Source organism: Flavihumibacter sp. UBA7668, from assembly GCF_002483205.1.
GTDB lineage: Bacteria > Bacteroidota > Bacteroidia > Chitinophagales > Chitinophagaceae > Flavihumibacter.
Genome location: NZ_DLHM01000004.1, coordinates 804,334 through 862,004, shown reverse-complemented (window position 1 = coordinate 862,004; position 57,671 = coordinate 804,334). Strand labels below are relative to the sequence as shown.

Below are 57,671 nucleotides of genomic sequence, written 5' to 3'. Positions count from 1 at the left end.
GTGAGCGGTGAGAAGTGAGTGGTGAGAAAGGCCTCGGACACCCGACGGGTGAAAAAAAGTCGCCTCCCAAATGAGAGGCGACCGAGTTTTGTTGGAAACTCTATAACTTATTTTTACCACTTTCTTCTCTCCCTCCTCCTCTTCCCCCTTTCCCTTCCTTCTCTACTCCGTCACCAATCCGGCACCGATATATTCCAGATTCAGGCGAGCAATATTGGTAATAGATATTTCTTTGGGACAAACAGCTTCACAGGCACCGGTATTGGTACAGGCACCAAAACCTTCGCGATCCATCTGTGCCACCATATTCAGCACCCGGCTTCTGCGTTCCGGTCCGCCTTGAGGAAGTAATGCCAGGTGAGAAACTTTTGCAGAGAGGAACAACATCGCCGAACTGTTTTTACAGGCCGCCACACAGGCTCCGCAACCAATACAGGCCGCAGCAGCAAATGCTGCATCAGCTTTATCTTTTTCAATCGGCATTGCATTCGCGTCTACCGCATTTCCGGTATTCACAGAAATATATCCACCTGCCTGTACGATCCGATCAAAAGAAGTACGATCCACTACCAGGTCTTTCACCACCGGAAATGAGTTGGCCCTCCAGGGTTCTACCACTATGGTATCGCCATCCTTATAAGCCCTCATATGCAACTGGCAGGTAGTATTCGCCTGCCATGGCCCATGCGGTTTTCCATTGATATACATGGAACACATTCCACAGATACCTTCCCTGCAATCATGGTCAAACGCGATCGGCTCTTTTCCTTCACGGATCAGTTCCTCGTTTAACACATCGAACATTTCCAGAAAAGACATCTCGGAAGAAATATTTTTTACCTGATAGGTTTCGAATCTTCCTTTGTCCTGGCTATTCTTTTGTCTCCACACCTTCAGGGTGAGGTTCATGTTATAATGCTCCATATCAACTATGGTTGGTTAGTTAATTATTCCAATTATTTGTAAGAACGTTGAGTTGGCTTGGCCACTTCAAAGATCAATTCTTCCTTGTGCAGGTTCCAGTTATGCTCTCCGGCATATTCCCAGGCTGCTACGTAGGAAAAATTAGCATCATCCCGAAGTGCTTCCCCTTCTTCTGTCTGGCTTTCCTCACGGAAATGACCGCCGCAACTTTCTTTTCTGTTTAATGCATCTATACACATCAATTCACCCAGTTCAATAAAGTCAGCTACCCGGTTGGCCTTATCCAGTTCCGGATTCATTTCTTTAATAGAGCCGGGAATACGAACATCTGACCAGAATTCTTTTTTCAACTGACGGATTTCTTCAATTGCCTGCTTCAATCCCTCTTCACTTCTTGCCATACCACATTTATCCCACATGATTTTACCCAGACGTTTATGGAAACTTTCAACTGTCTGACTGCCTTTAATAGACATCAGCTGCTGAATACGATCCGCCACTTCTTTTTCTGCTTGCACAAATGCCGGATGATCTGTTGGTATATTGGATACCCGGATTTCATCAGCGAGGTAATTACCAATTGTATAAGGGATTACAAAATATCCGTCAGCAAGTCCCTGCATCAATGCGGAGGCACCAAGCCGGTTGGCTCCATGATCGGAGAAATTCGCTTCACCCAGCGCGTACAGTCCCTGTACGGAGGTCATTAGTTCATAATCCACCCAGAGTCCACCCATGGTATAGTGAACAGCCGGATAAATCCGCATCGGAATTTCATAGGGGTTTTCACCGGTAATCTTTTCATACATATCGAAAAGGTTACCATATTTTTCTTTCACTACTTCTTTTCCAAGCTGGGTAATCAACTCAGGAGTTGCACCCTGAATATTTCGTTTGTTTACTTCGCCTTTTCCGTATCGTTGAATTGCATCTGCATAATCAAGGTACACAGCCTGGCGGGATGAGCCTACGCCATATCCGGCATCACAACGCTCTTTGGCAGCCCTTGATGCCACATCACGCGGAACAAGGTTACCAAATGCGGGGTATCTTCTTTCCAGGTAATAATCACGCTCCTCTTCCGGAATTTCATTGGCGCGACGGGTATCATTTTGTTTTTTCGGTACCCAGATCCGGCCATCGTTCCGTAGTGATTCAGACATCAGGGTCAGTTTACTCTGATGATCTCCACTTACCGGAATACAGGTGGGGTGAATCTGCGTAAAGCAGGGATTTCCAAAATGTGCGCCTTTTCTATGTGCTTTCCAGGCTGCAGTAACATTGCTACCCATCGCATTAGTGGAAAGATAAAATACGTTGCCATAGCCACCGGAACATAACAGTACCGCATGACCGAAATGACGTTCCAGTTCACCGGTTACCAGATTGCGAACAATAACACCACGTGCCTTCCCGTCAATAACCACCACATCCAGCATTTCATGCCGGTTGTGCATCTCCACATTACCCAATGCGATCTGGCGTTCAAGTGATTGATATGCACCAATCAGCAACTGCTGACCGGTTTGTCCGGCTGCATAAAAAGTACGCTGCACCTGTGTTCCACCGAAAGAACGGTTGGACAACAAACCGCCATACTCGCGGGCGAAGGGAACCCCCTGCGCCACACACTGATCGATAATGCTTGCACTCACTTCTGCCAGGCGGTGAACATTCGATTCACGTGCCCGGTAATCACCTCCTTTGATGGTATCATAGAATAGGCGAAAAACGGAGTCCCCGTCGTTCTGGTAATTTTTTGCGGCATTGATACCACCCTGTGCGGCAATACTGTGTGCTCTTCGCGGAGAATCCTGAAAACAGAAAGCTTTCACTTTGTATCCCAGTTCACCCAGAGAAGAGGCAGCAGAAGCACCCGCCAATCCGGTTCCAATAATGATCACTTCCAGCTTTCTTTTATTAGCCGGATTCACCAGTTTACAGTGTCCTTTAAACTCTGTCCATTTCTGATCTAAAGGCCCAGCAGGAATTTTTGAGTTGAGCATATATCGACAATTAGATAAGTTAGTCCTTGAAATTAAACGGCAATTTTAACCCGCCGCTTTTTTGTTGATTGTTTTTCTCACCTTTCACCTTTCACCTTTCACCTTTCACCTTTCACCTTCTATCCGACCCACCCAAAATACATCGCTACCGGCATCAGCGCAAACAGAACCGGTACCAGAATGGAGAACGCATAGCCCAATGTAATCAACAGGGAATTGTATTTATTGTTGTGCACACCTACCGTACGGAAAGCACTTTGAAACCCATGAGCCAGGTGGTATCCTAATGAAATACATCCCAGCACATATAAAACGATTACCCAGCCCTGTGTAAAAACGGCTTTCATTTCACTGAACATGTCGTGCATTTCTACTCCGTTATAGGTAACAGGGGCGAGGGTATGCGTGATCCTCGCCTTAACCCAGAAATGGGCAATATGAATGATAAGAAAAAGAAGAATGATGGTACCCAGTAATCCCATGGAGCGGCTATACCATTTACTTCCCTTATTACCCATACTAACTGCATAACCAACAGAGCGGGCACTTCGATTTTTGGCCTCCAACAGATAGCCTTGCACAATGTGCAGGATAATTCCGGCAAATAAGCCAACTTCCAGAATTCTGATCACCACGGTTGAACCCATGAAATGGGCTGCCTTATTGAACATGGCACCGTTTTCATTGGGATCAAACAGATCTGCAAAAATGCAGGCATTGATACCGACGTGTATAATAAGAAAGGAAATCAGGAATAAACCGGTGAGACCCATTACGAATTTCTTGCCAACCGAGGAGGTGAAGAATTCAGACCATTGCATACGGCACTAGTGTTTATGATTTGTGCAAATTTAGCCATTGAAGGCTTCCCTTTAACAATTCTGTTAAGATTTTATTGTGGGAAATGCTTGTATTACAAACAATTATAAGATAAAAAAAAGCGGTCCGCCATAGGCAGACCGCGATAAATAAGCAATTGGTTGGTCGAACATTACCACTTGTCAACCTCTTCATCTGCAGCTGCAGATGGCGGCACACTGGCTCCATTGTCAGAAACAGGGGCAACGGCAGCAACAACTGCAACCGCTTCCTGTTCAACATTGTCAAGGGTTTCCCCTTCTTCCAGGTTGTCGTGGTTATAAGCATCAAAATCAAAATCCGGCATCAGATCAGTCTTAACATAATCAACTGCCTCTGTCAATGCCTTTAGAAACTTATTAAAATCTTCTTTATACAAAAAAATCTTATGACGATCATACCCATTATCATCGAACTTCTTACGACTTTCAGTAATGGTAAGATAATAGTCATTACTCCGGGTAGCTCTCACATCAAAGAAATAGGTTCTTCTTTTACCAGCTCTGATGCGCTTACTGTAAACGCTCTCCATCTTTTTGTCATTATTCTCGTACGCCACAGTTATTGTTTTTTTGCAGTTAAAAATTATGCTCGCGTATAATGTAGGAGCAAATATAGGGTTGTTTGTGAATTAGCAAAATTTTAGAAAACATTTGTGCAACACTAAGTGTTTACCTGTATCCTTTAAACCAGTGCTTCATCTTCATTTTCTTCCTGCTGGTGTTCATATAAATATTGGTAATATTCGCTGGTTTTTAGCAAATCTTCATGGGTTCCGATATCCGTTATACGACCATTTTCCATGACAATTATTTTATCAAAAGAAAACAGGGAAAAAATCCGATGGGTGATGATAATGGAGGTTTTATTTTCCAGAAATCCAGCCAGATTGGCAATGATGGTTTTTTCCGTTTTGGCATCTACGGCACTCAAACAGTCATCCAGAATTATGATGGGTGCATCCTTCAAAAGTGCGCGCGCAATACTTATTCGTTGTTTCTGACCTCCGCTCAAGGTTACTCCCCGCTCTCCTATCACCATATCATATTGCTGGCTGAAGCCCATGATTTCCTGATGAATGCTGGCAGCTTTGGCAGCATTTTCAATAGATTGCTGGTTCGTTTCTTTTAACCCAAACCCGATATTATTCCGGATCGTATCACTGAACAGAAAAACATCCTGCGGTACATAACTAACCTGCTCCCGCAGATAGTTTAAATCAATGTTTTTGATATTGATATGCTCCAGTTCAATGCTTCCCGAATTGGTATCAAATATCCGAAGCAATAATTGAGCAAGCGTTGTTTTTCCACTGCCGGTGCGGCCAATAATGGCTACTTTTTCGCCTTGTCTGATTTCCAGATTCAGGTTGCTGATCGCTTTTATACCAGTATGTGCGTAGGTGAAATCGATCTGATTAAAAAGAATATTTCCTTTTATTTCCGGCCGCTGCGGATTTACCGGCTGTCTGATTTCAGGAACCGTATCCAAAAATTCATTAATCCGCTTTTGGGATGCAGCTGCCCGCTGGATCATGCTTGCCGTCCAGCCGATTGCACTCACCGGAAAAGTGAGAATATTGATATACATCACGAATTCTGCCAGCATTCCTGTTGTAACATTGGAGCCGGGCTGCATCGCATAAATGCCTCCTATCAGGATTGTTAGCAAAGTCGAAATCCCAATCATCAAGGCCATGGTAGGAAAATAAATCGCTTCCATTTTTGCCAGCCCAATGGTGTTTTTTCTGTATTCCTCACTGTTTTCTTCAAAATAAGCCTGCTGCGATTTTTCCTGAACAAAGGATTTGATTACCCGAATCCCGGAAAAAGATTCCTGTGCAGTGGTTGTAAGTTTGGATAAGAGCGCCTGAATGCGCTCACTTCTCCTGTGAATATTTGTATTTACCAGATAAATGGTGATTGCCAGCAAAGGCAGCGGAGACAATACCAGCAGCGTTAATTTGGGATTGGCCTGCAACATATAAACCAGACAAAAAGTAATGGTAAAAGCCAGGTTTACAAAATACATGATAGCCGGACCGGTATACATTCTCACCCGGCTGACATCTTCCGTAATGCGATTCATCAGGTCACCGGTTCGGTTCTTTTTGTAAAAACTCAGATCCAATTGCTGATAATGCCGGTAGATCGCATTTTTCTGATCAAACTCAATATGGCGGCTCATAACAATGATGGTTTGCCGCATCAGGAAAAGGAAAAAGCCGCTTAGGATAGCCGTTCCAAGTAAAACCAACCCACATACAATTACCAGTTTGCTAAAACTGAGTTTCCTGGTAAACTCGACCAGTTCATATACCAGCCAATCGTAAGTGGTAACCTTCCCTCCATTATAACCCGGCAATTTTTGTTCCACTGCATCTATTACAAAACGGGTAATCTGAGGTGCCAGAATCCGAAAATAGTTAGACAGTATTATAAACAATATCCCAAGGAAAAATCGCCACCGATACTTCCACAGGAATTGATTCAGACTTTTTAAATGTTTCATGAAGGGGCAAAATTAGGGGGAAAAAGGAGACAAAGGCGACAAAGGAGAAAAGGGAGGCTGACTGACGTAATCACCCGACGGGTGCAATAATTAAGCAAAATTCAGGAGGGAAAAGTCGGCAGGGTTTGGGAAATTGCCGGATGATTCAACTGATTAAATGTAGCAAAGCCCTTCTTACGGGTGTCATTTTATGCCTGCTGACTTCCGATGCAGCGGCACAAACCATTACCACCCACGATCGAATTACCGTAGTTACAGACCCATCCCAGGGTATCAAATCTTACCTGGGTTGGGGTAAATTCCCCACCACTTCCACCCCCATCAGAAAAATCAAACTGGTGGTGAAATTTGGCTGCCCGGATACCCTCCGTTGTGCCGATTGGGATTATATGGACCAGATTCTGATACGTCGCAAGGGCGGACAAAATGAAAAAGACCTGAGCTATGAAATCGGACGCATGCTCACCCCTTACGGTGGGGCTTTTGCCAAACAATGGAATTTTGAATGGGAAACTGATCTCACCGATTTCAGCCTCCTGCTCAGAGACAGTGTAGAGGTTGAATACCGCCACGCCGGTTATGAACCCAACAATGACCGTGGCTGGAAAATCACTGTTCAATTTGAAATAACGCCCGGCCCGCCGGCACTTCCTCCCATTGCCATTCACCGGATTTATGATGGTCATTATGCTTATGGTGATTCCAGTAAGCCAATAGAAGCTTCCCTGAAGCCGGTGTCGATTACCTCCTCCCCTAAAACCAGAAACGGTCGCTTTCTGGTTTACCAAACGGGTCATGGTATGGACCCTGCAGGTTGTGGTGAATTTTGCAGCCGGTATCGCGCTATCTATTTTAATAATACCCTCATCGACAAGCGCGATATCTGGCAAAAATGTGGTGATAACCCACTGTATCCGCAGGCTGGTACCTGGGTCATCGACCGAGCTTACTGGTGCCCGGGAGAATTAAAACATACCGATAAATACGATCTCACTGTACTGCCTAACCGAAAACTGGAACTGGATATCAATATGGAGCCCTATCAATCGACAAAGCCAAGTGCAACTGAAGTTATTTCAGCCTATCTGGTTGAATATGGTGCTTACAGAAGTTCCCATGATGTTGCAATGGAAGATATTCTTGTACCATCCAAGAAAGACATCCACTCAAGAATTAATCCGGCGGGAACCAATCCGGTTATTTCCTTTCGAAACCTTGGCGGACAAGTACTTCGCAGCCTCACAATATTTTATGGGACCAAAGGAAAAACCCAAAGCACCTTCCAATGGAAAGGAGAACTTAAACCCGGACAAACTGCCATTGTAAGTCTTCCGGGAATTATTGAATCTTCTAATGGTGAAAATGAGTTCCAGGTTGCACTTAAAAATCCGAATGGGAAAAAGGATGGATATCAGCCGGATAATACCCTGAACAGCCAATTCCGTCCTGTACCCAAACACGGTCCTAATTTGGTATTCCAATTTAAAACCAACAGGCAACCGGAACATAATTCCTATACCATCCGCAATGCCAAAAACGAAGCAGTGCTGGAACGTAAAACGGGTACCCTTAAAGCAGACAGCCTTTATCAGGAAAAATTGCAACTCCCTGCCGGGATGTATTCACTACAGGTTCGGGATACCGCAGGAGACGGATTGGAATTCTGGTTTAACAGAAGAGGCGGTCGCGGTTATACCAGACTGTTAGATGACCAGCGCAGGATGCTGCATCATTTCGAATCTGATTTCGGCACAAGTCTGTTTTATGCATTTGAAGTAGTTGAAGACTCAACACAGCATCAACCAAATCAGGATCAGCCTTCTGTAGGTTTGTATCCCACTATGAGTGCGGGACCAACCACGCTGGATTATTTCAGCAATACGGCTGAAAAAGTTACCGTTCGCCTCATCAGTGATCCCGGAAACCAATTGGTGGAAGAACATATATATGAAAACCTGAAAGAAGGTATTTTCCAATATGATATGAGTTATCTGCCAGCCCAGCGTTATTATGTTCAGGTATGGGTAAAAGGAAAAATGGTATTTAATAAACGATTACGCATTGTTTTCCGACAATAAGCAGAAAAGACCTTACGACCAATGGAAATTAGTCGTAAATTCTGCCCTAATTAATTCACCAACAACTCAACGAACATGCAATCGCAACGCAGACAGTTTCTCAAGTTAATGGGTGGCCTGGCTATCGGCGCAACCGGAGTGGCCTGTATGGATAATTCGTCCGACAAAAAAACGGACGATAAATCAACCGCCACAGCAGAAGCAAACAAACAATTATTCTTTGAAATCTCCCTTGCTCAATGGTCGCTTCATAAAACGCTGTTTGAGAAAAAAATGGATAACCTTGATTTTGCCGCCAAAGCAAGAAAAGATTTTGGAATTGGAGTAGTTGAGTATGTTAACCAGTTCTTCAAGGACAAAGCCAAGGATACCAATTACCTCAACGAAATGCTGAAGCGTTGCAGTGATAATGAGGTGAAAAATCACCTCATTATGATTGATGGCGAAGGCGATATCGGCCATAAAGTGGAAGCAGAAAGAATCAAAGCAGTAGAAAATCATTACAAGTGGGTAGATGCTGCCAAACATCTGGGTTGTGCTACCATCCGGGTAAATGCAGCGGGCCAGGGAACTGCAGAAGAAATTGCGAAAACTGCAGCAGATGGGTTAACACGTCTAGGAGAATATGCAGAGAAAGTAGGTATCAATGTAATTGTTGAAAATCATGGCGGTTATTCTTCCAATGGTGCCTGGCTGGCTGGCGTAATGAAAGCAGTAAACAAATCAAATGTAGGAACCCTGCCTGATTTTGGAAATTTCTGTATCAAGCGCGAAGAAGGAAACTGGCGCAATTGCCTGGATGCCTATGATCGCTATCAGGGTACAACTGAACTGATGCCCTTTGCAAAAGGTGTAAGTGCCAAATCACACGATTTTGACGAACAGGGAAATGAAAAAGAAACCGACTATACCAAAATGCTGCAGATCGTAAAAGCAGCTGGTTTCAAAGGATATATCGGAATTGAATACGAAGGGGAAGTGCTAAGTGAGGATGAAGGTATCCGTAAAACAAAAGCCCTGCTTGAAAAAGCAGGAGCTTCACTGGCATAAAATTTAGCAGGGAGGATGGTTATTGCCATCCTCCTCCTAATGCTCTGTATAAATTTACTTTAGCCTGCATCATTTTCAGGCGGGTTTCCACCAATTCCAATTCTGCATCCAATACTCCTTTCTGTGCTGTGATCACTTCCAGATAATTGGCATATCCTCCCACATATAAATCTCTGGCTGTTTGAACGGCCGTTGATAACACATTAAATTCTTTCTCTTTCAGGTAAAACTGCTGAGTCAGATTTGACCAGTTATTCATTTGGGTACTTACTTCATTATATGCCCTGACCAATGATTTTTGGTATCTGGCAAAAGCGGACAATTGTTCTGCGGTAGCTATCCGGAAGTCAGCTTTTAACTGCCGACGATTTAATAATGGTCCGGTTAATCCACCTACTACCCCCAATGCCAGCGATTCTGCACTGAACCATTTGGCTGCATTATAGGAATGTAATCCAATCATTGGTTGTAACGTTAAAGCAGGCATAAATGCAGCGCGGATGGCATCTATATCCGCTTTGCTTGCCTCCAGTTCATAAGTGGCTTCCAATACATCCGGACGATGAAAAAGCACATCGGATGGAAATCCAACCGGTAAAGGAGCGGGATGAATGTTCTGAAAAGCAAATTTTGTTCTTTTAATAGGAGCATCAAACTGATTGGAAAGAAAATTCAATTCATTTTCAATCGACAGAATTTGCTGCTTCATAACCCATTCGAGTGATTGGGTTCGGTACAGCTGCGCTTCAAACTGTTGTACTGCCAATTCTGTTGCACGCCCCCCCTCCTTCTGAATTTTAACTACCTCAAGTGCTCGCTGCTGGAGTGCAATATTATTTTTAACGATATCCAGTTCAATATCAACTGCCCCTAATTCATAATAGAGGGAAGCTACCTGAGCCACCAATTGTGTAGTGATAAATTTCCGGCCATTTTCGGCAGCCATCAATCGGGCTACAGCTGCTTTCTTTTGTGATTTCAATTTTCCCCAGAGATCAATTTCCCACTGGCTTCGGATACCAACAAACAGGTCAGGAACCGGATTTGGCACTTTCTGATCCTCTTTCAGGTTGGGAGATAAATTCATATCATAATTACCTACCCCGTTCATGGTATATTCTCCAAAACGATCCAGTCCGCCAGTTACTACACCCTGAATGGATGGCAAAAATGCGGCCCTTCGCTGAAAAACCTGCTGGTTCATGATTTCTACGCGCTGCAAAGCAATCAACTGATCCGGATTATTTTTTAGAACCGTATCAATCAGGTTCTGCAAAAGTGAATCAGAATAAAATATATCCCAATGAAAACTTCCGGCAGAAGTACTGTCCATAACAGATGCGGAGGTATCCGATTTTGGCAGAAATTCAGCCGGCATTTGTTTCTCTTCAGGAAGTGATGGCGGTGCGGCAACCCTACAGGCAGCCATTACTACCGCAGCAATTATCATTAATCCCGGTAAGTTAAAACTACATTTATGCATCACCGTCAATTGTTTCGTTTTCAATAGTTGTTTTCTTTACCGGTGCTTTCAGCAGGGAAGCAAAAAGCACATATAGTCCGGGTATTACCAATACTCCAAACAGGGTACCAATCAGCATACCACCTGCTGCAGCCGTACCAATGGAACGGTTCCCCATGGCTCCTGCACCGGAAGCAAGGCAAAGTGGTAACAGGCCCGCAATAAAAGCGAAGGATGTCATCAGAATGGGACGTAATCTCGAAGCGGCACCTTCAACTGCGGCATTCAATACAGACCGACCTTCAGACCTGCGTTGAATCGCAAACTCTACAATCAGGATGGCATTTTTACCCAATAATCCAATCAGCATAACCAATGCAACCTGTGCATAGATATTATTTTCCAATCCCAATACCCAGAGTCCGAAAAATGCGCCGAAAATACCTGCCGGCAAGGATAATAATACCGGTAGCGGCAACAGGAAACTTTCGTATTGTGCCGCCAGCAGCAGGTAAACAAAGACCAGACAGATAAGGAAAATATACACCGCCTGATTACCGGAAAGAATTTGCTCTCTGGTCATACCACTCCATTCATAGCTGAATCCACGTGGCAGGTCTGCAGCAGCTGCTTCAATTTCCTTAATAGCATCACCACTACTGAACCCTGGTTTGGAATCTCCTGTTACCATGGCTGAAGTATACATGTTGTAACGGGTCAACTGTTCTGGCCCATATACTCTTTCCAATTGAACAAAAGTGGAATAGGCCACCATTTCCCCTTTATCATTTTTCACATAGAGATGGAGGATATCTTCCGGATTTTTGCGGTATTGCGGATATGCCTGCACCATCACTTTATACATCTGTCCAAAGCGGATAAAGTTGGTTGCATAAAAACTACCCAACAAGGTTTGCAGGGTGCTCATCGCATTATCAACAGTAACCCCTTTCTTGGCAGCCATTTCATAATCGATATGTAACATATACTGCGGGAAACTTGGATCGAAACTGGTAAATGCACCACTGATCACCGGAGATTGTTCGAGACGTTCAATCAGTTCATTGGTAATAGCAGCGGTTTGAGCCAGATTTCCTGTTCCGGTTTTATCCAGCACCCTGAATTCAAATCCACTTGCATTTCCGAAACCGGGAACGGTTGGTGGTGGAAAGAATTCAATCTGTGCATCCTTGATATGTTTTGTTTTTGCAATCAGTTCATCCATCATATCCTGTACAGATTCCTTTCTTTCTTCCCAGGGTTTTAGATTGATCATTCCCATCCCATAGGAAGCACCCGCCACATCATTCATCAGACTGAATCCGGCAAGAGTTGCAATATTCTCTACAGGTTCGAGTCCATTAGCCACTTTCTGAATTTCATCCAGCACTTTTTCTGTACGTTCAACAGTTGCACCCGGAGGAGTGGTTACATTCACATAAATCATTCCCTGATCTTCTGTTGGAATAAATCCGGAAGGCAGCACTTTAATGATTCCAAAAGTCAATACACAAAAGAGCAAAAAAAGCGAGAAAGTCAATACTCTTTTACCAGCAATTTTATGAATCAGCCGGGCATACCAACGCTCTGTTTTGTCGTAATTTTTATTAAATCCGGCGAAGAATCTTCCCAATAGATTTCTGCTTTTCACCTCATCATGACGCATCATCAAAGCACATAATGCAGGCGTAAGCGTAAGTGCATTGATTCCGGAAATCACAATGGCAATGGCGAGTGTAATGGAGAACTGGCGATAAAATACACCCACCGGTCCACTTAAAAATGCAACCGGAATAAATACCGCTGACATTACGAGCGTAATGGCAAGAATGGCACCGGTAATTTCTTTCATTGCCTTGATTGTTGCTTCCAGGGGAGGTAAATGATCCTGCGACATTTTCACATGCACGGCTTCCACCACCACAATGGCATTATCCACTACAATACCAATGGCCAATACCAGGGCAAACAGTGTCAAGAGGTTAATGGAGAACCCGAGCATCTGCATAAACGCCAGCGTACCAATCAGTGCAACCGGAACTGCCAGCGCGGGTATGAGGGTAGATCTGAAATCCTGCAGGAAGATAAATACCACAATAAATACCAGAATAAAAGCTTCAAGCAGGGTTTTCAATACTTCATTAATGGAGGCATCCAGGAATCGGGATACATCATAGGAAATATTGTATTCCATTCCCGGAGGAAAACTGGTTTCTTTAAGCTCTGCCATCCGGTCCTTTACAGCCTGGATTACATCACGGGCATTGGAACCCGGACGTTGTTTCAGCATAATGGAAGCAGCGGGGCGACCATCTGTTTTAGATACCATACTATAGGTCATGGCACCAAATTCCACATCGGCAACTTCTTTCAATCGCAGCAGCGTACCATCTTCTTTCGCACGGATAACTACTTCTTCATATTGTTTGGGTTCGAAAAACTTCCCGGTATAACGCAATACATATTGAAGTGGCTGGGTTTGTTTTCCGGAGCTCTCCCCTACTTTACCCGGTGCTGCTTCAATATTCTGATTCCGCAATGCCTGTACCACTTCATCTGCAGACACATTATAGGCCAGCATCCGATCGGGCTTCAGCCAAACCCGCATAGAGTATTCTTTTTGCCCCATGATTTCGGCAAAACCAACACCATCAATCCGCTTTAACTCCTGCAGGATATTGATATCAGCAAAATTGTAAATAAAATCTTCATCAGCCGCCTGATCGGTACTCATCAGGTTGAGATAAAGTAACATACTGTTTACTTCCTTTTCAGTTGTAACACCTGCTTTGATAACTTCTTCCGGCAATTCATCCAGAATAGTTGTTACACGGTTTTGTACGTTAACCGCTGCCAGGTCAGGATCCGTTCCAACCTCGAAATAAACCTGAATTAGGGTGTTGCCATTATTACTGGAAACGGAAGACATATAAGTCATGCCCGGCACACCATTGATAGCACGTTCCAACGGAGTAGCAACTGCTTTGGCACATACTTCCGCATTGGCACCTGTGTATTTGGCACTAACCACTACAGATGGCGGTACAATATCAGGAAACTGAGTTACCGGCAAACTAAACAATGCCAATAAACCCAGAAGTGTAATGAGCAGGGAAATTACCAGCGACAATACCGGGCGCCGGATAAATAATTCTACCATTGATTTAGCTTAATTTGATAGCACGGAAGTGAAAAGTGGATTGATGGTCATGCCGTCGCGCAGGTCCTGGATACCTTCGTAAACAATGGTATCACCTGCATCCAATCCGGATGCGACAATATAATATTGTGCTACCCGCCTGGCTGGCATAAACGGTTTTTGCCGGATGATTTTGTTCTGATCCATTACATACACAAAATGTTTATCCTGAATTTCAAACACCGCTTTCTGCGGAACCATTACAATATTATTGGCACTGTTGCTGAGTCGAACCCGACCGGATGCTCCGTGTTTCAGCAGGCGGTTAGGATTCGGAAATACAGCCCGAAACGCAATAGAGCCGGTACTTTCGTCAAACTCCCCTTCAATAGTTTCAATTTTCCCTTTGTATTGATAGGGTGTTCCATCTGCCAATACAAGATTCACTGTTTCTGTTTCTGTCAATGATTCTTTTGCACCCCTTGTTAATTGCAGGTATTCGATTTCTGATACATTGAAATAGGCATAAACCGAACGATTATCAGAAATAGTCGTGAGCAGGGTGCCGGCATCTATCAGACTTCCCCTTTTTAGTGGAATCCGATTCACAATTCCATCAAAGGGAGCTTTGATAGCCGTATAAGACAATTGAAGATTGGCCAGATCATGTGCTGATAACGCTTCTTTAACTTTAGCCTGTGCAGCCATCAATCTTGCCTCAGCCAGTTTGAGCTCTGATGCCGCCACCACATTTTTATCGGTCAGTGTTTTTACTCTTGCCACTTCCAATTCTGCAACGTGTGCTTCGGCATGAGCATTGGAAAGTTGTGCTTCGGTTTTCGCTACCGCATTGGTATACTCCGATACATTGATTAGAAACAGTGGCTGGCCCCTTCTTACAAACTGGCCCTCATCAACCATGATTTGCTCTAGAAATCCATCCACTTTTGCGCGGATTTCCACATTTTGAACCGCCTGAATATCTGCTACATACCCGGTGTAAAGGGTTGTATCCGAATGAGCCAGTTTAACTACCGGAATCTGATCCGGTTCCTTATTCGCCACTTTCTTTTCAGAAGCGCGACAACCAATAAATACAAAAGCAATGCCCCACGCAGCTGCACGGAATTGTCCAGTCATGTCGTTAAATTAAAATGATCACTAAAAAAATACCTGCTTCACAAAATGGCAGTGATCATCAAAATGGCTTTAATCGGAAGAGGAACCCAACGAAATCGGGTTTAACAGAAAAATCGTCCGGTTGATGTAGCGGAAAGGCTATGCGGACAGGAATAAATTTAATAAATATATCAAGGCCTCCGACAGACGGAGCCAGATTTGTCATGCGAATGGTAACGGTCCGGATGGCTTCCGGAATCCAATTTCCAAATTCAAATCGTAATGCTGAAAATGTAATTTCACCCACTAATCCATCGGCATCATCCTCCACAATAGAATAGTTCGTGGACTGGTTAAAAACCCCTTCATTGGATTTTTTGCCCGCAAATGATCCCGCCAGCGGCAGAATCAAAAGAAGGCATAAGCCAAAAAATTCCCTTAACCCTTGTTGTAAAGGTAGTCTCATTATCGGTTCTGGGGTTTTGTTGAATCGTTTCAAAGTTAAACCCGACTACCCATTAAAAATCTTAATGAAGATGAAAAATTCCTTAAAATTTTCTAAAGAAATTTAGTTACACATTGTTTTACAATTTGTTCTAATGCATTCCACTTAGGCAACCAATTATTTCTTCTTACTGAAAAACCAGCCAAGAAAATCAGGTTCTGCAAATGAATTATCCCAGCTATTGTGATTGACTCCCGGGTATTCCTGGTACAGTACAGCCGCTTTAAGCTCTTTCAATCTCGTAACCATATCCCGCGAAAGCTGCACATTTACAACCGCATCGGCAGCACCATGAAAAATTCGAAACGGCACTTTGGCGGTTTGTTTGGAATACATAGCTGGATTACCACCACCACAAATGGGAGCAGCCGCTGCAAACAATTTTGGTTCGCGAAAAACAGCTTCAAATGTTCCCATGCCTCCCATGGATAATCCGGTGATATATATGCGCTTTTTATTAACACTGCCACCTTCCAACAACTGATGGGTAAGCTCCAATGCAGCATTCAGAGGTCCGGATGCAACACCTGAATAATCAAATTTGATTTCATATGGAGTAACATTCCTGTTAACATTTGCTTTGGCCCAGTAGCTATTTTGCGGACATTGGGGAAAAACTACAATTGCCGGAAATTTTGTTCTGTTGGAATCCGCTAAAAACAGTTTTCCGCCATGGGTCAATTGACTCTCATTATTATTCCCTCTTTCACCTGCCCCATGCAGTACAAGTATCAGTGGATATTTTTTACCGGCATCATAATTCAACGGATATAAAATCCGGTATGGTAGTGTATCACCACGGGAACTAATAAAAGTTTTTTTCTCATACAGAGAAAGATCCTGAGCGGGTAAACTAGTAACAAAAAAATGAAGGGCAATAAAAAAGAGGAGGAATCGCATCGTTTAAGCTTATACCTAAAGATAGGTTTTCCTTCTCTTTCAATATTTACGTACTTACAGACTCACCCCTCTTTTCCAGGGAATGAAGTCTTCCTGATTCAGCAGAACGGCTTTTGGTATTACTTCACCACTAGCTGCTTTTATGCAATACTCGAGAATCTCTTCTCCCATCTGCGAAATTGATTTTTCCCCTGTAATAATGGGCCCGGTATCTATATCTATTATATCACCCATGCGTTTGGCAAGTGTGCTATTGGTAGAAAGTTTGATAGTTGGACAAACAGGATTACCGGTAGGTGTACCCAATCCGGTTGTAAAGAGGATCAGCGTAGCGCCCGAAGCCGCTTTACCCGTTGTAGCTTCCACATCATTTCCTGGTGTACAAACCAGACTCAGTCCGGGTTTGGTGGCCTGCTCAGTATAATCCAGCACATCCACTACTGGTGAGTAACCTCCTTTTTTTGCAGCACCGGCACTTTTGATGGCATCTGTAATAAGTCCATCACGGATATTACCGGGAGATGGATTCATATAAAAACCAGATCCTGCCTGGTGAGCCAGGGCATCATAGGAATCCATCAGCTTAATAAATTTCCGGGCAGTTGCTTCATCCACACTACGATCAATCAGATCCTGCTCTGCGCCACATAACTCAGGGAATTCTGCCAGCAATATTTTTCCTCCAAGAGCAACTACCAGATCAGCGCAATAACCAACTGCCGGATTCGCAGATATTCCGCTGAATCCATCACTCCCGCCACATTTCACACCTATACATAGTTGATCCAAAGATGCAGGAGTCCGCTTCAACTGATTAATTTCCTGCAAACCGGTAAATGTTGTGCGAATGGCATTGGTGATAAGATCTTCTTCCGAACGGGATTGTTGCTGCTCGAAAACATATAGAGGTTTATCAAACTGAGGATTCAGTTTTTTTACTTCTTCCACCAACTGATTTGTCTGCAAATGCTGGCAACCCAAACTTAAAATAGTAATACCGCCAACATTAGGATGATTAGCATAGGCTGCCAATAATTTTCCCAATATATCAGAGTCCTGGCGTATACCACCACAACCACCATCGTGATTTAAAAATTTAATACCATCAACATTTGGAAATACCCGATGATTGGTAGCACCGGAAGGTTGTAATTGTACATTCAGCAAATCATCTCCCTGTTCCAACGCTTTAACCAGATCGCGGGTATAACGTTTATATTTTTGTGTTACGCTGTATCCAAGTTCATTTACCAGGGCTTCTTTTATTACATCCATATTTCTGTTTTCACAAAAAACAGTTGGAATAAATAGCCAGTAATTAGCTGTACCTACCCGTCCGTCTGACCGATGATAGCCCTGAAAAGTACGGTGTTTGTACTTGTCCACATTGGGAGCCTCCCAATCCAATTTCACATTTCTGTAAGCATAGGGGTCAGCGGCATGTTTCAGGTTTTCCGTAGTTAGGATTTCTCCCACCGGCAGTTCTGTCTGTGCCTTTCCAACCAACACGCCATACATAATAACAGGATCACCCTTCTTCAGTGGCTGTATGGTAAATTTATGTTTAGCCGGTACATCTGATTGCAGTTGAATGGATTGATCCTGCCAATCAATCAACTGACCTTTCTTTAAATTATGGAGCGCTACCAGTACATTGTCTTTTGGATGTACCTGCAGAATAGATGCGTTCATGATTGCAGCGTTATTCAGTAATTGTTTTATCGAGGTGAACATAGCCACCATCTACGTGGATCAGTTGACCTGTTGTGTGACTCGATTTATTCGACAGCAGGAAGGCCGTTGTATAGGCGATTTCCTCTGGTGTTGTCATTCGGTTTTCAAAAGGGATTCGTTTATTAATGCTGTTGAGTTTGGCCTTTGGATCCGGCAGGGTTTGAATCCAGGTAGCATACTGTGGTGTCCAGCATTCAGCCACCACAATCGCATTTACCCTGATTCCGTATTTCAATAATTCTACCGCCCATTCCCGGGTCAAAGCATTTCGACCACCGTTTGACGCAGCATAACCAGAAGTATTGCCCTGACCGGTTTCAGCCGTTTTGGAGCTGATATTCAAAATAGCTCCTTTCGATTTGATCAATGCAGGTAATGCATGATGTGCCATAAGGTAATAATGTACAAGGCTCCTATGAAGAGAAGCCATAAAATCTTCATATCCTCCTTTCTCCAATCCCACTCCATCGTTTTTACCTGCATTGTTAACCAGTCCATCTATTCGACCGTATTTGATCAAAACATAATCCACGGCAGCTTTGCAGGCATTGGGATCAGCCAGTTCAGCAGCAAACTGATCTGCTTTTTGTCCGGTTCCCTGCAATTCATCCACCAGTTTCTGGTTATCAGTTGCGTCCCTTCCAATAATAACAGGTACTGCTCCTTCTGCTGCCAGCACCCGAACAATACCCTCACCAATTCCTTTGGCTCCTCCTGTTACAATAATAATTTTATTCTGCAGATCTAAATTCATGTAACGATTTATTAACGTGAAAATGCGATTAATTCCTGCCGGGAAGTTCCAAGTCCGTCAATACCAAGTTCCATTACATCGCCGGGTTTTAAATAGACCTGTGGATTCATGCCCAATCCAACTCCTGCCGGAGTACCAGTAGAAATTATATCACCCGGTAATAAGGTCATGAATTGCGAGGTATAGGCGATCAGGTGAGGAATCTGAAATATCAGGTTGCTGGTATTTCCATCCTGCATTTGTTTTCCATTTACAGTGAGCCATAACCGAAGTGCGTGAACATCCCCAATTTCATCTTTGGTTACCAGCCAGGGTCCGATGGGTGCAAAAGTATCACAGCCCTTTCCTTTATCCCAGGTACCGCCACGCTCCAATTGATAAGCCCGTTCACTGATATCGTTGTGGAGTGTATAGCCTGCTACATAATCCATTGCTTCCGATTCTTCCACATAACTGGCTTTTTTTCCGATTACCACGGCCAGCTCCACTTCCCAATCTGTTTTTTCGGACCCACGGGGTATCATAACCGGATCATTAGGCCCAATTAATGCCGTGGTTGATTTCATGAAAATAACCGGCTCCGTAGGCGGAGTGGCATTGGTTTCTTTTGCATGATCGATATAGTTAAGTCCTATACAAACAATTTTAGACGGACGCGCAACCGGCGATCCAAGTCGCGTACCGGCAGGCAGTTCCGGTAATTCAGTTGCAATTTCTTTTAGAATATCTGTTAATCGATTTAGTCCGTCCTCCGCAAAAAAAGTTTCATTATAATCCAGAAAATGAGCAGACAAATCCAACTGCTTTCCGTCTAATACAACACCCGGTTTTTCCTGGCCCGGGTTACCAAAACGTATCAATTTCATAGTTTAAGTATTTAGCGTAATAAATCCTCCGTCAATTGGATAATCAGATCCGGTTATAAAGGAGGCTTCATCCGAGCAAAGGTAGATCATCAGATTGGCGATCTCCTCCGGCTTCCCCATTCTGCCAATAGGCTGACTTGCCGACAGCTTTTCGAACATCTCAGCTTCTTTGCCAGGATAGTTTTTGGAAATAAATCCGTCCACAAAAGGTGTATGAACCCGTGCAGGAGAAATACAATTCACCCTGATTTTATCTTTTAAATAATCTTTTGCAGCAGAGAGCGTCATTGCCAGCACCGCACCTTTGGTCATGCTGTAAGCAAAACGATCGGCTAAACCAACCACAGCGGCAATCGAACTCAGGTTCAGAATCGCGCCCCCGCCATTCGCCTGCATCAGTGGGATGGCACCCAACATACAATTGAAAACCCCTTTTACATTTACGTTAAAAAGGCGATCAAAATCAGCTTCAGAAGTAGTGGTAACTTTTCCTACATGGGCAATACCGGCATTATTAATCAACACATCGAGCCGGGGAATTTTACTGAAAACCTCCAGTACTGCGGCCTGGTCTGCAACATTAGAGGTATGGATATACGCTGTTGCACCAATTGATTTCAATTCTGCCTGTAATTCAGGCCAGTTGTTTTCATTGAGTTCAATTATATGTACAGTGGCGCCCTGCCTCGCAAATGCCAGGGTGGCAGCTTTTCCAATACCACTGGCACCGCCGGTAACTACTACCGTTTTATTTGAATAATTAAATAACATCATATTAGTTTAATGTCCGGGTTGAAGGTTTACAACCAGATTTTTTTTCGATTGATTAAACCCAAATAAACCAACTACGGCAAAGCAAAGCAATGGAATGATATAAGCGATTTGAATATTTCCACCGGTGAGGTCGGATAACTGGCCCATTAGCAGAGGGAAAAACGCACCACCTACAATCGCCATAACAAGCAGTGAGGATGCCATGCGTGCAGCTGCACCTAATCCGGCAATTCCTAATGCAAAGATAGTCGGGAACATGATTGACATGAAAAATGGTACGGCCATCACAGCATAAACAGCAATAGGACCACTTACAAAACTGGCGACAAACAGCAGGCCTATACAGATGCTGGAATAAATCATCAATAACCTGGCCGGACTGATAAACTTCATAAAAAATGTTCCGGTAAAACGGCCAACCATGAAGCCTATCATGGAGAGGGCAAGGTATTCAGATGCCGATTTTTCCGGTAAATCCATAGTGTATTTGGAGTAGCGGATAAAAAAACTACCCACACCAACCTGCGCTCCAACATAAAAAAATTGTGCTAAAACAGCCCAGCGAACCTGAGGAATGGATAATACAGAAAAGGAGAATTTATCTTCTGCGGAACTTGCAGAACTGGAGGTTTCTTCGCCTTCCGGAAGTTTCACTACCAGGAATAATGCAACCAGAACAAAAACCACCACGCCAATAACCAGATAGGGTAAACGAACAGCATTGGCCTCTTCCTGGAGGTAGGCCTGAAGAGTGCCGGCCTGTTCCATTGCCTTAAGAGTTTCGGGACTGTGTTCAATACCTGTAAGAATGAATTTACCACCTATTAATGGTGCAAGGAATGCTCCCACACCATTAAAGGATTGCGCAAAATTCAATCGCTGGGTTGCGGTTTCGGGGTCACCAAGTTTCGTTATATAGGGATTGGCGATAGTTTCCAGAAAAGTTGCACCACCTGCAATAACGAAAAGTGCAGCAAGGAAAAAAGCATAGGAACGGGTATCCGCCGAAGGAAGAAAAAGCAAAGCACCTGCGCCATAAAGAACCAAACCGAAGATGATTCCTTTTTTGAACCCATATTTATTCATGAACCATCCGGCAGGCAGGGCAATCGTAAAGTAGGCCATATAAACGGCGAAGTCGATCAATGCCGATTGGGTATCATTCAACTGGCAGGCTTTTTTCAAATGGGGAATCAATATTGGATTGATATTATGAAGAAATGCCCAGAGGAAAAAGAGCGAGGTGACCAGAATGAACGGTAATAAGTACTTGTTCTTGGATGACATGCAAGCTTGATTTTGTTGGGTGCTGTTAAGTTTGGAAAATTAGGTTGTATGACCGGTACGGGAGCCGTCAAATTGTGCAAATTATTCGAATATATTAACAAGTTATTAGCAGCAGGGGGGTATTTTACCCGGTTGGTAAAAAATTGTTATTCAGGGGATTAGGTGCTCTTATTCCGGCTCTCCTCAAAAGGCATTAAACTCCAACCCCTTGATCCTATTGAATTCCAGCCGATGCCTGCCCATTTTTTAAGCCTTTCCACTAGCCCTTGATTTTCAATCTTTTCGAAGAAATTGGTCAAGTTCAGAAAAAATATTTTGGTATTTAATCTCAACCCCTAATTTTGCGCCCGGAGAGATGGCAGAGCGGTCGAATGCGGCGGTCTTGAAAACCGTTGACTGTTACAGGTCCGGGGGTTCGAATCCCTCTCTCTCCGCACTACAAAAGTAAAAGCGCAGATCCGGTAAGGGTTTGCGCTTTTTTTATTGGGAGATTGTGCAAAAGTGTAGCAATTTCAATGAGCCACCCGCTGCGCCTGTTGCATATTGTGGGTAATAACCACAATGGTTATTGAACCTGCCGAATCTGGACGGTAACGGAGAATATACGGCACCTTACCAGGAACTTCTGAGGGAAGCCGAATAGCAAGAAGCAAAGAATCTACTCTTTTTCCACTTTCTGATAAACCATTTAAGCGATTGGGACATGGAATGTATTTCCTGGAAAACAACTATGACGGTGCTTATGAATGGGCCAATACGAAAGAGAATGCTGATAAGATGGATGAAGCGGTAGTGACAGGCGCAATTCTTGATTTATCTCATTGTTGCGACCTGATGGATAGTAACCAAACTGAATTTTTTCTACATTTTCGGGTTCCGTCCAGTTGTGCGCTGATAAAATTGAAATCCCTTCAAATCGTTGAATTAGGAGTTTTTTTTTGTTCGAATTAATTTTTCACCCTAAAGTGGTGATCCCCCAACTTTTCGGTATGATCCCTTATTGGGCATACCCTCCGGCGAAATATGTTTGTTTACCGAAATGCGCAAAGACAAGCGCTGGCTCAACAGCAAATTGAGTAATTTGCTGCAATATTTTTCCATATGCCTTTCCTGCTTACCTTCTTACCCGAACTTGAAGCACTCTTATTTGGTGAACAGGATGTCTGGTTCCTGGCAGAAATTTTGTTTCGAACGGTAGTCATGTATCTGGTGCTGGTAGTAGGCCTTCGGCTGATGGGAAAACGGGGTGTTCGGCAGCTTACTATATTTGAACTCGTGGTTATTATTGGTCTTGGTTCTGCCGCGGGCGACCCGATGTTTTACAAGGAAGTTGGGTTATTATCGGCCATCACTGTGTTTGTGACAATCATATCCGTATACCGGATCACAACCTATTTTATTACAAAATCTAAAAAAGTGGAGCAACTGGTAGAAGGGAAAACCATCTGCCTAATTGAAGATGGCCGGTTTTGTGTAGAAAGCTTCGATAAGGAAGACCTTGCCCAGGATGAATTTTTTTCGGAACTACGGGTTAAGGGCATTTCACATATCGGACAAGTGCATCGCGCATACCTGGAAGTTTCTGGCGAAGTAAGCGTTTTTCCGTTTAGCGATGAAGAGATGCGACCCGGCCTGCCAATTCTGCCTCATGAATTTCAGAACCAATTATTAAACATCACCGAATCGGGCATATACGCCTGTGTGCATTGTGGTAAAACGGAGCAATTAAAGGCCCTGACGCGAACCAATTGCCCCATCTGCAAAGAAAATAAATGGGTCAAAGCGGTTTCGCGAAAACGGGTACAATAAAAAATCATTTACTGTGCAGATCGGACATCAAAAACCAACTCTGTCGGCGCATACCCAAACTGCTTTTTAAAGGCAAAGGAAAAATGGGACAGATTTTCAAAGCCAACTTCATAACAAACATCAATGGGTTTCTTTTTCTTTTCGACCAACTGGTAATGAGCCAGCTCCAACCGTTTTTTCGTTAACCAGCGCTGCGGTGTGCTGGCATATATTTTTTTGAAATCGCGCTTGAATGCTGTCAGACTTCTGCCTGTCAGATAACCAAATTTTTCCAAGGGTAAATTGAACATAAAATTTCGTTCCATATAGGCTGCCAGATCAATTTTCCCCGGCTCCTCAAAGTTGCTAAGGATGGTGTCTATACCGGTGTCGATTGAACGAAGTATGGTTACTGCTTCCGTAATTTTTAAATCCGCAAGTCCTGCAGGCAACTCCTCCATATCAAAATAGGGAATCAAAGAGGACAGGCAACTTTCCAACAAAGGATGATTGGAATAATGCAGGATCCGATTCCCCTCCCCGCTCTGTCGCTTTGGTTCAATTTTGTTGTAATAGTTGCGAAGCCAGTCGCTGGTCAGGTGCATCACCACTGTTTTATGAGGCAATCCATCTTTGGGATAATTGATGATGGTGGCCAACTGATTTCTGGGTATCAAAAAAATATCTCCTTGTTTAAAAAAATATGTACCCTCCGTACGAATAATTTTAGTTTCTCCTGATAGAAACCAGATCAGCATATGGTGCTCGAACAGGATATCCGATTTAAAGAATTTATCCTGATAGCAGGAAAGCTTTATATCCGCTGTTATATACTTTGCTTCATACTGCATTGGATCGAAATTTAGTTTATTTCAAATCTTAAACCAATCATTTCTTCCGTTTGTTTCCAAAGTCTTTTCGCATTTTGCTCATCTACTGAATAAGGCATTACACCACTTACATGAAGTTTTGAATTCAACCCCCCTTTTGAATCTGCTGTTACAAGTTCAGCAATATCTCCATCTTCACAATAAACGCCGCCTATAGTATCAAGCGCCTTACTGGTAGCTGCCCATACCGTGGTAGCTGCCCCTTGCGGAATCGTCTTTAAGTTGGCCAGCACCTCCGCACGCAATTCCCCTTTTTCATCCAAAAAACCCATTTGTTGAAACAATTCAACCGGTGCTTCTCTTGCCAATTCCGTACCGGCTATTGATCCGGGATGAACAGAATAAGCACGAACACCATGCCGACTTCCCCTGGCATCCAACTCAACTGCAAACAAATTGCTGGCAGTTTTAGATTGCCCATATGCCTGCAATGTTTCATATGCACGCAACTCAAAATTCGGGTCCTCAAAATTTAATGGAGCCATATGATGACCAAGAGAGGAAACATTCACCACCCTTGCGCCATTCGCTTTCTTCAATGCAGGCCAAAGCCGGGCGGTCAGGTGAAACTGTCCAAGATAATTGGTTGCCAATTGGGATTCAAATCCCCGTTTATCTTTCCGAAACGGCACCCACATTATACCGGCATTATTAATCAACAAATGCAATGGTCTGCCAGATGCTAAAAATCGCTCGGCAAATAACTCTATGGTTGCCGGCTCCATGTTATCCAGTGCCTCTATCTCAACACCCGGAATTCCCTGCAGATTTTTCTTTGCCTTTTCAAGATCCCTTGCTGCAACTATCACCCTTGCTCCCGCAGTTGCGAGTATTCTGGCAGTTTCCAATCCAATGCCGGCATTGCCTCCTGTAACGATGGCAATTTTCCCTCTTAAATCAATTCCCTTAATTACATCTGCTGTAGTTGAATCTGCTGTAAATCCGGATTGAATTGGTATTTGTAATTGTCCCTGGTAATTGTTCTGTATCATGCTTTATATTTTTATTGATACAAAACTAAACCTCCCATTTTTGTCCGACTTTGTTCAGACGTCCGATTTTGCTTTGTTTAAAAGCTCGCTAAATACGGTGGTCTGGTCTTTGCAATGACCCTATAAAACAACGATTATGGCAAAAGAAAAATATCCTGAAAAGGATAAAGAAAAGAATCCGGCATTGAAACCAGATCCTAAAACCACCAACACCACTGACCCACAGGAAAATATGGAGGGCCCAGTATCTTCTATTATGCAAAATATCCGCGAAGAGGCAGAAGAAAACGACAAAGATGATACGAAAAATAACAAGAATAAACAAAATTAAGTATCACAAAATTGTTACAATTGTAGAATGATCAAATATTTCATTTCTACGTTTTCTGCATGCATACTTGGATTTATATTTATTTGTCAGGCACAGGAATCCATTCCTGCCGTTATTCCCGGCGATTTTGCTGACCCTTCAGTTATCAGCGATGGTAAAAATTATTATGCAGTTGGAACCTCTTCCGAATGGGCTCCCCATTTCCCGATTTACCGGTCGGGTGATTTACAAAAATGGGAACCCGTTGGATATGTATTTGACAAAGCACCCGAATGGACAGCAGGTTCTTTTTGGGCGCCGGAATATTATTTCATGAATGGTCAATACTATATCTACTATACAGCCCGACGCAAAAAAGACAATATTTCCTGCATGGGAGTGGCCGTATCAAAATACCCCGACCATGGCTTTGTAGATAAAGGGGTTATTGTTGATTTTGGTAATGAAGCTATTGATGCCTTTATTGTGGAAGACAAGGGCCAGCATTATATAAGCTTTAAGGCATACGGACTCGATAAACGACCAATTGAAATCCTTGCAATGAAACTATCAGCAGATGGCCTGCGGGCAGAAGGGGAAGTATTTAGTCTGCTAAAAGATGATGCCAGAGTTGGATTAGAGGGACAAAGCTTTATCAAAAAAGACGGTTATTTCTATTTGTTCTATTCTGCAGGAAATTGTTGTGGCTTGAAATGCGACTACAATGTTCAGGTGGCCCGATCCAAAGCCTTCAAAGGTCCTTATGAACGCTTTGCGCAGAATCCCATCCTATTTGAAAATAAAGATTGGACATGCTCCGGTCATGGAACTTTTGTGCAAGATAAAAAGGGACGCTATCAGTACCTGTACCATGCCTATAACAAAGAATCAACTGTATATACCGGCCGTCAGGGTCAATTGGCAGAATTGGTTTGGCCAGAGGAAAATGGCTGGCCGGTTTACAAACAACAGGCTCCTGTTAAATTGAAAAGTTCAGCAGCCAGCATTTATGATTCATTTGATGGCAAAGTGCCGGCACTGCACTGGCAATGGGATTGGCGCCATAGCAGTCCGGTTATCCAACAATCCAATAATCAATTGCGTTTAAGCGGCGCCGCTACCAGTAATAATCCTACTGGAATTGTTTTGACTGTTCGGCCTTCCAAAGCAGATTTTGCCATCAGTACTAAATTAAGTGGTCAAAGTTCGGCTCTACGCGGACTTGCTTATTATGGTGATGCCGGAGCGGCATTGGGATTGGGACTTGCAGGAAATCAGCTTCAGATATGGGTGGTGAGGGATCAACAATTTACGGTTCTTCAATCTTTACCACTGCAAAGCTCCAATACTGTTGAATTAAAACTTTCGGTTGATACCAATCATCTTTGTCAATTCTACTACAAATCAGGAAAAGATGATTGGCAGAAAGTTTCTACAAACAAACCTGTATTTGCCAATTTTCTACCACAATGGGATCGCAGTCCGAGACCCGGCCTGCATTTCAGGGGAAATGAAATGGAATATGCCATTTTCACACAATTTATACTGGAATAAATCAATAAATCAGAAAATCAGCTATTTCCTTTTTCCAATCTGCAGCAATATCCGTTGAAAATTCCTCTCCCGTTTTGAGCCGATTGAAAGCATCCGGAACCCCCAATAATTTATCCAGATGTTTGGTTCCAGCCGGATTGGCAGCAGTATAATAATTTCTTTCAATCAACTGTTCCGGGTATAAATGGCAAAGCAGTCGAATTATTTCAACGCCCATTTTAACAGGGTGAAAAATCCTTGCATCAGTAACTTGAAATTGTATTCCTCCGCAGGTTTCGCCTGCATATATGCCGGAATTGGGAATATAAGTTATGGCATAGGCCTGCACCCCGGATAACCCAAGTTGGCTAAAGACTTTGGCAAGTAAGGATCCATCTATCCAGGGGGCACCTAATTGTGTAAATGGTCTCTCTGTTCCACGGCCCTCATTAATAAAAACACCTTCCAATAAACCGGTACCCGGATATAAAATGGCCGTTTCCAAATCACGGATTGCCGGTGAGGTTGGAAGAAATGGCCAGCCTGCTTCCACTGCGGTATTCAACCGGTTCCAGTTTTGAATGGGAATAACCTGAAGGTCCAGCCCAGGAAGGCGAGTGGATCTAAAATAAGCGGCTAGTTCACCAATTGTACAGGAATGCCGCACAGGAATAGGCCATCGCCCAATAAATGAGTTGCATTTAATTTCGTCCAGCAGGGGACCTTCAGCCAATTCCAGATCTCCACCAATTGGATTCGGCCGATCCAAAACGATCAGTTTTTTTTGTTCCCGGGCGCAGGCTTCCATAAACAGTGTCAGGGTCCACAGATAAGTATAAAATCGGCAGCCCACATCCGGAATATCAAACAGTATCGCATCCAGATCAGAAAGATCCTGAGCTTCCGGTGCCATTTTTTCTCCATATAAACTTGTGATCGGCAGTCCGGTTATTACATCCCTCCCATCCAACTGCTTTTCGCCATCCGCTCCAATTGCATACAGGCCATGTTCGGGAGAAAATAACCGGATCAGATGAAACCCCGTTTTCATCAGATGTACACGGCTTCGTTCGCCACTTTCAGTTAATGCTACTTCATTCGTAACGAGTCCCCATCGCAGTTTTTTTTCATTGGCTGAAAAACCATCGAGCGTATCAATTCCGCATATCACCATAAACTATTCTTCATTCCCGAATATAACAGAAAGTTCAAAAAAAATTTGTGTAGTCAAATAGCTACATATATATTTGTAGTCAAATAACTACACAATGAACCTGAGACGAGATGTATTCCAGGCAATAGCCGATCCCACCAGAAGAGCCATATTGCTGCTGGTAGCTTCCCAATCCATGACCGCCGGTGCCATTGCAGCGAACTTTGATACGGCCCGTCCCACAGTTTCAAAACACTTGCAGATATTAACGGAATGTGAGTTATTGGAACAGGAGCAGAACGGAAGAGAAATAGTTTATCATTTCAATGCAAAAAAAATGAAAGCAGTAGCTGATTTCATTGAACCCTTCCGGAATTTATGGGAGGATCGATTTAATAAACTGGAAGCAGTTATGAAAAAATATAAATCCTCAAAAAAATAAAGAATGGAACGTAAAACACAAATCCATGCAGTTGACGGCAAACAGGAAATCCGTATTACACGCGAATTTGATCTGCCGTTGACACTTTTGTTCAAAGCCTACGAAGAAGCAGCATTGATTGAACAATGGATGGGTACTACAGTAATCAAACTGGACAATAAACGGCATGGGTCCTACCAGTTTGAAACGACGGATCCGGTTGGGAATAAACACCCTTTCAGTGGAACCATTCATGCATTCAATCCCAACCATTCTATTATTCGGACATTTGAAATGGAGAATAGTTCCTTTGGTCCCCAACTCGAGTTTCTGGAATTTGAAGCAATTGACGAAGATCGTTCCAGATTATCCATGCACGTACTCTACAGGTCGGTTGAAGTACGTGATGAAATCCTGCAATTACCTTTTGCCCAGGGAATCAATATGGCACATAATCGTTTGCAGAAAATATTTAACCGATAAACCAACAACCATGTCTAAAAGAAATAAAATAATTTATTGGATTGCTACTGGCTGGTTTTGTTTAAGTATGGTTTCTACCGGAATCGTACAATTATTTAAAATCAAAAATGAAGGTGATTTTATCAATCACCTGGGATATCCTGCGTATATTCTTCAATTTATTGGGTTCTGTAAAATGCTGGGGATAATCGCACTTTTGTTTACAAAATTTTCTTCTGTGAAAGATTGGGCCTATGCTGGCTTTTTCTTCCTGATGACGGGAGCTGTATATTCGCATATAGCTAACGGTGACAATTTTCGCCTGATTTTCCCTTCGTTATTCTCTTTACTTTTACTTCTGTTATCCTGGTATTTCCGACCAGTAAAAACATCTTCTGTTTCAACAAGTAAATTATAATCCATGAGCAAGAATGCTACTACCAAAAAGAAACTATCAGCCGAAGAGCAGAAAAAAATTCTCTCTCTTTTAAAAGCCCGATTTGAAAAAAACACCAACCGCCATAAAGGACTGGATTGGGGGAAAGTTCAGACCAAACTGGAAGCCGAGCCTGCCAAACTATGGTCACTTGATCAGATGGAAGCATCCGGCGGAGAACCTGATGTGGTGGGCTTCGATAAAAAAACAGATGAATACATTTTTTTTGATTGTTCCCCTGAAAGTCCGGCTGGCAGAAGAAGTTATTGCTATGACCAGGAAGCACTGGAATCAAGAAAAGCCAATAAACCGGCAGACAGTGCTATGAATGCCGCTGCTGAAATGGGCATTGAACTACTTACGGAGGAAGAATACCAGACTCTACAACTACTGGGCAAATTCGATCTTAAAACTTCCAGTTGGTTACGTACTCCAACTCCTGTCCGCAAATTAGGCGGAGCCATATTTGGAGATCAGCGCTTCGATCGGGTATTCATCTACCACAATGGCGCAGAATCCTATTATGCCGCCCGGGGCTTCCGGGGATCGTTAAGAGTTTAACTCTATTTCAGCAGCTTCTCTGATATCCAGTTATTAAACCGATCCCGTTCTTCCGGAAAAGTCCAGTGACCGGTTTCCAGAAAAAGTTCCAGCTCTTTCGGAGCGGTGATTACATTATAGGCTGCATACATAGAAGTAGGTGGACAAACCTCGTCATTAAATCCCCATGCATAATAACCGGTTGCTTTTAGTTGGCGGGCGAAATTCACCACATCATAATATCCAACTGTGGCCAGTTTTGCAGGTGTATAATTAAAGGTTTTATTCTGCTCATTGAAATAATGCGGCCATCCGCCTGCCCGCCCTTTCAGATAACCTGTAACATCACTCAATGCAGGGTAAAATGCAGCGAGGTAATTTACACGCTGATCCAGACCGGCTGTAATAATTGAAAGTGCTCCACCCTGGCTACCGCCACATACACCCAGACTCCTGCCATTGTATTCCGGAAGAGCCACCAAAAAATCATTGGCCCGTACACATCCCAGGTAAACCCGTTTATAGTAAAATCGGTTTTTATCATCCATAGAAATGGAAGGATAACCATTTAATGCGCCTGCACTAAGGTTTGCATACACTTCATCATCCAGGTTTACAGGGATTCCATGAATGCCTATTTCAAGGGTGATAATTCCCTTTTCTGCGGTTGCCACATCTCCCCGATAGGGTCGGATTCCTGCACCCGGTACCCTCAATAAAGCCGGATATTTTCCGGGCGCTTTGGGTACGCAAAGAATTCCATAAACGCGGGAATTACCGATGTTTCGGAGGCTCAGATGATATACATTTACTTTTTCGGAACTCCGCTCAGGTAGTAATACCATTTTTGCATCCATCGGAATTTTTGCAAGTTCCTCTTTTGCATTGTTCCAGAAACTGGTAAAATCAGCCGGCAATTCCACGGTAGGATTAATTTTATCCGGACTAAAACCGGCTGTTGCGAGTCCGCGATAAACTTTTCCATTAACCGTTGCCGTTACAACACAGCGAAGAAACCCCGCATTCTTCATAGTGCCGGCATCCAGCAGAAGCTGCCCGCTTTTTAATTTCACAGAATCAATAAGGGTTGGTTTCAATTTTTCCGGACCTATTTCATACTGAACCATTATATCTTTTAGCAGATTACCAGATTGATAAACACTCACACCAAATTTCACCTTTTCACCCGGCTGGTAGACCCAGTTGGTATGATCAGGAGCAACTATTATTTTAACCAATTGCTCCGCTGGTTGGGCAATTGTACGAATTCCGGTAAAAAGCAGCAGTAAGCTGAGTAAAAAAGAACAGGCTTTCATTATCGTTTATTTGATTAGTCATCCCGAATATAAATCAGAATCAGTTGGCAATACCGAAAATAATCAGGGTGACCCGAAATCTTCTTAGTATCCATTCGTAACTGAGTAAACTCAATAATATGGTGAACAACACTACCAGAATAAATTTCAGCCAAAGATTGATCTCCAATGGAAACAACAGCAAACAAACTAAAAATTGAAAAAAAAGATGAACAATATAAACCGGATAAGCTGCCCTGCTAAGATAGGATAGCCGCCTGCTTCCTTTATTAAAATATCGGTTACCTATTGCCAAGATAGCAAGTATCCATGCATTGGATTCCAAAACCAATAAATACGGAACTGATTTTGCCGGCAATTGAATTATTCTGTATGCATATAAACAAATCGCTATCATCAAAAATAACCATCGCCATTTAACCATACTTTGCCAAAAAGAGAAACCAACCCAACTAAAAAGATAACCAAACAAAAAAGCAATCATTCCCAGGAAAAAGCCATGCCATGTCATAGCATACATTTCAAACAAGATTGGCTTAAGCAGGAGTACTTCAACCATTAAAAAGAGGAGCTGTAATAAAATCAGGGTTGGCGCATTTAGCCATTGTTTGATTCTTTGAGAAAAAGGAGCTGTTTCCATTCTTTTCAAATAACTAAATAGGGGCAAAAGAACCACCAGATACACCATTATATTTCCAAGAAACCATAAATGTGCTGCATGCGCCTGATAACTTAATGGTTGGCGATAGTTATATTGAACCAACATTATTTGCAAGGGAACGATCAGGAATATCCCCACCAGATATGGAATCAAAATCCGTCTGGAGCGATCCAATAGTAATAGTTTCCAGTTGCGGTTACGAAACGAAAAGTAAACCGCTATCCCGGAAATGAAAAACAATAAGGGAATTCTCCAGATATTCAACATTGTCATTGGAATCCAGAGCGCATCCAAACTTTTCCCATTGGTAATAAATCCTAACAAAACACCCCAGGACTGAAAAGAAATGGCACTATGATAAACCAGCAGTAATCCAATTGATACTACCCGCAGAAAATCAATATCGTATCGGCGCTCAGTGCTGGACATATTTTTCTGTTGTAGGTTTATATTTTTATTTCAACAACTGAACTATCTGAGGTCGGGTATTTTTTAGATAGTTTAAATCGATCTTTAGCCCCATTGGGGCCAGCATTTTACCCAAACTTTCATACACCGGCTGAACCGATTCAAAGGAGCCGCTAACGGTTTCAATTGCTGTCTGCCCATATTTATTTTTTATGGTTTTAACTGCTTTATTCGACAGCAATAGTTGAACAATCTCGGGCCTGCAAAAAAAAGCAGCTGTATGCAATGCTGTGGATCCATCGTTATTCTGCTGATTGATATCCACCCCCGCTTCCAATAAAATCTTCGCAATTTCCGTTTTACCAAAAAGAGCTGCAATTATCAATGGACTGGACCCTCCTACCGGATCCTTTTCATTGATATTGGTGCGCACAGCAATATGTTGCTGAACGGCTTTTTTATCTCCATTCAGTACTGCTGTATGAATATCTACAGATGGAGCTTTGGAGGAGGGCTGTGCATTACAACCGGTCATTACGAGGAAGAATCCCATAACAGGCAGGGCAATAAGAATTCCCTGCAAAATTTTGTTTTGCTTTTTCATGTTGGTTATAGTATAGGTGAATATTTTTACTCGCCGATAAGCTAGTCTTCTTTGTATTCCAAAATATCTGCAGGCTGACATTCCAACACTTTACAGATGGTATCCAATGTGCTGAACCGAATGGCTTTCGCCTTCCCTGTTTTAAGTATGGAAAGATTGGATAAAGTCAATCCCACTTTTTCTGATAATTCATTCAGCGACATTTTCCGCTTTGCCATCATCACATCCAGGTTCACTATTATTGCCATAGCTTATACGGTTAAATCATTTTCAGTTTGGATTTCAATGCCTCTTTTGAAAATCAGGGCAATTACAAATAATACCACCCCCATAAAAAGCCATACATCCGCACCTGCTAATCGCAGGTGATGAATTTCAGGCATAAGAATCCCTTTCCCTTCCAGCCATTCAGTATATTTGGCACCCCAGTTCGAAAAAAGGCTAATTCCAAATGCGACATAAGACATACTGAAAATAAACCGGCCAATTTTGGGTTGGAAGGGCTTTTCCAAATCCAGCTTTTGTTCCAGAAGTACTTTGATTATAATATAAAACAAGATTGCCTTTAGTATAGCTGCAATTGTCATAAGTGAAGTGATAACCAGAAACTCTCCTTTATCCTGCCGAAATAGTGGAGATAAATCAAGATTTGCCCAATAAAATTTTGCTTCTGAATTATTTATGAAATAAGTATAAAGCGTATTACATAAAAAGCCACCCGCTTCAAAACTGACTCCCAGAAAAATGATCCAGGTAAGAATATGTAGTAGCTGCAGTAAATGTTTGGTTGTGATTTTGATTAGTACCATGTTATTAGACGTTTAACACGACAAATATAACAATATTTATTGTTTTTCAATAAATATTACGCTTTATATACTAAATTTTATTTGTTTATCAGGTTTATATCCTATCCAGCGTAAACAGTTGCCGCATCTGGCGCATCATCACCCACTGAGGAGTCAGGTATTTAAATACCAAGTTTCTGAGACCAATTGCAAGTGGATTTTTAAGATGTGCCGCTTTCCCCATAGTCCAGCTTCTTCGTACGATCGTATGCGCTTTCGGACGACGGACTTGTGGATACATTCGAAACACCTCTTCCAAAGGAAGTTTTTTAGCAAGTTCTCCTAACACATATGCGTCTTCTACAGCCTGACAGGCTCCCTGTCCCAGATTGGGCGTAGTTGCGTGGGCTGCATCTCCCAGCAGGCACAATCGATCTTTACTCCATTCCTGAACAGGCTGTAAATCGGTCAACGGATTTTTAAATATTTTTTCATGCGGGGTGGCTTTGATAATTTCCATTACCAGTGGATTATACTCCTTAACAAAATCGAACAGGTCAGTTTCCTGCTGGTCCATAGCTGCATCCACTACCAGGTACCAGTAAACGATCCCCTTCCCTATTTCTGCCATCCCAAAACGGGTACCCCTGCCCCATGCTTCTATAGCGTCGTGCTGGTATTTTTCAGGCAAATTGAATTGCACCAATCCCCGCCAGCAAATCTGTTCTGCAGAACGAATGGTGTTTTCTGAAAATAATTGTTGCCGAACAATGGAATGTATGCCATCCGCCCCAATCACAAAGGGTGCTTCCACCAAAGCTCCATCTTCAAATTGAAGCGCATATCCCTCACCGGAAGTCCCGATTTTTTTCAGTCGTTTATTCAACTGAATGTTTTCTTTCCCGATTGCTGTTGCCAGAATTTTATGCAGATCTGCCCGGTGTATGGCATAATTGGGTGTACCGAATTCCTTTTCGAATCTGGTTAGCGCAACTACAGTAAGCGGACTGAAATCAGGTTTGGAAACAGTCATGGTATCCATTCGGTTACCATGATGAACGATTTCATCATATACTCCCAATACACGCATTACCTGAAGTGCGTTTATCGCTAAAATTATTCCAGCACCAACTGACTTAATCTCAGGAGCTGCTTCATATACGGTTACAGCAATACCTGTTTTTTTGTAAAGCCAGCGCAGTGGTTAAACCGCCAATTCCAGCTCCAATAATTGCCACCTGCATAGGAGGAGTTTAGGATGGCAAATCTACAGCACTTAGCTAATAATATACCTGCCTACTTCTGTCCCATCGTCATTCAACATCCAAACGTTTAACTCCTTTTGTGTAGCTTTTACTTTTATCAGTGTGCGTTTCCCTTCTTTTGGTCCGCCACCAATTATAATCGGATAGTTATGCTGTCCTTCTACCGGAGGATGAACACCATATTTATGCGTATGTCCGGATATAACCAGATCAACTTTATACTTATCAAACAAAGGAGAAAACAATTCCCTGCAATGCATGGTGCCATGCCAGTCGCCGGAATAAAATGTGGGAATATGCATCATTACAACGCGGTATTTTGCTTTTCGTGCGGCTTTACTTTGTAATTGTTTCTCCAGCCAAACGGCTTGCCTGCGGCGATATTGATCAAAATCAACGATACCTGCATACACTTCTGCATTATCCGGCTTGTCCTCTCCCGTATCCAGTGCAATAGCAAACACAGGACCTCCTTCAAAACTAAAAAACTGTCCACCCGGATTGGTGAAATAATCTTTTAATTGTCTTGCATATTTCCCCCTTGTTTCATGATTACCCCGCACAAACAAAAACGGTTTTTTAGTTGCAAACGTATTGGTGCAGGGCGTCAGCAAATGGTCAATAATCTGCTGTTCATCTGTCTGGTGATCAAACATATCACCATTGAGAAAAACAAAATCATACGGATCAGCGCCATTCAGTTGAACCAGCTCATTAAAAGAATCGGGTCGGTCATGAATATCATTCAATACCAGCCAGTTTAATTCAGTTGCCATGGGATTTACCGTAGCAAGCGTATATACTTCGCTTTGAATGGTTTCGCCATATACTAATTTGTAGGGCTGAAAATCCATGATCTCTTTGGATACAATCCGGTAGAAATAGGTTTTTCCCGGAATCAACTCTTCAACCAGAACCTCCTGTACCCGATTATACGCATCTACCAAACCATCGGTAACTGCATGCGCTTTTTGCCCTAATTCAGCAGTTTCCCCAAATTCCACCCAACTATAGGAAGGCGCTGCTGTAATCCATCGTATACTCATGCTGGTTGGGCCCACTGCCTGTAGGTAAGGCCCCGCAGACAGGCTATTCGTCTGTTTCTTTAATGGAGCAGCTAAACCTGCAAAAGGAGAAAAACCAATTGTACTGAGTGCTGTTAATTTGGTTAAGGTACCCAGAAATTCACGGCGATTACCCGGAGGCGTGTTAGAGGTTGACATTCGCTTGGCAAACTTGTTTCAATAAATATAAGTCCCCATAACAATTCACCGCCATTCAATCGTTTGCGTCAGTTAGAATTGATGTAAATTCAGAAAAAAATAGCCATGTATTCTTCATCCAGACGATCCCTTATCAAAACGCTGGCAACCGGCAGCGGGCTGTTATTATTTTCTCCCAACAGTTTATTGGCAGCAACAAGGAAGAAAAAAGATCGGCTTGGGGTTGCGCTGGTGGGACTCGGATACTATAGCACAGATTTATTAGCACCAGCCCTGCAGCAAACCAAACATTGTTATCTGGCAGGAATTGTAACCGGAACTCCTTCCAAAGCAGAAGACTGGAAAAAGAAATTCAATATCCCGGATAAAAACATTTACAATTATCAGAATTTTGACCAGATAGCCAATAACCCGGATATAGATGTGGTTTATGTAGTATTACCACCCTCCATGCACAGGGAATATACCATCCGGGCAGCCAATGCCGGAAAACATGTCTGGTGTGAAAAACCCATGGCTATGGATGAAAAAGAATGCCGGGAAATGATCGATGCCTGCAAACGCAATAAACGTTCTCTGGCAATTGGCTATCGCCTCCAGCATGAACCCAATACCAAAGCCTGGAGAAAAATGATTGCCGATCAGTCGCTCGGCAAAGTACAATCGGTTAATTGTGCCGCAGCTTATCGCGACAACCGTACTGACCACTGGAAGCAGAAAAAGGAAATGGGCGGTGGCGTTCTTTACGACATGGGTGTATATTCTATTCAGGGGGCCCGTATGGGAACCGGAATGGAGCCAATTGCAGTAGCATCAGCAATCACTTCCACCACAAGACCCGAGATTTATAAAAACGGACTGGATGAAACTGCTGTTGCCAAACTGGAATTTCCAGGCGGCGTATTCGCTGATATAAAAACAAGTTTTGGGGAGAATGTCAACTTTCTTCATATTCAATGTGAAAAAGGACTTATTAAAGTAGAACCCTATTCCGCTTACAATGGACAAAAAATAACCAGCCCGCTGGGTAATATTCATCATCCCTATTCAGTACCAATGCAACAAACCCTGCAAATGGACGACGATGCACAATCCATACTTAAGGGAAAAGCCATGCAGGTTCCCGGTGAAGAAGGATTACGTGATATCCGTATAGTGGAAGCTATTTACAAATCTGCTGCAAGCGGACAAAAACAACGGCTTTAATAAATAAATTTGCTAAAAATGCTTTTATCCCGCCTCAGCTTTTTATTGATAATATTAGCCGGATTCAGTTCCTGTAAAGGTAGCAACAACCCTGAACCGGATAATCCGGCTGGCAAGCAGCTTCGTGTACTTGGCTATTACCATAGCGGTTCCAACTGGACAATCAACGAGATCGCTCCTCAATTAAATAAATTAACCGATCTGAATCTGGCATTCATTAATCCGGACGCTTCCGGACGTTTTGCCGATTACCCAACGCTTGCTGCATTTGTTAAAGAAGTGCAGCAACGAAAAGTGCGGGTATTTTTCTCCTTCGGAGGAGGCAGTGCACCTGAACACCTGGCCACCCTTGTTCAACCTGCCAATCGAACCACCTTTATTGAAAACATTAAATCCTTCCTGGTTACATACAATTTTGATGGAGTGGATGTGGATCTTGAGAACGAGCTGATAAACGCTGATTATGGTCCATTTGTAAAAGAATTAGCGAGCGCAGTAAAAGGAACAAATAAACTGATATCGGCGGCCGTTGCCCGATGGAATGCTGATCAGATTAACGATGAAACACTGGCACATTACGATTTCCTGAATATTATGTCTTATGATAAAACAGGCCCCTGGAACCTGGACAGACCCGGCCAGCATTCGCCCTACTCCATGGCGGAATCCGATTTTATTTATTTCCGCGATACAAGGCAAATTCCTTCACAAAAACTATTAATCGGTCTGCCATTTTATGGCTATGGATTTGGCACCAATGCACCATCCAGCATGACCTATGGAAATATCGTAAACACCTATCCTGGTGCAGAGTTAAAAGATGAATTGACAATTGAAGGCGGTGGTATGTTGTATTACAATGGAATTCCAACGATTCGTCAGAAAACCGCCTTTGCACTAAAGCAAAAAGCCGGCGGAGTGATGATCTGGCAGATTCGGGGAGATGCCTCCGATAGCCGTTCACTATTGAATACAATTCATGAAGAGAAAACCAAGTAAATCAACCCTATATGTGGACCTGGATAATTGCAACCATTTCACTTTGTCTGGCATTTCTCCTGATTCTGGTTATCAGTATCTATAAGAAAAGAAAATCATTGGCACTTCTCTCGCTGATTCCCCTGGCGCTTTCATTGGTAACAGGAAGCATCTCCTTGTATTTTATTCTGAAAACAACCTATACCAAAGTATCCGGCAAAGTAGAAAAAGCTATGGAGCCAAGAACCGGAGAAACTATCTATACCAGCCTGTTTGGTAAAAGCACCAACACCTGCAGCAAAGTAATCAATTCAAAAGATGCCATTCTCCCGGTTATTGATTGTTGTGTTTGGATTGAATTCACCACCTGCCCGGAAGAAGCCGCCCGTATTCTTGCACAGCATAATTATCAATTTACCAAAATGAACAGGGAAGGAATCCGGTTTGCTGAACCCGGAATCGCAGAAAAACCCAATTGGTTTGCACCGGTTTCCTTAGGAGATTCTGCACTGGTTTATAAAATCAATCTTCCGAAAGAAAAGCGGGAATCCCTTCTCTTTTTATCAACCGACAGCAGCCGCGCCTTTTTTTGCGATATAAAATTCTAGCACTACGGGGTAATCTGCAATTCGTCAAAGAAATTCTCCCATTGGTCAATCTGATTTTCGGAAGCTTCCCGCCTACCCTAAGTTTACCGAAAGTTTTTATATGACCCTCCCCAAAGAACGACTCGCTTATATCGACTGGCTTCGTGCCCTCGCCATCCTGGGTGTGCTGATTTACCATAGTGCACGTCCCTTTATTCCGGATGATCCCTGGCATATCAACAATGCAGAAACCAGCAATCTGTTGGAAGAGTTCAACTTCTTCCTTAGCCGGTTCAGAATGCCCCTGCTGTTTTTCATTTCCGGTTCCGTAACCTGGTTAATGATGAAAAACCGTTCCGTAGGCTCCTTTATTCTCCTACGCTTAAAACGTCTTTTTTTGCCACTGGTTGCCGGTATGCTACTGGTGATTCCTCCACAGGTTTATTTCGAACGGGTTCACCAGGGATACACCGGGAGTTTCTGGGAATTCTACAGCACCCTCTTTCAAAGCGGCCCCTACCCAAAAGGAAATCTTAGCTGGCACCATTTGTGGTTCATCGCCTATCTTTTTGTTTATGACCTGCTATTTGCACCTTTTTTTGCCTGGTGCAAATCCAACAGGGCAGATCAATTCAAACTACAGCTTTCCAAACTGTCTAAAGGCACCCGTATCTATTGGCTGATGGTACCCTCTGTCCTGATTTATTCCGCATTTATTCTAAACTATCCGGGCACCAATGCCCTGATTGATGATCCTCTTTATTTTGTTTACTGGTTATTATTTCTTTTAGCCGGATTTCTTTGCCTGATGGAACCCAAATTCATGGAAAGCCTGGAACGAAACCGTCGCTTATCTCTGAGCCTGGCATTTCTGCTTTTACTCCTCATAAATGCGCTTCGATGGAATGATTTCGACTGGTTTGATGGCACACATGAAACCAATAACTGGTTTACCTATATCTACCTTGCCCGTCAGCCTGTAAATACCTGGTTCTGGATATTTGCACTGGTTGGGTATGGCAGAAGATACCTGAACAAACCGCATGCCTCCATTTCCTATATAAATCAACTCATTTATCCCTTTTATATTTTACACCAGACAATTATTGTTATCCTTGCTTATTACGTTGTTCAAACAACAGACACAATTGCTTTAAAATGGGCCTTCCTTACATTTGCCACCTTCTTCCTATCTCTGCTGATTTTTCATTTATTTATTCGTCCTTTTTACCTGACCCGACTTTTATTTGGTATGAAGACCGATCCAGTCAAATTCAAATCTGGTGAAGAAAACCTCAAAACTATAGTAACTTAACAGAAGTGATTAGGTATGATGCTGATTCAACTTTCCGCTTTTAAAAAAGCTGCCAATCGGCCCTGGTCTGGCAGGAGAATAGGATTTATCCTTTTTTATGCCCTCTTGTCCTATGCCATCGTTCGTTTACTCAATGATGTTATATCAAATACCCGTTTCTGGATAAGGCCAATCGAAACAAACCTGGCAGAAATAACGGGGTGCCTGCTGATCAGTTTTATTTTTGAGTGGGTAGTTGCCAGTTTCCTTCTACAGATGGAAAAGGAGAATAGAGGTATACCAAATCCAACTGCTTCAATCCGTCAGTTTCTTTCACTGACTATTTACCTTGAGTTGGTGGTAATCCTTTTCATTTTCCCATTGGCAGAATTTACAGACGATGGATTGCAATGGTATGATGTGGTCATTTTAAGTTTTGCACCGGTCAGTATGTGGCTGTTTTATTTCAGCGTAAAACAAAGCCAATGGTTTATCCACAAATCCTATGAACAAAACATGCTGTTGGAAAAAATAAACAAAGATCGACTTGAAAATGAACTCCAGTATCTCCGCGCCCAATTCCACCCGCATTTTTTATTTAATGCGCTAAACACCATTTATTTTCAGATTGACGAATCAAATTATGATGCCCGATTTACCATTGAAAAACTTTCAGAGCTTCTCCGCTACCAATTATACGATCAGGATAACAAAGTAGCGCTCGATCAGGAATTCAGACATCTGTCCAATTTTATTGAGTTGCAGAAACAACGATCAAGCGAAGAACTTAAACTCGATTTTCAGTTTCCGGAAAATACGAATGGCCAACAAATCTATCCGCTGCTATTACTGCCTCTGGTTGAAAATGCATTCAAATATGTAGGAGGCAACCCCTTTATTAAAATGAAAATCAGCCTGGAAAATGAGCTACTTAATTTGAACATTCAAAATGCAATTCCACCTATTGCGCACCTGCATAATAAGGGAGGCATTGGTTTAACCAACCTGAAAAAAAGACTGCAACTGCTTTATCCGGAAAAACATCAGTTAACCATTGAAAAAGAAGACGAAACGTTTAGTGCTCATCTTAAAATCGAACTATGAAACTCACCTGTATACTTACTGACGATGAACCGCTGGCCCGTAAAGGCCTTCGCAGTTATATCGAAAAAATTGATTTTCTTCACCTGGTGGCGGAATGTGCCGATGCAGTCAGCCTGAATAATCAATTGAGTAAAACCCCGGTTGATCTGATTTTCCTCGATATTGAAATGCCCTATATCAGTGGCATCGAGTTATTACAATCCCTTTCCAATCCGCCGAAAATTATATTCACCACTGCCTATGAAAAATATGCCCTCAAAGGATTTGAATTGGATGCCCTCGACTATCTTTTAAAGCCCATTTCATTCGACAGGTTCCTGAAATCCTGTAACAAAGCCCGGGACTATTTTGAACTGCAACAGAAAGCGCCGGGTAATGAAGATTTTTATATTAAATCCGAGGGACGTTTCCTGAAACTGGCCTGGAGCGAAATTTTTCTGATGGAAGCAATGGAAAACTATATCGGCATTCACACCCAATCCCAAAAACACATCGTCCATATGACGATGAAACAATTACTGGAAAAGGTACCCGGGCAGTTCATTCAGGTCCATAAATCCAGTATTATCAATATGGATAAAATTTCCGGAATTGCCGGAAACAGTATCCAGCTCGGACACCTGGAAATAACCATGTCCAGGACATTGAAGGAAGAAGTACTCGAGAAAATCGTTTACAATCGACTGCTTAAAAAATAGTTCCCCAACTATTCATTACATTCATTTTACAGAACCTGCTAAACCGTTGTGAAATGAAAAATTATGCCTGGAACATCTTACCCCTTTTCTTTTTGTTTGCCTGTAACCAGCCTGCTGAAAACAGCAACAGGGAAAACCATAAAAGCAATGAGGGCAAAATAGTTGTTTACCAGGTTTTTACCCGCCTTTTTGGAAATACTTCAACTACCAACAAACCCTGGGGTACCATAGAAGAAAATGGCGTGGGCAAATTCAATGATTTTACAGACACAGCCCTTCAGGCCATTCGGCAACTGGGTGTAACTCATATCTGGTATACAGGAGTTCCTCATCATGCGTTAATCCGCGACTATACCGCATATGGGATTTCAAACGATGATCCTGATGTGGTAAAGGGAAGAGCAGGATCTCCCTATTCCGTAAAAGATTATTACAATGTTAATCCGGATCTCGCTGTGGATCCTGCCAACAGACTGGATGAATTCAAAGCTCTGATTAAACGAACTCATCAAAATCAACTAAAGCTTATAATTGATATAATCCCCAACCATGTTGCAAGAAAATATGAATCCGTATCCCGACCGGATAGTGTGGAAGACTTTGGTGTTCGAGACGACCGTTCTGTTGAATACCATCGCGATAATAATTTTTATTACCTGCCCGGAGATAGTTTTCGGGTTCCTGTTGCAAAAGGATATCTTCCTTTGGGTGGCGATCCACATCCATTAAGCGATGGAAAATTCAGTGAGCAACCAGCCAAATGGACCGGTAACGGCAGCAGGCTTCCACAACCAAAACAAGACGACTGGTATGAAGCCGTAAAAATCAATTATGGAATCCGGCCGGATGGCAGCAGGGATTTCGATAGTCTGCCTGCCAATTATGCCAACCTGGGCATCGATGACCACTATACTTTCTGGCAAGGCAAACCAGTACCTTCCTCCTGGAAAAAATTCCGTGATATTGCCCTCTACTGGCTCAATCTGGGTGTAGACGGTTTTCGGTTTGATATGGCCGAAATGGTGCCGGTTGAATGCTGGAGTTACCTGAACTCAACTATAAAAACCAGGTATCCGGCTGCCATTTTATTGGCTGAAGTTTATAATCCATCACTTTACCGCGCCTATATTAATATGGCTAAAATGGATTATCTCTACGATAAAGTTGAGTTTTATGATACCCTGAAACATATTATACAGGGACATGGAAGTGCCGATAATCTCGCGGCCATTCAGAAAAATATGGCAGATATCGAACATCATATGCTGCATTTTCTGGAAAACCACGATGAACAACGAATAGCCAGTCCGGAATTTGCCGGATCTGCCGAAAAAGCAAAACCTGCGATGGTGGTTTCCGCCCTTATTTCCACCTCACCAACCCTGCTTTACTTCGGACAGGAACTGGGCGAACCAGGCGGTGAAAATGCCGGATTTGGAAAGCCCTCCCGAACCAGCATATTTGATTATGTCGGCGTTCCGCATCACCAGCGATGGATGAACAACGGGAAGTTTGATGGGGGACAACTAAGCACTAAAGAAAAAGAGCTTCGTACCTTTTATAAGGAACTACTGAATTTCACCATTCAATCAGCTGTGCTAACAGGTAATTATCAGGAAATTCAATTCTATAACCGGCAACATAATCCCGGCTACCACGATCAACTCTTTGGTTTTGCCCGGTGGGATGAAAAAACTCAATTACTGGTTCTGTCAAATTTTTCAGGGCAACCCTTTAAAGGGAAATTGAAAATCCCTGCCGATCTGCTGAAAAAATGGTCCATAAAGGATGGCAACTACCCGGTTTACCAGGTAGTTTTTGGTAAAAAGCAAGTAAACCTGACCGTTCGTAATGGTATTGGTTCCATTGATGTGGAACTGGCCGGATTGGAATCCCTTGTTGCAATCATTTCAAAATAAATTGTTAGACCGGGTATATCCAACTGCCTCTGTAAGGCCGCTGCAGGAGCGCGTTTGCATCCGGGTCATTCAAAATGATTTCCTTATCCGCATCCCAGATGATACTTCTTCCTGCTTTTGCAGACAATACACCCAATAAGCTCATATTGGTGGAACGATGCCCGATTTCAATATCGCAAACGGGGCGCCGTTTGTTTTCAATTGCTGATAAAAAGTCAGCCCATAATTCTTTTATATTGTTGTTATCAACCGTATGAAGGGTTGGTTTTTCATGTAGTAACGGTTTGTTTTTATCGGAAGGATAAAACGTCCAGCCATCCAGCCAGCCCATATGAAAGGTTCCTTCGGTGCCATAGAAATAACAACCCACATTCGATTTTTCCGCTTCATTTCCTGCATATAAGCGATGTTCCCATACTGCCTGAAAGGATTCGAATTCATAATTCACCACCTGCGTATCCGGCGCATCCGTCGTATCATTTTTAATTTGTCTGGATGCTGTTGAATAAATTTTACGCGGTGCTTTTTCTTCTGTCCACCAGAGTATCTGATCCATCCAATGAATGCCCCAATCACCCAGTTGACCATTTGCATACTCCATAAATTGCCGGAATCCACGGGGATGAATAACCGAATTATAGGGTCGATAAGGTGCCGGCCCACACCAGAAATCCCAATCCAATTCTTTTGGGGCCTCGGAATCGGGAACTTTTTCCCCCGGTCCGCCTCCATAGTGTACAAAGGCCCGTACCATTCCGATTTTACCGGCTTTACCTGAACGCAAAAATTTCATCCCGGAAATATTATGTGGCGAAACCCTTCGATGTGTACCAACCTGTACTACCAGATTCGTATCCCTGGCAGCTTTCACCATTGCCTTTCCTTCATTAATGGTATGCCCAATTGGTTTTTCCACATATACATGCGCTCCTACATGTAAGGCCGCAATGCAAATCAATGGATGCCAATGGTCCGGTGTAGCCACTATTACCAGATCCGGTTTCTCTTTCTGAAGCAATTCCCGATAATCTTTATACTGCTTTGGCTGATCGCCGTTCAGTTTATTGATTTCGGAAGCAGCAGACTTCACATATCGCTGATCCACATCACAGATGGCCACCACTTTGGATGAACCCGCAGCTATGGCTTCCCGCAGAATATTCATGCCCCACCATCCGCAGCCGATCAGGGCAGTTTTATAGCGGGCATATTGCGTTAAATTAATAAATCCGGGAAGTGCCGGAACCAGCATACCGGCAGAAGATAGTTTCAGGAATTTTCGTCGTTGCATCAACAGGCTTTTACAGATGTTGTATTTTCAGGCTATCAAACACGAAGCTATGCCCCTATTCAGTTTTTTAAATTACCGAAAATTGTTTGGAACTATTACAATTAGTTACTGTATCCTTCTACTCCAGGCTTGTTCAGGTCAGCCCACTTATGAACGGATTGGGAAAATTGAGGAACTGGATCCGGCTTTTCGTGAGCTGGTTACTCCCGATGCTTATGCAGAAATCCTGACAGATGGATTTGAATGGAGTGAAGGGCCTGTATGGGTGGCATCAGAGCAAATGTTGCTCTTTTCTGATATCCCCAATAATTCCATTTTTAAATGGACGGAAAAAGCAGGCAAGGAACTTTATTTGAAGCCGGCTGGTTATACCGGACAAACAGCCCGCGGAGGAGAAATGGGTAGCAATGGTTTACTGCTGAATAAGGAAGGCCAATTGATTCTTTGCCAGCATGGCGACCGGCGCATAGCGCGAATGGATGCCCCATTGAATCAACCTGCTCCAAAATTCACCACCCTGGCTGATGGGTATCAGGGTAAAAAATTTGACAGCCCAAATGATGCCGTATTACATCCCGGGGGAGCTATCTATTTCACCGATCCACCTTATGGTCTGGAAAAATTCATAAACGACAGTACAAAAGCTGCTCCCTATCAGGGTGTCTATCGGATACGCACAACCGGAGAAGTGGATTTGCTGGTGGACAGCATTCGCCGCCCGAATGGAATAGGATTTATGCCCGGTGGAAAAACCCTGCTGGTCGCCAATTCCGAATCGGAGAGAGCCATCTGGTATGCCTATGATCTTGGATCAAACGACAGTCTGATAAATGCCCGGATCTTTTTTGATGCCAGTTCCTATGCTAAAACTACTCCCGGCGGACCGGATGGATTTAAGGTCGATGCCAAAGGAAATGTATTTGCTACCGGTCCGGGGGGGATCTGGATTTTTAATTCCGATGGCAAACCATTGGGCAGAATCAAGCTACCGGTTGCAAGCTCAAATTGCGCATTGGCAGATGATGATAAAACACTTTATATAACAGCGGATATGTATCTTTTGAGAGTGAAACTTCGCTAACGGCAACAACTAAACGAAATCATGCAAACATCAGCTAGTACATCCCCTGAATGGTGGCAAAGAGGTCCTTTAGAAGGAATTCTTCCGGTATTTCAACCTGCTGCACATGCCCTGCTGCAGGCAAGAGATGAATTGACAAGTGCATTAAACGAGTATCCGGATAGTCTGCTCTGGCAACCTTTGTATGGTATGGCTTCCGTCGGATTTCATCTGCAACATATTGCAGGTGTTCTTGACCGGTTAATCACCTATGCAAACGGAAACGTTTTATCCGAAGAGCAAATGGACTATCTGAAAGAAGAAGGCAAAGGCGAAGGTAAATTCACCTGTTCTGAATTGCTTTTCCGGATAAAAAATCAGGTTGATCAAACGCTGAATACGCTGGCAAAAATGCAACCGGATGCACCGGAATTAATCCGTACCATCGGTCGTAAAAAAATTCCAACCACTCAACTCGGTCTTGTTTTTCATGCTGCTGAACACATGATGCGACATACCGGTCAGGTACTGGTAACTTCCCGGGTACTAATTGAATTAAATAAACAATCAAGCTGATTCAGGAATGAAAGAATCTTCTACAATTCGCTGGGGTATAATCGGAGCAGGTAAAATTGCGCGCGCTTTTGCAACTGATTTTCAGTACCTGCAAAATGCTGAGCTGGTTGCCATTGCATCCAGGAACCAGAAAAAATCAATTGCATTTGCTGCTGAATTTTCAATACCGGAAGCCATCAATTATGAGAACCTGTTCAATCATCCTGGAATAGATGCCATTTATATCGCAACACCTCATAATTTTCATTTCGAACAGGCCTCACTGGCAATCAGGGCAGGAAAAGCCGTGCTTTGCGAAAAACCGATTACCGTCAATATGTCGGAATATCAGCAACTGATCGCACTGGCAAAACAGGAAAAGGTATTTTTAATGGAAGCCATGTGGTCCTATTTTATTCCCGCATTGCAGGTTGCCAAAAACTGGATTAACAACGGATTGATTGGCGATTTAAAATTGATTCAGGCCGATTTCTGTTTCCCTTCCGAGCCAACGGTGGAACGACTCTGGAACCCGGCCCTGGCAGGCGGTGCCTTGCTCGATATTGGCATTTATCCCATTGCTTTTGCCAATTATTTCATGAACCGTATGCCCGCCTCCATCCGTGCATCTGCCCAATTATCAACCACCGGAATTGACGAACGCACGGGCATTCACCTGGAATATGGAAGCACCAGCGCCAACCTCTATACCTCCATTGTTACAAAAGGCACCAATACCGGCTATCTGTTTGGAACAAAAGGCTATATCAAACTCCCCTCCTTTTGGCGCTCCATTACCATCGAACGTTTCAATAATGAAGATGAACTCATGGAAACCTATAGCGATGGCAGAACCACCCGCGGTTTTCATTTCGAAATGCAACATGTAACGGATTGCTTGCGGCAAGGCTTAACCGAAAGTCCGGTTATGTCTTTCGAACAATCTATGCGGCTGCAGGAAATCATGGGTGAAGTCCGCAAGCAAATCGGATTACGTTTTCCTTTTGAGTAAATTATTTCACCAACACTTCATCCACAAATAACCAGGCAGGTTTTCCTTCGCCGGGATGGCCTTTGGGGCATCCTGGCAACACTTTAGCTGTCACCCTGATATAACGAGCCTGGGTAGCCGAAAATGCAATCCTGAAATCTTCCTGCATGGACCTTGTATCTTCAGCAGCTACTTTATTAATGTAGGTTCCTGCAGTTCTGAATTGTTTTCCGTCAACGGATACCTCCACTGTTAAGGATGTTGGAAAAAAGATCCAGTCTTTATAATGCTGCATACAGCCCAAAACCACTTCCTTAATCGTTTGCTGTTTTTGCAAATCAATGGTAGCAACCATATCCGTTCCGCCGAAGCCATGCCAATATTTTCCTACCTGCTCTGTACCTCTTATGCCATCCGTTAATGAATTGGGGCCATCTGCCATATAGGAATTCGAGTTGGCATACTTATAACGGACATCCATACCCGTAGCCAGGTGTTTTACAAAATGTTGCACCGCCGGCTCATTGCCTTTGGGTTTACCATTTTTAACCGTGATGGCTTTAAGGGTTGCATTGCCTGTGATAGAAACCGGTGCCGTATATAGTGGACTTGCACTGGTTGGATAAGATCCATCCAATGTATAATGAATTTGCGCATCAGGGGCTTCGGTATCCAGTGCAACTTTTAATTGTCCATTACTGATTAATGGCTTTATTCCTACCGTAAAATTCCCTTCGCTGAAACGCAGCCCTTTTTGAGCCAACCCGGTAAAATGATGCTCCAGGCGTAGGCGAAAATCTGTCCAGTTCCGCTTCTCCGGCTGCGACCAAACCACTTCCGCCAGGGCCAGCATTCTGGGTAATAACATATATTCCAAATGCTCTCTGGTTTCAATGGATTCTGTCCAGAGATTAGCCTGCGCCCCCATCACATACTGTGCAAAATCAGTGCCTTTCAATTCAGTTGGAATAGGATCATACGCATAGACTTTTTTAAGAGGATTAAAGCCACCAAAAGCAATGGGTTCTCCAGCCGGACCAGCCTGGTAATGATCAAAATACAGGGGCGAACCCGGCGACATAATAACGGGATGTTTCATTTTAGCAGCTTCAATTCCGCCTGCTTCCCCTCTCCAGCTCATCACTGTGGCACCGGGCGCCAGGCCACCTTCCAGTATTTCATCCCATCCAATAATCTGACGACCCTTTGAATTAAGGTAACGCTCCATGCGTTTGATAAAATAACTCTGTAATTCATTTTCATCTTTCAGTCCCTCTTTTTTCATTCTTGCCTGACATTTCGGACAGGCTTTCCAGGCCGTCTTATCCACTTCATCGCCACCAATATGAATCAATGGAGAAGGAAACAAAGTCAGCACTTCATCCAGCACATCCTGAAGGAATATGAAAGAGCTGTCGTTACCCGGACAATAATTTGTCTGAATGCCTGATGGGTACTGTCCGCCTGTAATCAATGCCTGTTGCTGACCCGTACAGGACAAATGCGGATAGGCAGAAACTGCTGCTACCGAATGACCGGGCATTTCTATTTCTGGTATTATAGTAATTGACCGCTCTGCTGCATAGGCCACTATGTCACGCACCTGCTCTTTAGTATAATACCCACCATAGCTGGCTTTTTCTCCTTGTTGGGCAGCCTTCCGCTCATTCCACGGAATACCCGAACGATCCACCCGCCAGGCAGCCATATCCGTCAAAGCCGGGTATTTATCAATCTGAATCCGCCAGCCCGGATCATCTGTCAGATGCCAGTGAAATACATTCATTTTATAGGAAGCCAGTAAATCGATGATATCTTTCATTGCTTCGGGTGCAAAAAAATGGCGACTAACGTCAATCATTATCCCGCGATACCCAAAACGCGGTTGGTCTATAATTTCCATAACCGGAACCAAAAGGGATGCATTAGTACGAATTGCCGGAAGACACTGAAGAATCGACTGTATCCCATATAACAAGCCGGCTTTTGAATTGGCTGAAAGTTGGATCCGGCCAGATTGAACACTTAACTGATACCCTTCTTTATTCAACGTAGATAGTTGCTTCAAAGAAAGTTCAATAACATTGCTGGTGGCATTACCAATTGGAAGTGTAGATCCACTGAGCCGTTTGATCTGATTATTAAAGTAAGTCCCTGCTGAAACCAACTCAGCATCCTGCCCATTTAATTGGAGGGTGGTAGATGCCAGAATTTGAAATGTACCGGTTCCTATATTTAGCTGCATCGGAGCAGGTATAATCGGCACCTTTTTATTGATCGCCGTTGATTGTGCCATCACCGAACTTCCTATACATACAAGTAATAAACTCCAGAACCAATAATTCCGCTTCATACGATCTAATTATAGAGGCAAATTTAAGCTCCCGGAACAGATCCAAAACAGAGCATCCCTATTCGAAAGTACCTGAAACCGATTGTATTTTATCTACAACCGATTGCGCCAGTGCGGCCAGTTTTTCAATCAATTGGGCAGGCTGAGCTATGGTTACCACATCCCCAAACATAATTATCCATCTGGCGAAGCCCATCAGGGAGGGTGTCATGAACTGCAGTTCAAAACATTCACCCAGATCAGTTTCCCTAATTAGACCCATATAATATTTCTGATCGCCCAGATAATGAATGTATTTTTTGGGCAGTTGAATGACCACTTCCGTCAGCGGCAGGTCATTCTGCTCCTTTTGCAGATATTCCTGAAGGGTAATGTGTTTTTTGGAATAGGGTTCTTCAGAAATCTGCAGGTCAGAAATCCGATCCAGACGAAAATCCCTATAATCCTGCCGCATCCGGCAATAGGCAATCAGGTGCCATTGATTGCTCATAAAAAACAAGCCCAGGGGTTCAATCAACCGGCTGGTTTTTTCTCTTTTATAATTGGAGAAATATTGAATTTTTACGGATTTCCGGGAAGCCACACTTTTCAGAATAGTTTGCTGCAACCTTGAATCCGGTTCTGCAGCTGAAGTGGTAGTACACTGCCGAAATACCTCAATAAAACTTTCCACATTTTCCAGCAGGTCTTTTTCACTGGATCGAAGTACAGCCCTTACCTTATACATGGCCGACTGAAAGGAATCACGGGTTCCAGCATCCGTAAATTTTTCCACCAGTTTTTCTGCAGTGAGAAAGGAGAGCGCTTCTTCTTTAGTAAACATAACTGGTGGTAAGCGGTACCCTTCCATAATGGAATACCCCTGTCCTGCTTCCCCAATTACCGGCACTCCTGATTCTTCAATAGCTTTCACATCCCTGTAAACGGTACGTAAACTGATATTAAAGCGATCGGCTATTTCCTGGGCTTTGACCAGGCGGCGAGATTGCAGATGAATCAAAATAGCTGTCAGGCGATCAATTCGGTTCATGCCGGTAATAATTGAAGATATGCATCAAATAAAGTTCGGCTCAGTTCTCCTGTTTTACCAGTACCAATAAGATTGCCGTCTATAGCAAAGACAGGATGAACAATTTTTGTGGTACTGCTGATGAATGCTTCCCTCGCAGTTTTGAATTCATCCAGATGAACTGGCCTGATTTCAATAGGCATTAATGGCGCTGCCACCTGCAGCACTTTTTTTCTTGTAATACCATTTAATATTCCTTCAGCCGGAGTTGCCAGCACTCCCTGATCGGTGATGATGAAAACATTCGCTCTTGGACATTCACTGATCCATCCATGCTGATGATACAGCAATTCATTCGCTCCGGCTGCTTTTACTTTATCCTGTAAATAAACTGCCATCAGGTAGTCAATGCTTTTGATTTGTGGTAATTGTCGGATATGATTATGTGCAACCAGCTTCAGTCCGTTTTCAGAAATGGATCCCGGCAATTGAATGGACTGTCCGTTCATTATCAGGTTGGGCTGATCAATGGAATACCCGTCTGCTGCATATCCGGCAGTAAGTGTTAAACGGATCCCGGCTTCATACCACTGATTAAGCTGAATCAATTTTAAAATAGCGGTCGTTAGCTCCTGTTTTGTAACCGCAATCGGTAATCGAAGCTGACGCGCAGACTCCCAGAACCGATCCAGATGATCCTCGAGAAATATAGGCTGTCCGGCCATTATTTTAAAATAATCAAACATCCCATATGCCCGTTGAAGCGCCATATCCTGAATGCCGATGGAGGCAGCTTCCGCAGCACAGAAATTTCCATTGATATATGCATAATTCATTTGAAAGCAGGGATTTTTTTATGTTCAATTAATAAGGCTTTCAGTTTGAGAAGGGGGATAGATTCTACCGCGTGACCTTTAAAACCGGTTACCGGACCTGAAAGAAACAGGGAATTCAGAATGGCTTCTTCGGTTGACTCGATGGCAGCCATAAACAAAGGCGACATTGCGTCATTTCCCAGCACCTGAATCACTTGAACCCTGTCTTTGGGCTGATGGAAAACGCGATTCCCGCTGAATGTTGAGAACGCAAGCACATAATCACCACTTCCATTGGAGGCTATTCCACCTGTTTTCGCCAGTCCCATAAATGCCCGTTTAGCCAGCCGTTCCAGATTTCTGCTATCAAGTGGTGCATCCGTAGCCACAACTATCATACAGGAGCCATCAACCCTGTTTTGCAAATGATTGCTAAAGGAGAACTGTTTCCAGATTTCCCCCACCGGCACACCATCAATCTGCAATACACCACCAAAATTGCTTTGTACTAATACTCCAACCGTATAACCACCCAAACTTGCCGGCAATTTTCTTGAAGCCGTTCCAATTCCTCCTTTATAATTAAAACAAACCGTTCCGGTACCTGCACCTACACTGCCCTGTTCTATTTTCCCTGATGCAGCCGTTGAAATCGCCTGTATTACATCCGACTTTTGTACATGCATTCCGCGGATATCATTCAGCCAGCCATCATTGGTTTCACCAACCACCGCATTGACTGATTGCACCCCTTCATTACCGGATTGTTTCAGTGTATATTCAACCACCGCCTCCATTGCCACAGGAACACTTAAAGTATTGGTTAGTGCAATGGGGGTTTCAAGATTGCCCAATTCCATCAACTGTGTAGTACCTGCCAGCTTTCCAAACCCATTTCCTACAAAAACGGCAGCAGGTACTTTTTCCTGAAAAAGATTTCCGTCATGGGGCAATATAACGGTGACACCTGTGCGAACCGAATCTCCTTTTAGTAAGGTGCGATGACCCACTTTCACACCTGCCACATCAGTAATGGCATTCCATTTCCCGGGTTCCATCACACCAACCTGAAGCCCAAGCTGCCGGGCTGACAGAGGTTCAAAAACAGCGCCTTCTTTTTTGACCTGTGCAGAGAGCTTCGCTTCAGCAAAAAAACAGCCTGCTATCAGGAAAATCTGACTAAATCGTTTCATTGTTAACCATGTCTCGGATGTAATAATTTTGAAACCAGACCGGTCCAGCCAGTTTGGTGGGATGCCCCCGCTCCTCTTCCATTATCACCATGAAAATATTCGTAGAAAAGGATATAATCTTTAAAATAGGGATCTTTTTGAAGGATTTCATAATGGCCAAAAACCGCCCTTCTTCCCTGTTCATCGGTCCGGAATAATTTCAATAATCTTTTTGAAAGTTCATCTGCCACCTGATCGAGGGTCATAAATTTTCCGCTGCCGGTTGGATATTCCACTTTCAATGCATCCCCATAATAAAAATGATAGCGCTGCAGAGATTCAATTAAAAGGTAATTCATGGGAAACCAGATAGGTCCCCGCCAGTTGGAATTACCGCCAAACATACTGCTATCAGATTCTGCCGGAAGATACTTTACACCAAATCGATTCCCGTCTACTTTTATTTCATAGGGATGTTCTTCGTGGTATTTTGAGAGGGCTCTCAGCCCATATTCACTAAGAAATTCTGATTCATCCAGCAGACGGGTAAGAATTGCTACCAGTTTATCCGCACGAATCAGCGATAAGAGGTGTTTTGAATTTGAGAGCATATTCGACCATTCAGAAATCACTGATGCATAGGAGGATTTATGCTTGAGAAACCATTCCATCCGTTCAACAAATTCAGGAATCTGCTCAAACAATTCGTGTTCGATAACTTCTACGGCAAAAAGTGGAATGATACCCACCATGGAACGCACCCGAAGTTTTTGCTCTGATCCATCCGGTTTTTTTAACACATCATAAAAGAACTGATCATCCTCATCCCATAAACCATTTCCTTTTTCTCCGAAACTGTTCATGGCTTTCGCGATATAGACAAAATGTTCAAAGAATTTGGTAGCCATATCGGCATACACATGGTTATGTTTAGCCAGCTCAAGCGAAATGCGTAACAGATTCAGGCAATACATAGCCATCCAGGAAGTACCATCGCTCTGTTCCAGGTGTCCGCCGCCTGGTAAGGGTGCACTGCGATCAAAAACGCCGATATTATCCAATCCAAGGAAACCTCCCTGAAAGATATTATTACCATCATGGTCTTTTCGGTTAACCCACCAGGTGAAATTCAGCAATAATTTATGATAGACCGATTCCAGAAACTGCAAATCGCCCTTACCCCCATTATTGATTTTATCAATTTCATATACCCGCCAGGTAGCCCATGCATGCACAGGCGGATTTACATCCCCCAGATTCCATTCATAGGCCGGGAATTGACCATTTGGATGCATATACCATTCCTTGGTAAGTAAAACCAGTTGACTTTTGGTAAATGCAGGATCAAGATAGGCCAGTGGTATGCAGTGAAAAGCCAGATCCCATGCCGCATACCAGGGATATTCCCATTTATCCGGCATAGAAATTATATCGGCATTATTGAGGTGGGCCCAGTCATTGTTTCTTCCCCAGGCGCGGTTATGTGGTGCTGGTTTATTCGGATCACCCTGCATCCACTGCTCTACATCGTAATAATAAAACTGTTTACTCCATAACATACCGGCAAAAGCCTGCCGCTGGATCATACGATCCTCCTGGTTATGAACCACCCGTTGTTTGTCTGCATAAAAAGCATCCGCCTCTGCCATCCGCTGCCAGAAAATGGCATCATAATCATGAAACGGATAGTCCAGTGCATCTTTGCTGAGTCGCAACTGAACTGTGATGGTTTCTCCAGCCCGAACCATGAGGTTATAATGGGCTGCTGCCTTGGTGCCTGTTTTATTCTTGTTGACTACGGTACGTTTGCGCTGTACGATATAATCATTGATCCCATCCTTGGCTGTTGGCTGAATGCCTTTTTTGCCATAAAGCCGCTTGGCATTGGTTTCGTTTTCGCAAAACAGCAATTCAGGATTACCATTGCAATAGAGATGATACTTACCCAATTTCTTGTGTTCTGATACGATAGTGGAACCTTCTGCATGCATTTCCGGTTTATAATCATCCCTGCCCCAGGACCAGGTATTGCGAAACCAGATAGTTGGCAACAAAGAAATGGCCGCTGCTTCTTTATGGCGATTGGCAACTGAAATTTTGATCAGAATATCTGTTGGGCCAGCCTTTGCATATTCCAGAAATACATCAAAATAATCGCCGTTGTCAAAAATTCCGGTATCCAGTAATTCGTATTCGGCTTCCTCCCTGCTGCGGCGATCATTTTCCGCATAGAGCTGGTCATATGGAAATGCCTGCTGCGGATATTTGTACAGCATCTTCATGTATGAATGCGTGGGAGTGGAATCAAGGTAATAATAGAGTTCCTTTACATCCTCTCCATGGTTGCCACGCGGACCGGTTAATCCAAACAGCCGTTCCTTTATCCAGGGATCTTTTTTATTCCAGAGGCCAAGGGAAAAGCAAAGTGATTGATGGTGATCCGAGATTCCACCAATTCCATCCTCTCCCCAGCGGTAGGCATAAGATCGGGCCATATCATAGGTTACATATTCCCAGGTATTACCATCCTCGCTGTAGTCTTCCCGCACCGTACCCCATTGACGATCAGATACATAAGGTCCCCACTTTTTCCACTTAGGGTCGTTTATTCGCTGCTGCTCTACATTCATCTCTTGCTGTTTCGGTTCGGGGGTAAAGATAAGGACTCAGGGGCTTTTCGCTTTTTTCAGAATAAATATGTAACTTAATCAGAACTCTAAAGTTTCAGTATGCAAAAAGTAGCAGACATCCTCGCCCGCAAGAACAGGCACCTGGTAAGTGTGGTTCCCAACACAACCGTTCTTGATGCGCTCAAAATTATGAGCGATCATAATATCGGTTCCATTCTGGTTATTGATCCAGAGGGACAATACAGTGGCATCATGACAGAACGCGATTATGCGCGTAAAGTAATCCTGAAAGGAAAATCCTCCACTGATACGAAAGTGCATGATATCATGTCTACGGATTTGCCCCGTTTGAGTCCGGATAGCACGATCGACGACTGTATGCAGTTAATGTCGGCCAATAATATCCGCTATCTGCCTGTTTTCAACAATGATTACCTGGTGGGGATTGTATCGGTGAATGACGTGATCAAATCAATTATTGCAAACCAGCAGGAAACGATTTCGCATCTGCAATCCTATATTCACTCTTGAGGAAGTAAAAAGTCAAAAGTAGAAAGTAAAAAGTGGGCGATCTGATAATTTGGACGAGCAGATAATTTGAAACACCCCCTAATCGTACATATTGCGATTTGTTCGGTCTGGCTGTTTTGCACAGCAGCCCGGGGGGTACCTTTAGTTCCGCAATGCCGATGATGTATGTCACCCGCTGCACACCCATGACGCTATTTCTGCATGGAATAGTTGAAAAAAAAGAATTTTATTTCTTTTATAGGATTTTCAAAACCTACTACGAAGAACCCGCCTTCACTGCTCTTCTGGCTGTATTCATTATTTTTTGCCTGTACCTGCTTTCAATACATAAAATACTTTTTCATCTTGGTTATGTGAGCAAACTGCCGGTTTTTTCCATCGGGTAAACGTCTGGCAATAATTGATAGATTTAATAAAAAAGATGACTTTTTTTCAGTTGGCTCGATTTTTATTTTTATTGCGCTTGTTGGTTTACCAATTTTTCTGATTGCCTACTTTTTATGTAAATAGTAGTTAAATAAAGTGGACAGCATATAATATTAATATTGTTATTTGTCGTTCTATATTGTTTCTATATCGATTCTATATCGTTTGTTCGTCGTTTCTATATCCTTTCTTTATCGATCCATTATTGTTTCTCTATCCTTTCTGGCTCTTAGACGGCTCCATTCTATTCTCTCCTTCATTTACCCGTCGGAAAAATGCCTCCCACTTTTCCTTT

At 43.1% G+C, this 57,671-nt stretch carries 53 protein-coding genes and 1 tRNA gene (1 of these 54 running past the window's edge); 23 read left to right on the top strand and 31 right to left on the bottom strand.

What is annotated here, in order from left to right; translation table 11 throughout:
• Positions 1–18, top strand: the 3' portion of a protein-coding gene (locus B2746_RS11690; protein ID WP_290793864.1) for a YdcH family protein. The gene continues 219 nt to the left of window position 1, outside the view; the window shows 18 of its 237 coding nt (coding positions 220–237); the start codon falls outside the window, past its left edge; it ends in the stop codon at positions 16–18.
• Between the two features lie 144 nt (positions 19–162).
• On the opposite strand, the gene B2746_RS11685 is transcribed toward B2746_RS11690, so the two are convergent.
• The 5 genes from B2746_RS11685 to B2746_RS11665 form a co-directional block, all read right to left on the bottom strand.
• Positions 163–924: a succinate dehydrogenase/fumarate reductase iron-sulfur subunit gene (locus B2746_RS11685; RefSeq protein WP_290793861.1), complete on the bottom strand. Its 762-nt coding sequence runs from the start codon at positions 922–924 to the stop codon at positions 163–165.
• Positions 925–956: 32 nt separating this feature from the next.
• The gene (locus tag B2746_RS11680) at positions 957–2,930 is read right to left on the bottom strand and encodes a fumarate reductase/succinate dehydrogenase flavoprotein subunit (protein ID WP_290793858.1); all 1,974 of its coding nucleotides are present in this window, start codon (positions 2,928–2,930) and stop codon (positions 957–959) included.
• A 119-nt stretch (positions 2,931–3,049) separates the two neighbouring features.
• Entirely contained in the window at positions 3,050–3,751 is a 702-nt protein-coding gene (locus B2746_RS11675) for a succinate dehydrogenase cytochrome b subunit (protein WP_290793855.1), read from the bottom strand.
• 170 nt (positions 3,752–3,921) lie between these two features.
• On the bottom strand, positions 3,922–4,347 hold the full coding sequence (locus B2746_RS11670; protein ID WP_290793852.1) for a DUF3276 family protein: 426 nt from the start codon (positions 4,345–4,347) through the stop codon (positions 3,922–3,924).
• Between the two features lie 125 nt (positions 4,348–4,472).
• Positions 4,473–6,299 carry an ABC transporter ATP-binding protein gene (locus B2746_RS11665; RefSeq protein WP_290793851.1) on the bottom strand — a complete coding sequence of 609 codons (1,827 nt, stop codon included), beginning with the start codon at positions 6,297–6,299 and terminating at the stop codon, positions 4,473–4,475.
• A 140-nt stretch (positions 6,300–6,439) separates the two neighbouring features.
• On the opposite strand from B2746_RS11665, the gene B2746_RS11660 reads away from it, so the two are divergent.
• Positions 6,440–8,377 (top strand): peptide-N-glycosidase F-related protein, encoded by a 1,938-nt coding sequence (locus tag B2746_RS11660; protein ID WP_290793848.1) that lies wholly within the window; start codon positions 6,440–6,442, stop codon positions 8,375–8,377.
• A gap of 75 nt (positions 8,378–8,452) precedes the next feature.
• On the top strand, positions 8,453–9,427 hold the full coding sequence (locus B2746_RS11655; RefSeq protein WP_290793846.1) for a sugar phosphate isomerase/epimerase family protein: 975 nt from the start codon (positions 8,453–8,455) through the stop codon (positions 9,425–9,427).
• Between the two features lie 19 nt (positions 9,428–9,446).
• Here B2746_RS11655 and B2746_RS11650 read toward each other — a convergent pair whose 3' ends face one another.
• The 10 genes from B2746_RS11650 to fucP all read right to left on the bottom strand — a co-directional run bounded on the left by B2746_RS11650 (position 9,447) and on the right by fucP (position 21,967).
• Positions 9,447–10,877, bottom strand: a complete 1,431-nt coding sequence (locus B2746_RS11650; RefSeq protein WP_290793844.1) for a TolC family protein — start codon at positions 10,875–10,877, stop codon at positions 9,447–9,449.
• A 25-nt stretch (positions 10,878–10,902) separates the two neighbouring features.
• The gene (locus tag B2746_RS11645) at positions 10,903–14,049 is read right to left on the bottom strand and encodes an efflux RND transporter permease subunit (protein WP_290793842.1); all 3,147 of its coding nucleotides are present in this window, start codon (positions 14,047–14,049) and stop codon (positions 10,903–10,905) included.
• Positions 14,050–14,058: 9 nt separating this feature from the next.
• Positions 14,059–15,168 (bottom strand): efflux RND transporter periplasmic adaptor subunit, encoded by a 1,110-nt coding sequence (locus B2746_RS11640; RefSeq protein ID WP_290793840.1) that lies wholly within the window; start codon positions 15,166–15,168, stop codon positions 14,059–14,061.
• Between the two features lie 58 nt (positions 15,169–15,226).
• Positions 15,227–15,613, bottom strand: a complete 387-nt coding sequence (locus B2746_RS11635) for a hypothetical protein (protein ID WP_290793838.1) — start codon at positions 15,611–15,613, stop codon at positions 15,227–15,229.
• Positions 15,614–15,769: 156 nt separating this feature from the next.
• On the bottom strand, positions 15,770–16,552 hold the full coding sequence (locus B2746_RS11630; protein WP_290793836.1) for an alpha/beta hydrolase-fold protein: 783 nt from the start codon (positions 16,550–16,552) through the stop codon (positions 15,770–15,772).
• 54 nt (positions 16,553–16,606) lie between these two features.
• Positions 16,607–18,244, bottom strand: coding sequence for a UxaA family hydrolase (locus B2746_RS11625; RefSeq protein WP_290793834.1), 1,638 nt, complete (start codon positions 18,242–18,244; stop codon positions 16,607–16,609).
• Between the two features lie 10 nt (positions 18,245–18,254).
• Positions 18,255–19,040 carry an SDR family oxidoreductase gene (locus B2746_RS11620; RefSeq protein ID WP_290793832.1) on the bottom strand — a complete coding sequence of 262 codons (786 nt, stop codon included), beginning with the start codon at positions 19,038–19,040 and terminating at the stop codon, positions 18,255–18,257.
• Between the two features lie 11 nt (positions 19,041–19,051).
• Positions 19,052–19,906: a fumarylacetoacetate hydrolase family protein gene (locus B2746_RS11615; RefSeq protein WP_290793831.1), complete on the bottom strand. Its 855-nt coding sequence runs from the start codon at positions 19,904–19,906 to the stop codon at positions 19,052–19,054.
• 3 nt (positions 19,907–19,909) lie between these two features.
• Complete coding sequence (locus B2746_RS11610) at positions 19,910–20,677, bottom strand: SDR family NAD(P)-dependent oxidoreductase (RefSeq protein WP_290793829.1); 768 nt, start codon at positions 20,675–20,677, stop codon at positions 19,910–19,912.
• A gap of 9 nt (positions 20,678–20,686) precedes the next feature.
• Entirely contained in the window at positions 20,687–21,967 is a 1,281-nt protein-coding gene (gene fucP / locus B2746_RS11605; RefSeq protein WP_290793827.1) for an L-fucose:H+ symporter permease, read from the bottom strand.
• Between the two features lie 349 nt (positions 21,968–22,316).
• On the opposite strand from fucP, the gene B2746_RS11600 reads away from it, so the two are divergent.
• The 3 genes from B2746_RS11600 to B2746_RS11590 all read left to right on the top strand — a co-directional run bounded on the left by B2746_RS11600 (position 22,317) and on the right by B2746_RS11590 (position 23,776).
• Positions 22,317–22,401, top strand: a tRNA-Ser gene (locus B2746_RS11600).
• Between the two features lie 262 nt (positions 22,402–22,663).
• Positions 22,664–22,918, top strand: coding sequence for a hypothetical protein (locus B2746_RS11595; protein WP_290793825.1), 255 nt, complete (start codon positions 22,664–22,666; stop codon positions 22,916–22,918).
• Positions 22,919–23,068: 150 nt separating this feature from the next.
• A complete protein-coding gene (locus tag B2746_RS11590; RefSeq protein WP_290793823.1) occupies positions 23,069–23,776 on the top strand; it encodes a DUF421 domain-containing protein in 708 nt (235 codons plus the stop codon).
• Between the two features lie 8 nt (positions 23,777–23,784).
• Here B2746_RS11590 and B2746_RS11585 read toward each other — a convergent pair whose 3' ends face one another.
• Together B2746_RS11585 and B2746_RS11580 are read right to left on the bottom strand one after the other, a co-directional pair.
• Entirely contained in the window at positions 23,785–24,606 is an 822-nt protein-coding gene (locus B2746_RS11585) for a helix-turn-helix domain-containing protein (RefSeq protein WP_290793821.1), read from the bottom strand.
• Positions 24,607–24,617: 11 nt separating this feature from the next.
• On the bottom strand, positions 24,618–25,637 hold the full coding sequence (locus B2746_RS11580; protein ID WP_290793818.1) for an SDR family NAD(P)-dependent oxidoreductase: 1,020 nt from the start codon (positions 25,635–25,637) through the stop codon (positions 24,618–24,620).
• A 136-nt stretch (positions 25,638–25,773) separates the two neighbouring features.
• On the opposite strand from B2746_RS11580, the gene B2746_RS11575 reads away from it, so the two are divergent.
• Positions 25,774–25,968, top strand: coding sequence for a hypothetical protein (locus B2746_RS11575; RefSeq protein WP_290793815.1), 195 nt, complete (start codon positions 25,774–25,776; stop codon positions 25,966–25,968).
• Between the two features lie 27 nt (positions 25,969–25,995).
• Positions 25,996–27,501, top strand: coding sequence for a glycoside hydrolase family 43 protein (locus B2746_RS11570; RefSeq protein WP_290793812.1), 1,506 nt, complete (start codon positions 25,996–25,998; stop codon positions 27,499–27,501).
• 1 nt (position 27,502) lies between these two features.
• Here B2746_RS11570 and B2746_RS11565 read toward each other — a convergent pair whose 3' ends face one another.
• Entirely contained in the window at positions 27,503–28,654 is a 1,152-nt protein-coding gene (locus B2746_RS11565) for an exo-beta-N-acetylmuramidase NamZ family protein (RefSeq protein ID WP_290793809.1), read from the bottom strand.
• Positions 28,655–28,748: 94 nt separating this feature from the next.
• Here B2746_RS11565 and B2746_RS11560 point away from each other — a divergent pair, with 94 nt between their 5' ends.
• The 4 genes from B2746_RS11560 to B2746_RS11545 are packed head-to-tail and all read left to right on the top strand — an operon-like array spanning position 28,749 to position 30,513.
• The gene (locus tag B2746_RS11560) at positions 28,749–29,075 is read left to right on the top strand and encodes an ArsR/SmtB family transcription factor (RefSeq protein WP_290793806.1); all 327 of its coding nucleotides are present in this window, start codon (positions 28,749–28,751) and stop codon (positions 29,073–29,075) included.
• Between the two features lie 3 nt (positions 29,076–29,078).
• Positions 29,079–29,537, top strand: a complete 459-nt coding sequence (locus B2746_RS11555; protein WP_290793804.1) for an SRPBCC domain-containing protein — start codon at positions 29,079–29,081, stop codon at positions 29,535–29,537.
• A 10-nt stretch (positions 29,538–29,547) separates the two neighbouring features.
• Entirely contained in the window at positions 29,548–29,934 is a 387-nt protein-coding gene (locus tag B2746_RS11550; protein WP_290793802.1) for a DoxX family protein, read from the top strand.
• A gap of 3 nt (positions 29,935–29,937) precedes the next feature.
• A complete protein-coding gene (locus B2746_RS11545) occupies positions 29,938–30,513 on the top strand; it encodes a DUF4256 domain-containing protein (protein ID WP_290793800.1) in 576 nt (191 codons plus the stop codon).
• A 2-nt stretch (positions 30,514–30,515) separates the two neighbouring features.
• On the opposite strand, the gene B2746_RS11540 is transcribed toward B2746_RS11545, so the two are convergent.
• The 7 genes from B2746_RS11540 to B2746_RS11510 all read right to left on the bottom strand — a co-directional run bounded on the left by B2746_RS11540 (position 30,516) and on the right by B2746_RS11510 (position 36,757).
• The gene (locus B2746_RS11540; RefSeq protein ID WP_290793797.1) at positions 30,516–31,808 is read right to left on the bottom strand and encodes an acetylxylan esterase; all 1,293 of its coding nucleotides are present in this window, start codon (positions 31,806–31,808) and stop codon (positions 30,516–30,518) included.
• 40 nt (positions 31,809–31,848) lie between these two features.
• Positions 31,849–32,898, bottom strand: coding sequence for an acyltransferase family protein (locus B2746_RS11535; protein WP_290793794.1), 1,050 nt, complete (start codon positions 32,896–32,898; stop codon positions 31,849–31,851).
• A 25-nt stretch (positions 32,899–32,923) separates the two neighbouring features.
• The gene (locus tag B2746_RS11530; protein WP_290793791.1) at positions 32,924–33,481 is read right to left on the bottom strand and encodes an ankyrin repeat domain-containing protein; all 558 of its coding nucleotides are present in this window, start codon (positions 33,479–33,481) and stop codon (positions 32,924–32,926) included.
• A 41-nt stretch (positions 33,482–33,522) separates the two neighbouring features.
• The gene (locus B2746_RS11525; protein ID WP_290793788.1) at positions 33,523–33,729 is read right to left on the bottom strand and encodes a helix-turn-helix domain-containing protein; all 207 of its coding nucleotides are present in this window, start codon (positions 33,727–33,729) and stop codon (positions 33,523–33,525) included.
• A gap of 3 nt (positions 33,730–33,732) precedes the next feature.
• Positions 33,733–34,290, bottom strand: coding sequence for a DUF2975 domain-containing protein (locus B2746_RS11520; RefSeq protein WP_290793786.1), 558 nt, complete (start codon positions 34,288–34,290; stop codon positions 33,733–33,735).
• A 94-nt stretch (positions 34,291–34,384) separates the two neighbouring features.
• A complete protein-coding gene (locus B2746_RS11515) occupies positions 34,385–35,443 on the bottom strand; it encodes an FAD-dependent monooxygenase (protein WP_290794069.1) in 1,059 nt (352 codons plus the stop codon).
• Positions 35,444–35,545: 102 nt separating this feature from the next.
• The gene (locus B2746_RS11510) at positions 35,546–36,757 is read right to left on the bottom strand and encodes a purple acid phosphatase family protein (protein ID WP_290793783.1); all 1,212 of its coding nucleotides are present in this window, start codon (positions 36,755–36,757) and stop codon (positions 35,546–35,548) included.
• 105 nt (positions 36,758–36,862) lie between these two features.
• Here B2746_RS11510 and B2746_RS11505 point away from each other — a divergent pair, with 105 nt between their 5' ends.
• The 7 genes from B2746_RS11505 to B2746_RS11475 all read left to right on the top strand — a co-directional run bounded on the left by B2746_RS11505 (position 36,863) and on the right by B2746_RS11475 (position 44,543).
• Positions 36,863–37,963: a Gfo/Idh/MocA family protein gene (locus B2746_RS11505; protein WP_290793780.1), complete on the top strand. Its 1,101-nt coding sequence runs from the start codon at positions 36,863–36,865 to the stop codon at positions 37,961–37,963.
• 18 nt (positions 37,964–37,981) lie between these two features.
• Entirely contained in the window at positions 37,982–38,962 is a 981-nt protein-coding gene (locus tag B2746_RS11500; RefSeq protein ID WP_290793778.1) for a glycosyl hydrolase family 18 protein, read from the top strand.
• 11 nt (positions 38,963–38,973) lie between these two features.
• Complete coding sequence (locus B2746_RS11495; protein ID WP_290793775.1) at positions 38,974–39,549, top strand: hypothetical protein; 576 nt, start codon at positions 38,974–38,976, stop codon at positions 39,547–39,549.
• 100 nt (positions 39,550–39,649) lie between these two features.
• A complete protein-coding gene (locus B2746_RS11490) occupies positions 39,650–40,843 on the top strand; it encodes an acyltransferase family protein (RefSeq protein ID WP_290793773.1) in 1,194 nt (397 codons plus the stop codon).
• A 15-nt stretch (positions 40,844–40,858) separates the two neighbouring features.
• A complete protein-coding gene (locus B2746_RS11485) occupies positions 40,859–41,926 on the top strand; it encodes a sensor histidine kinase (protein WP_290793771.1) in 1,068 nt (355 codons plus the stop codon).
• The gene (locus tag B2746_RS11480) at positions 41,923–42,624 is read left to right on the top strand and encodes a LytR/AlgR family response regulator transcription factor (RefSeq protein WP_290793768.1); all 702 of its coding nucleotides are present in this window, start codon (positions 41,923–41,925) and stop codon (positions 42,622–42,624) included. Before B2746_RS11485 ends, B2746_RS11480 begins: the two co-directional genes overlap by 4 nt.
• Positions 42,625–42,677: 53 nt before the next feature.
• Positions 42,678–44,543 carry an alpha-amylase family protein gene (locus tag B2746_RS11475; RefSeq protein WP_290793766.1) on the top strand — a complete coding sequence of 622 codons (1,866 nt, stop codon included), beginning with the start codon at positions 42,678–42,680 and terminating at the stop codon, positions 44,541–44,543.
• Positions 44,544–44,547: 4 nt separating this feature from the next.
• Here B2746_RS11475 and B2746_RS11470 read toward each other — a convergent pair whose 3' ends face one another.
• A complete protein-coding gene (locus B2746_RS11470) occupies positions 44,548–45,834 on the bottom strand; it encodes a Gfo/Idh/MocA family protein (RefSeq protein ID WP_290793763.1) in 1,287 nt (428 codons plus the stop codon).
• A gap of 49 nt (positions 45,835–45,883) precedes the next feature.
• Between B2746_RS11470 and B2746_RS11465 the strand changes: the two genes are divergently transcribed.
• Genes B2746_RS11465 through B2746_RS11455 form a run of 3 tightly spaced genes read left to right on the top strand, consistent with a single transcriptional unit; the run spans position 45,884 to position 48,461 of the window.
• Positions 45,884–46,915, top strand: a complete 1,032-nt coding sequence (locus B2746_RS11465; protein ID WP_290793761.1) for an SMP-30/gluconolactonase/LRE family protein — start codon at positions 45,884–45,886, stop codon at positions 46,913–46,915.
• Between the two features lie 21 nt (positions 46,916–46,936).
• Entirely contained in the window at positions 46,937–47,470 is a 534-nt protein-coding gene (locus B2746_RS11460; protein WP_290793760.1) for a DinB family protein, read from the top strand.
• A gap of 7 nt (positions 47,471–47,477) precedes the next feature.
• The gene (locus tag B2746_RS11455) at positions 47,478–48,461 is read left to right on the top strand and encodes a Gfo/Idh/MocA family protein (protein ID WP_290793757.1); all 984 of its coding nucleotides are present in this window, start codon (positions 47,478–47,480) and stop codon (positions 48,459–48,461) included.
• A gap of 1 nt (position 48,462) precedes the next feature.
• Here the strand turns inward: B2746_RS11455 and B2746_RS11450 are convergent, their stop codons facing one another.
• Genes B2746_RS11450 through B2746_RS11430 form a run of 5 tightly spaced genes read right to left on the bottom strand, consistent with a single transcriptional unit; the run spans position 48,463 to position 56,419 of the window.
• Entirely contained in the window at positions 48,463–50,793 is a 2,331-nt protein-coding gene (locus B2746_RS11450) for a family 20 glycosylhydrolase (protein WP_290793755.1), read from the bottom strand.
• Positions 50,794–50,851: 58 nt separating this feature from the next.
• Positions 50,852–51,823 carry a helix-turn-helix transcriptional regulator gene (locus B2746_RS11445; protein ID WP_290793753.1) on the bottom strand — a complete coding sequence of 324 codons (972 nt, stop codon included), beginning with the start codon at positions 51,821–51,823 and terminating at the stop codon, positions 50,852–50,854.
• Positions 51,820–52,638 carry an aminotransferase class IV gene (locus tag B2746_RS11440; RefSeq protein WP_290793750.1) on the bottom strand — a complete coding sequence of 273 codons (819 nt, stop codon included), beginning with the start codon at positions 52,636–52,638 and terminating at the stop codon, positions 51,820–51,822. Before B2746_RS11440 ends, B2746_RS11445 begins: the two co-directional genes overlap by 4 nt.
• Positions 52,635–53,810, bottom strand: coding sequence for a P1 family peptidase (locus tag B2746_RS11435; RefSeq protein WP_290793747.1), 1,176 nt, complete (start codon positions 53,808–53,810; stop codon positions 52,635–52,637). Before B2746_RS11435 ends, B2746_RS11440 begins: the two co-directional genes overlap by 4 nt.
• Positions 53,811–53,812: 2 nt before the next feature.
• On the bottom strand, positions 53,813–56,419 hold the full coding sequence (locus tag B2746_RS11430; RefSeq protein ID WP_290793744.1) for an MGH1-like glycoside hydrolase domain-containing protein: 2,607 nt from the start codon (positions 56,417–56,419) through the stop codon (positions 53,813–53,815).
• A 99-nt stretch (positions 56,420–56,518) separates the two neighbouring features.
• Between B2746_RS11430 and B2746_RS11425 the strand changes: the two genes are divergently transcribed.
• Positions 56,519–56,950, top strand: coding sequence for a CBS domain-containing protein (locus tag B2746_RS11425; RefSeq protein WP_290793741.1), 432 nt, complete (start codon positions 56,519–56,521; stop codon positions 56,948–56,950).
• The last annotated feature ends 721 nt before the right edge of the window (positions 56,951–57,671 follow it).

Coding starts and splice junctions, on each gene's coding strand:
- B2746_RS11685 (WP_290793861.1), bottom strand. CDS start 924: ATGGAGCATTATAACATGAACCTCACCCTGAAGGTGTGGAGACAAAAG.
- B2746_RS11680 (WP_290793858.1), bottom strand. CDS start 2,930: ATGCTCAACTCAAAAATTCCTGCTGGGCCTTTAGATCAGAAATGGACA.
- B2746_RS11675 (WP_290793855.1), bottom strand. CDS start 3,751: ATGCAATGGTCTGAATTCTTCACCTCCTCGGTTGGCAAGAAATTCGTA.
- B2746_RS11665 (WP_290793851.1), bottom strand. CDS start 6,299: ATGAAACATTTAAAAAGTCTGAATCAATTCCTGTGGAAGTATCGGTGG.
- B2746_RS11660 (WP_290793848.1), top strand. CDS start 6,440: ATGATTCAACTGATTAAATGTAGCAAAGCCCTTCTTACGGGTGTCATT.
- B2746_RS11655 (WP_290793846.1), top strand. CDS start 8,453: ATGCAATCGCAACGCAGACAGTTTCTCAAGTTAATGGGTGGCCTGGCT.
- B2746_RS11650 (WP_290793844.1), bottom strand. CDS start 10,877: ATGATAATTGCTGCGGTAGTAATGGCTGCCTGTAGGGTTGCCGCACCG.
- B2746_RS11645 (WP_290793842.1), bottom strand. CDS start 14,049: ATGGTAGAATTATTTATCCGGCGCCCGGTATTGTCGCTGGTAATTTCC.
- B2746_RS11640 (WP_290793840.1), bottom strand. CDS start 15,168: ATGACTGGACAATTCCGTGCAGCTGCGTGGGGCATTGCTTTTGTATTT.
- B2746_RS11635 (WP_290793838.1), bottom strand. CDS start 15,613: ATGAGACTACCTTTACAACAAGGGTTAAGGGAATTTTTTGGCTTATGC.
- B2746_RS11630 (WP_290793836.1), bottom strand. CDS start 16,552: ATGCGATTCCTCCTCTTTTTTATTGCCCTTCATTTTTTTGTTACTAGT.
- B2746_RS11625 (WP_290793834.1), bottom strand. CDS start 18,244: ATGAACGCATCTATTCTGCAGGTACATCCAAAAGACAATGTACTGGTA.
- B2746_RS11620 (WP_290793832.1), bottom strand. CDS start 19,040: ATGAATTTAGATCTGCAGAATAAAATTATTATTGTAACAGGAGGAGCC.
- B2746_RS11615 (WP_290793831.1), bottom strand. CDS start 19,906: ATGAAATTGATACGTTTTGGTAACCCGGGCCAGGAAAAACCGGGTGTT.
- B2746_RS11610 (WP_290793829.1), bottom strand. CDS start 20,677: ATGTTATTTAATTATTCAAATAAAACGGTAGTAGTTACCGGCGGTGCC.
- fucP (WP_290793827.1), bottom strand. CDS start 21,967: ATGTCATCCAAGAACAAGTACTTATTACCGTTCATTCTGGTCACCTCG.
- B2746_RS11590 (WP_290793823.1), top strand. CDS start 23,069: ATGCCTTTCCTGCTTACCTTCTTACCCGAACTTGAAGCACTCTTATTT.
- B2746_RS11585 (WP_290793821.1), bottom strand. CDS start 24,606: ATGCAGTATGAAGCAAAGTATATAACAGCGGATATAAAGCTTTCCTGC.
- B2746_RS11580 (WP_290793818.1), bottom strand. CDS start 25,637: ATGATACAGAACAATTACCAGGGACAATTACAAATACCAATTCAATCC.
- B2746_RS11575 (WP_290793815.1), top strand. CDS start 25,774: ATGGCAAAAGAAAAATATCCTGAAAAGGATAAAGAAAAGAATCCGGCA.
- B2746_RS11570 (WP_290793812.1), top strand. CDS start 25,996: ATGATCAAATATTTCATTTCTACGTTTTCTGCATGCATACTTGGATTT.
- B2746_RS11565 (WP_290793809.1), bottom strand. CDS start 28,654: ATGGTGATATGCGGAATTGATACGCTCGATGGTTTTTCAGCCAATGAA.
- B2746_RS11560 (WP_290793806.1), top strand. CDS start 28,749: ATGAACCTGAGACGAGATGTATTCCAGGCAATAGCCGATCCCACCAGA.
- B2746_RS11555 (WP_290793804.1), top strand. CDS start 29,079: ATGGAACGTAAAACACAAATCCATGCAGTTGACGGCAAACAGGAAATC.
- B2746_RS11550 (WP_290793802.1), top strand. CDS start 29,548: ATGTCTAAAAGAAATAAAATAATTTATTGGATTGCTACTGGCTGGTTT.
- B2746_RS11545 (WP_290793800.1), top strand. CDS start 29,938: ATGAGCAAGAATGCTACTACCAAAAAGAAACTATCAGCCGAAGAGCAG.
- B2746_RS11540 (WP_290793797.1), bottom strand. CDS start 31,808: ATGAAAGCCTGTTCTTTTTTACTCAGCTTACTGCTGCTTTTTACCGGA.
- B2746_RS11535 (WP_290793794.1), bottom strand. CDS start 32,898: ATGTCCAGCACTGAGCGCCGATACGATATTGATTTTCTGCGGGTAGTA.
- B2746_RS11530 (WP_290793791.1), bottom strand. CDS start 33,481: ATGAAAAAGCAAAACAAAATTTTGCAGGGAATTCTTATTGCCCTGCCT.
- B2746_RS11525 (WP_290793788.1), bottom strand. CDS start 33,729: ATGGCAATAATAGTGAACCTGGATGTGATGATGGCAAAGCGGAAAATG.
- B2746_RS11520 (WP_290793786.1), bottom strand. CDS start 34,290: ATGGTACTAATCAAAATCACAACCAAACATTTACTGCAGCTACTACAT.
- B2746_RS11510 (WP_290793783.1), bottom strand. CDS start 36,757: ATGTCAACCTCTAACACGCCTCCGGGTAATCGCCGTGAATTTCTGGGT.
- B2746_RS11505 (WP_290793780.1), top strand. CDS start 36,863: ATGTATTCTTCATCCAGACGATCCCTTATCAAAACGCTGGCAACCGGC.
- B2746_RS11500 (WP_290793778.1), top strand. CDS start 37,982: ATGCTTTTATCCCGCCTCAGCTTTTTATTGATAATATTAGCCGGATTC.
- B2746_RS11495 (WP_290793775.1), top strand. CDS start 38,974: ATGTGGACCTGGATAATTGCAACCATTTCACTTTGTCTGGCATTTCTC.
- B2746_RS11490 (WP_290793773.1), top strand. CDS start 39,650: ATGACCCTCCCCAAAGAACGACTCGCTTATATCGACTGGCTTCGTGCC.
- B2746_RS11485 (WP_290793771.1), top strand. CDS start 40,859: ATGATGCTGATTCAACTTTCCGCTTTTAAAAAAGCTGCCAATCGGCCC.
- B2746_RS11480 (WP_290793768.1), top strand. CDS start 41,923: ATGAAACTCACCTGTATACTTACTGACGATGAACCGCTGGCCCGTAAA.
- B2746_RS11475 (WP_290793766.1), top strand. CDS start 42,678: ATGAAAAATTATGCCTGGAACATCTTACCCCTTTTCTTTTTGTTTGCC.
- B2746_RS11470 (WP_290793763.1), bottom strand. CDS start 45,834: ATGCAACGACGAAAATTCCTGAAACTATCTTCTGCCGGTATGCTGGTT.
- B2746_RS11465 (WP_290793761.1), top strand. CDS start 45,884: ATGCCCCTATTCAGTTTTTTAAATTACCGAAAATTGTTTGGAACTATT.
- B2746_RS11460 (WP_290793760.1), top strand. CDS start 46,937: ATGCAAACATCAGCTAGTACATCCCCTGAATGGTGGCAAAGAGGTCCT.
- B2746_RS11455 (WP_290793757.1), top strand. CDS start 47,478: ATGAAAGAATCTTCTACAATTCGCTGGGGTATAATCGGAGCAGGTAAA.
- B2746_RS11450 (WP_290793755.1), bottom strand. CDS start 50,793: ATGAAGCGGAATTATTGGTTCTGGAGTTTATTACTTGTATGTATAGGA.
- B2746_RS11445 (WP_290793753.1), bottom strand. CDS start 51,823: ATGAACCGAATTGATCGCCTGACAGCTATTTTGATTCATCTGCAATCT.
- B2746_RS11440 (WP_290793750.1), bottom strand. CDS start 52,638: ATGAATTATGCATATATCAATGGAAATTTCTGTGCTGCGGAAGCTGCC.
- B2746_RS11435 (WP_290793747.1), bottom strand. CDS start 53,810: ATGAAACGATTTAGTCAGATTTTCCTGATAGCAGGCTGTTTTTTTGCT.
- B2746_RS11430 (WP_290793744.1), bottom strand. CDS start 56,419: ATGAATGTAGAGCAGCAGCGAATAAACGACCCTAAGTGGAAAAAGTGG.
- B2746_RS11425 (WP_290793741.1), top strand. CDS start 56,519: ATGCAAAAAGTAGCAGACATCCTCGCCCGCAAGAACAGGCACCTGGTA.